The sequence below is a fragment of the Streptomyces sp. NPDC000594 genome, assembly GCF_040299965.1.
Lineage (GTDB): Bacteria > Actinomycetota > Actinomycetes > Streptomycetales > Streptomycetaceae > Streptomyces.
This window is the reverse complement of record NZ_JBEPCY010000016.1, coordinates 89,942-147,612: the sequence shown is the minus strand read 5'-3', so window position 1 is coordinate 147,612 and position 57,671 is coordinate 89,942. Positions and strand designations below refer to the sequence as shown.

The 57,671-nt window shown below is 73.8% G+C and carries 43 protein-coding genes (1 of these 43 cut by a window edge); 17 read left to right on the top strand and 26 right to left on the bottom strand.

Annotation, left to right across the window (positions count from 1 at the left end; all coding sequences use genetic code 11):
- On the top strand, positions 1–404 hold the end of the coding sequence (locus ABT354_RS22540) for a hypothetical protein (protein ID WP_502983474.1). The gene continues 2,332 nt to the left of window position 1, outside the view; the window shows 404 of its 2,736 coding nt (coding positions 2,333–2,736); its start codon lies off the left edge, out of view; it ends in the stop codon at positions 402–404.
- On the opposite strand, the gene ABT354_RS22535 is transcribed toward ABT354_RS22540, so the two are convergent.
- From ABT354_RS22535 to ABT354_RS22525, 3 genes are all read right to left on the bottom strand, one after another.
- Positions 356–2,863, bottom strand: a complete 2,508-nt coding sequence (locus ABT354_RS22535; RefSeq protein ID WP_351496548.1) for a right-handed parallel beta-helix repeat-containing protein — start codon at positions 2,861–2,863, stop codon at positions 356–358. The genes ABT354_RS22540 and ABT354_RS22535 overlap by 49 nt on opposite strands.
- A gap of 431 nt (positions 2,864–3,294) precedes the next feature.
- A complete protein-coding gene (locus tag ABT354_RS22530) occupies positions 3,295–3,756 on the bottom strand; it encodes a DUF6643 family protein (RefSeq protein WP_351496546.1) in 462 nt (153 codons plus the stop codon).
- Between the two features lie 293 nt (positions 3,757–4,049).
- A complete protein-coding gene (locus tag ABT354_RS22525; RefSeq protein ID WP_351496544.1) occupies positions 4,050–5,270 on the bottom strand; it encodes a glycosyltransferase in 1,221 nt (406 codons plus the stop codon).
- Between ABT354_RS22525 and ABT354_RS22520 the strand changes: the two genes are divergently transcribed.
- The 4 genes from ABT354_RS22520 (at position 5,269) to ABT354_RS22505 (ending at position 9,274) form a co-directional block, all read left to right on the top strand.
- Positions 5,269–6,102, top strand: coding sequence for a glutamate racemase (locus tag ABT354_RS22520; RefSeq protein WP_351496542.1), 834 nt, complete (start codon positions 5,269–5,271; stop codon positions 6,100–6,102). The genes ABT354_RS22525 and ABT354_RS22520 overlap by 2 nt on opposite strands.
- A 186-nt stretch (positions 6,103–6,288) precedes the next feature.
- A complete protein-coding gene (locus ABT354_RS22515; protein ID WP_351496540.1) occupies positions 6,289–6,849 on the top strand; it encodes a hypothetical protein in 561 nt (186 codons plus the stop codon).
- A gap of 255 nt (positions 6,850–7,104) precedes the next feature.
- Positions 7,105–8,718, top strand: a complete 1,614-nt coding sequence (gene lnt, locus ABT354_RS22510; RefSeq protein WP_351496538.1) for an apolipoprotein N-acyltransferase — start codon at positions 7,105–7,107, stop codon at positions 8,716–8,718.
- 61 nt (positions 8,719–8,779) lie between these two features.
- Positions 8,780–9,274, top strand: coding sequence for an NUDIX hydrolase (locus tag ABT354_RS22505; RefSeq protein WP_351496536.1), 495 nt, complete (start codon positions 8,780–8,782; stop codon positions 9,272–9,274).
- A gap of 356 nt (positions 9,275–9,630) precedes the next feature.
- Here ABT354_RS22505 and ABT354_RS22500 read toward each other — a convergent pair whose 3' ends face one another.
- Positions 9,631–12,783, bottom strand: coding sequence for an AfsR/SARP family transcriptional regulator (locus tag ABT354_RS22500; protein WP_351496534.1), 3,153 nt, complete (start codon positions 12,781–12,783; stop codon positions 9,631–9,633).
- Between the two features lie 206 nt (positions 12,784–12,989).
- Here ABT354_RS22500 and ABT354_RS22495 point away from each other — a divergent pair, with 206 nt between their 5' ends.
- Positions 12,990–15,248, top strand: coding sequence for an ATP-binding protein (locus ABT354_RS22495; protein ID WP_351496532.1), 2,259 nt, complete (start codon positions 12,990–12,992; stop codon positions 15,246–15,248).
- 45 nt (positions 15,249–15,293) lie between these two features.
- Here the strand turns inward: ABT354_RS22495 and ABT354_RS22490 are convergent, their stop codons facing one another.
- On the bottom strand, positions 15,294–16,025 hold the full coding sequence (locus ABT354_RS22490; protein WP_351496530.1) for a hypothetical protein: 732 nt from the start codon (positions 16,023–16,025) through the stop codon (positions 15,294–15,296).
- Positions 16,022–17,416, bottom strand: coding sequence for a hypothetical protein (locus tag ABT354_RS22485; RefSeq protein ID WP_351496528.1), 1,395 nt, complete (start codon positions 17,414–17,416; stop codon positions 16,022–16,024). The genes ABT354_RS22490 and ABT354_RS22485 overlap by 4 nt, the downstream gene beginning before the upstream one ends.
- Positions 17,417–17,641: 225 nt before the next feature.
- On the opposite strand from ABT354_RS22485, the gene ABT354_RS22480 reads away from it, so the two are divergent.
- On the top strand, positions 17,642–18,418 hold the full coding sequence (locus tag ABT354_RS22480) for a Clp protease N-terminal domain-containing protein (protein WP_351496526.1): 777 nt from the start codon (positions 17,642–17,644) through the stop codon (positions 18,416–18,418).
- A gap of 473 nt (positions 18,419–18,891) precedes the next feature.
- Here ABT354_RS22480 and ABT354_RS22475 read toward each other — a convergent pair whose 3' ends face one another.
- Positions 18,892–19,815 carry a MurR/RpiR family transcriptional regulator gene (locus ABT354_RS22475; RefSeq protein WP_351496523.1) on the bottom strand — a complete coding sequence of 308 codons (924 nt, stop codon included), beginning with the start codon at positions 19,813–19,815 and terminating at the stop codon, positions 18,892–18,894.
- A 325-nt stretch (positions 19,816–20,140) separates the two neighbouring features.
- Between ABT354_RS22475 and ABT354_RS22470 the strand changes: the two genes are divergently transcribed.
- Positions 20,141–20,608, top strand: coding sequence for a nuclear transport factor 2 family protein (locus ABT354_RS22470; protein ID WP_351496601.1), 468 nt, complete (start codon positions 20,141–20,143; stop codon positions 20,606–20,608).
- A 48-nt stretch (positions 20,609–20,656) separates the two neighbouring features.
- On the top strand, positions 20,657–23,263 hold the full coding sequence (locus tag ABT354_RS22465; protein WP_351496521.1) for a SpoIIE family protein phosphatase: 2,607 nt from the start codon (positions 20,657–20,659) through the stop codon (positions 23,261–23,263).
- A 64-nt stretch (positions 23,264–23,327) separates the two neighbouring features.
- On the opposite strand, the gene ABT354_RS22460 is transcribed toward ABT354_RS22465, so the two are convergent.
- The gene (locus tag ABT354_RS22460) at positions 23,328–23,765 is read right to left on the bottom strand and encodes a DUF6299 family protein (RefSeq protein ID WP_351496519.1); all 438 of its coding nucleotides are present in this window, start codon (positions 23,763–23,765) and stop codon (positions 23,328–23,330) included.
- A gap of 306 nt (positions 23,766–24,071) precedes the next feature.
- Between ABT354_RS22460 and ABT354_RS22455 the strand changes: the two genes are divergently transcribed.
- The 3 genes from ABT354_RS22455 to ABT354_RS22445 all read left to right on the top strand — a co-directional run bounded on the left by ABT354_RS22455 (position 24,072) and on the right by ABT354_RS22445 (position 27,563).
- Positions 24,072–25,028, top strand: a complete 957-nt coding sequence (locus tag ABT354_RS22455; RefSeq protein WP_351496517.1) for a hypothetical protein — start codon at positions 24,072–24,074, stop codon at positions 25,026–25,028.
- A gap of 132 nt (positions 25,029–25,160) precedes the next feature.
- A complete protein-coding gene (locus tag ABT354_RS22450) occupies positions 25,161–26,615 on the top strand; it encodes an amino acid permease (protein ID WP_502983477.1) in 1,455 nt (484 codons plus the stop codon).
- Between the two features lie 78 nt (positions 26,616–26,693).
- The gene (locus tag ABT354_RS22445) at positions 26,694–27,563 is read left to right on the top strand and encodes a GNAT family N-acetyltransferase (RefSeq protein ID WP_351496513.1); all 870 of its coding nucleotides are present in this window, start codon (positions 26,694–26,696) and stop codon (positions 27,561–27,563) included.
- Between the two features lie 59 nt (positions 27,564–27,622).
- Here the strand turns inward: ABT354_RS22445 and ABT354_RS22440 are convergent, their stop codons facing one another.
- A complete protein-coding gene (locus ABT354_RS22440) occupies positions 27,623–28,936 on the bottom strand; it encodes a DUF6777 domain-containing protein (protein WP_351496511.1) in 1,314 nt (437 codons plus the stop codon).
- 287 nt (positions 28,937–29,223) lie between these two features.
- Between ABT354_RS22440 and ABT354_RS22435 the strand changes: the two genes are divergently transcribed.
- On the top strand, positions 29,224–30,534 hold the full coding sequence (locus ABT354_RS22435) for a streptophobe family protein (protein WP_351496509.1): 1,311 nt from the start codon (positions 29,224–29,226) through the stop codon (positions 30,532–30,534).
- Between the two features lie 24 nt (positions 30,535–30,558).
- Here the strand turns inward: ABT354_RS22435 and ABT354_RS22430 are convergent, their stop codons facing one another.
- From ABT354_RS22430 to ABT354_RS22395, 8 genes are all read right to left on the bottom strand, one after another.
- Positions 30,559–31,593: a serine/threonine-protein kinase gene (locus tag ABT354_RS22430; protein ID WP_351496507.1), complete on the bottom strand. Its 1,035-nt coding sequence runs from the start codon at positions 31,591–31,593 to the stop codon at positions 30,559–30,561.
- Positions 31,590–32,654 (bottom strand): hypothetical protein, encoded by a 1,065-nt coding sequence (locus ABT354_RS22425; protein ID WP_351496505.1) that lies wholly within the window; start codon positions 32,652–32,654, stop codon positions 31,590–31,592. The genes ABT354_RS22430 and ABT354_RS22425 overlap by 4 nt, the downstream gene beginning before the upstream one ends.
- A gap of 12 nt (positions 32,655–32,666) precedes the next feature.
- A complete protein-coding gene (locus ABT354_RS22420; RefSeq protein WP_351496503.1) occupies positions 32,667–35,042 on the bottom strand; it encodes an FHA domain-containing protein in 2,376 nt (791 codons plus the stop codon).
- Positions 35,043–35,178: 136 nt separating this feature from the next.
- Positions 35,179–38,283, bottom strand: a complete 3,105-nt coding sequence (locus ABT354_RS22415; RefSeq protein WP_351496501.1) for an alpha-mannosidase — start codon at positions 38,281–38,283, stop codon at positions 35,179–35,181.
- 49 nt (positions 38,284–38,332) lie between these two features.
- Positions 38,333–39,673, bottom strand: a complete 1,341-nt coding sequence (locus ABT354_RS22410; RefSeq protein ID WP_351496499.1) for a 6-phospho-beta-glucosidase — start codon at positions 39,671–39,673, stop codon at positions 38,333–38,335.
- 167 nt (positions 39,674–39,840) lie between these two features.
- Positions 39,841–40,851 carry a methylmalonyl Co-A mutase-associated GTPase MeaB gene (gene meaB, locus ABT354_RS22405; protein WP_351496497.1) on the bottom strand — a complete coding sequence of 337 codons (1,011 nt, stop codon included), beginning with the start codon at positions 40,849–40,851 and terminating at the stop codon, positions 39,841–39,843.
- 3 nt (positions 40,852–40,854) lie between these two features.
- Positions 40,855–43,134: a methylmalonyl-CoA mutase gene (gene scpA, locus ABT354_RS22400; RefSeq protein WP_351496495.1), complete on the bottom strand. Its 2,280-nt coding sequence runs from the start codon at positions 43,132–43,134 to the stop codon at positions 40,855–40,857.
- Entirely contained in the window at positions 43,134–45,044 is a 1,911-nt protein-coding gene (locus tag ABT354_RS22395) for a methylmalonyl-CoA mutase family protein (protein ID WP_351496493.1), read from the bottom strand. The genes scpA and ABT354_RS22395 overlap by 1 nt, the downstream gene beginning before the upstream one ends.
- A 257-nt stretch (positions 45,045–45,301) precedes the next feature.
- Between ABT354_RS22395 and ABT354_RS22390 the strand changes: the two genes are divergently transcribed.
- The gene (locus ABT354_RS22390; RefSeq protein WP_351496491.1) at positions 45,302–46,093 is read left to right on the top strand and encodes a carbon-nitrogen hydrolase family protein; all 792 of its coding nucleotides are present in this window, start codon (positions 45,302–45,304) and stop codon (positions 46,091–46,093) included.
- Positions 46,094–46,200: 107 nt separating this feature from the next.
- On the opposite strand, the gene ABT354_RS22385 is transcribed toward ABT354_RS22390, so the two are convergent.
- A complete protein-coding gene (locus ABT354_RS22385; RefSeq protein WP_351496489.1) occupies positions 46,201–47,715 on the bottom strand; it encodes an MFS transporter in 1,515 nt (504 codons plus the stop codon).
- Between the two features lie 265 nt (positions 47,716–47,980).
- On the opposite strand from ABT354_RS22385, the gene ABT354_RS22380 reads away from it, so the two are divergent.
- From ABT354_RS22380 to ABT354_RS22370, 3 genes are all read left to right on the top strand, one after another.
- On the top strand, positions 47,981–48,232 hold the full coding sequence (locus ABT354_RS22380) for a WhiB family transcriptional regulator (RefSeq protein WP_351496487.1): 252 nt from the start codon (positions 47,981–47,983) through the stop codon (positions 48,230–48,232).
- 145 nt (positions 48,233–48,377) lie between these two features.
- Complete coding sequence (locus ABT354_RS22375) at positions 48,378–48,773, top strand: hypothetical protein (RefSeq protein WP_351496485.1); 396 nt, start codon at positions 48,378–48,380, stop codon at positions 48,771–48,773.
- Positions 48,774–48,991: 218 nt separating this feature from the next.
- Entirely contained in the window at positions 48,992–50,386 is a 1,395-nt protein-coding gene (locus tag ABT354_RS22370; RefSeq protein ID WP_351496483.1) for an NADP-dependent succinic semialdehyde dehydrogenase, read from the top strand.
- A gap of 40 nt (positions 50,387–50,426) precedes the next feature.
- Here ABT354_RS22370 and ABT354_RS22365 read toward each other — a convergent pair whose 3' ends face one another.
- From ABT354_RS22365 to dhaK, 8 genes are all read right to left on the bottom strand, one after another.
- Positions 50,427–51,704 (bottom strand): globin domain-containing protein, encoded by a 1,278-nt coding sequence (locus tag ABT354_RS22365; RefSeq protein WP_351496481.1) that lies wholly within the window; start codon positions 51,702–51,704, stop codon positions 50,427–50,429.
- Between the two features lie 252 nt (positions 51,705–51,956).
- Positions 51,957–52,739: a glucosamine-6-phosphate deaminase gene (gene nagB / locus ABT354_RS22360; protein ID WP_351496479.1), complete on the bottom strand. Its 783-nt coding sequence runs from the start codon at positions 52,737–52,739 to the stop codon at positions 51,957–51,959.
- A 125-nt stretch (positions 52,740–52,864) separates the two neighbouring features.
- Positions 52,865–53,080, bottom strand: coding sequence for a hypothetical protein (locus ABT354_RS22355; RefSeq protein ID WP_351496477.1), 216 nt, complete (start codon positions 53,078–53,080; stop codon positions 52,865–52,867).
- Between the two features lie 166 nt (positions 53,081–53,246).
- Positions 53,247–53,894 (bottom strand): class F sortase, encoded by a 648-nt coding sequence (locus ABT354_RS22350; RefSeq protein ID WP_351496475.1) that lies wholly within the window; start codon positions 53,892–53,894, stop codon positions 53,247–53,249.
- A 142-nt stretch (positions 53,895–54,036) separates the two neighbouring features.
- Positions 54,037–54,945 (bottom strand): hypothetical protein, encoded by a 909-nt coding sequence (locus ABT354_RS22345; protein WP_351496473.1) that lies wholly within the window; start codon positions 54,943–54,945, stop codon positions 54,037–54,039.
- 228 nt (positions 54,946–55,173) lie between these two features.
- A complete protein-coding gene (locus ABT354_RS22340; protein ID WP_351496599.1) occupies positions 55,174–55,584 on the bottom strand; it encodes a PTS-dependent dihydroxyacetone kinase phosphotransferase subunit DhaM in 411 nt (136 codons plus the stop codon).
- A gap of 2 nt (positions 55,585–55,586) precedes the next feature.
- The gene (dhaL, locus tag ABT354_RS22335) at positions 55,587–56,225 is read right to left on the bottom strand and encodes a dihydroxyacetone kinase subunit DhaL (protein WP_351496471.1); all 639 of its coding nucleotides are present in this window, start codon (positions 56,223–56,225) and stop codon (positions 55,587–55,589) included.
- Between the two features lie 29 nt (positions 56,226–56,254).
- Positions 56,255–57,241: a dihydroxyacetone kinase subunit DhaK gene (gene dhaK / locus ABT354_RS22330; RefSeq protein ID WP_351496597.1), complete on the bottom strand. Its 987-nt coding sequence runs from the start codon at positions 57,239–57,241 to the stop codon at positions 56,255–56,257.
- Between the last annotated feature and the right edge of the window lie 430 nt (positions 57,242–57,671).

The following is a 57,671-nucleotide window of genomic DNA, read 5'->3' as shown; positions in this document are numbered from 1 at the left end:
ACTGCTGGCGCAACCTCTGGCGGCGCACCGACCCCATCGGCGGCCCGGTCCTCGTCGCCGCCCGGCGGGGCGGACCCCCCGTCGACCGGGACGCCCTCAAGGACCCGGTGGTGTACGGGCGCTCCCGCAGCCATCCGCTGCCCGAACCGCTCCTGGGCCACGGCGACTACCAGGCCGATCCCGCCTTCGCCCGGGAACGCCGGGCCCTCCTCGACCGGCTGCGCCCGGCCGCCGTGCCCCGGCAGTGCCCGCCACCGGACGGCCCGGAGGAGCACGCGGTGGACGGCCCGGGGGAACGCGCGGCGCACGGCCCCGGGGAGCGGATCCCGGACGGCCCGGGGAAACGCGCGGCGGGTCAGCGCAGCCCGGGACCCTCGGGCAGCTCGGGCAGATCCTCCGGGTAGAGCAGCGACAGATCGTCGGTGTCCGCGTCGGTCAGCTCGGAGACCCGGCCCGCGTGCCGCTCCACCATCGACTCGAAGGTCTGGCGCGCCGTGCGGCCGTTGCCGAAGGCGGCACCCTTGGGCAGCGCGGTGAAGTACTTCAGCAGCGCCTCACCGGTGCCGTCCGCCAGCCGGTACTCATGCTCCTGGGCCTGCTGCTCCACGATCCTCAGCAGCTCACCGGCCTGATAGTCCTGGAAGGTGATGGTCCGGGAGAACCGCGACGCGACTCCCGGGTTCACCGAGAGGAAGCGCTCCATCTCCGCCGTGTACCCCGCCACGATCACCACCACGGCGTCCCGGTGGTCCTCCATCAGCTTCACCAGGGTGTCGATGGCCTCCTTGCCGAAGTCCCGGCCCGAGTCCTCGGGGGAGAGGGCGTACGCCTCGTCGATGAAGAGCACCCCGCCGCGCGCCCGGTCGAACGACTCCTGGGTGCGGATCGCGGTCGAGCCGATGTGCTCACCCACCAGATCCACCCGGGAGACCTCGACCAGATGGCCCCGCTCCAGCACCCCGAGCGCGGCCAGGATCTCCCCGTACAGCCGGGCCACGGTCGTCTTGCCGGTGCCGGGGGAGCCGGTGAAGACGAGATGGCGGCGGACCGACGCGGCCTTCAGCCCCGCCTCCTGGCGCCGCCGTCCCACCTCGATCATGTTGATCAGGGAGCGCACCTCGCGCTTGACGCTCTCCAGCCCCACCAGTGCGTCCAGTTCACCCAGGACCGCGTCCGAGCCGCGCGGGGGCACGGCGGCGGGCTGCGGCCGCGCCGGGGACCCCGGGAGCGCGGGTGCCGGCGCCGGAAGCACGGCGGGTGCCGTGACCGGGGGCGGTACGGTGCCCAGCGCGCCGAGCCGGGTCAGGGAGGCGAACGAGTCCAGGGAGGCGAGGGAGTCGAGCACATCGGCCGTGGACCGCTCCACCGCCGTGCGCTCGGCGGGGGCGGTCACCGGGCTCTCGTCGCTGGTCGAGTTCTCCACCACGACCAGCGCGGGCTCCGCGAACTCGTATCCGCCCCGGGCACAGCGCTCGGCACGGCAGCGGGTCAGGGTCGTCCGGCAGCCGTCCATGACATGGAATCCGTAGCCCTCGCTGTCCAGGACCCGGCAGCCCCGGAAGGTGCCCCGGCCGTCCGCCGACACATAGAACCCGGCCTCGGCGGGGGCGGTGACGGTGCACCGCTCGATCACCGGGTCGGCGCCCTTGGTGACGATGACACCGGTCTGCGCGCCGTCGATGGAACAGCCGCCGAGGGTGCCGCCGCTGCCGTGGTCGCGGAACCACGCACCCGTGGCGGCCTCCTTGATCCGGCAGTCGTCCAGCTGGGCGGTGGCGCCGTCGCTCACCGAGACGGCGGTGTTCCGGATACGGAAGAGGTCGCTGTCGACCACATCTACCCGGGAGCCCCGGTCCAGGACGAAGAGCGCGTCGGGCACATCGCGGACCCGGCAGCCCTCCAGGACGGCGGTGGCCCCGTCGCTGATCCATACGGCCGGATAGTCGCCGGTGCTCTCCTGGATGCCGCACTGATGGGCGTCCACCCGGGTGCCCGGGTCCCATACCGACAGGCCGTTGCGCCCGAAGCGGCTGACCGTGCAGCGGGTGAGGGTCAGCACCGAACGGGACCGCAGATCGATCGCGTTCTCCGGGACGTCGTGGATGTCGCAGTCGGAGAGGGTGAGGACGGCGTCGGTGTCCAGGGTGACCCCGTCGGAGGAGGTGCGGTGCACCACCGAGTCGGTCAGATGGGCGGTGGCGCGCGCTGCTATCTGCACACCCGCCCCCCTGACCTCGTACACCTCACAGCCGACGGCCTCCAGGGTGCTCCCCTCGCCGGTGACCGCGAGACCCGCGCCCGAGGCGTGGTGGATACGGCAGCGGTCGAGCCGGGGGTGCCCGCCGTCCCGCACGGAGACGCCCGCCTGCCCCGCCGCGACCACCTCGCACTCCTCGAACACCCCGCCCGCGCCGTCCACCACGGCGATCCCGGCACCGGCGGGATTGTCGACCACACAGCGGCGCACGGTCGGCCGCGCCGACCCCCGCACCTCCACACCGGAGGCGGAACGGGTGGCGATCCGCAGATCCGTCAGCTCGGGGGTGCCGTCCTCGATCAGCACCGCGGGCGCCGTGGTGTCCTGCCCCTCGACCTGGAGCCCCTGGACGGTCGCGGAGGCGCGCACGGTCAGCGGCACTCCGTCGGCGGGCGCGATCCGCACCGATCCGAGCGAGGGGTCGGGGCCGCGCAGCACCACCGCACGCTCGATCACCAGATTCTCGCGGTACGTCCCCGGCGCCACGGTGAGCACATCGCCGTCGCCCGCCGCCTCCAGCGCGGCGGTGAGCGAGGTGTACTCGTCCGTGCGCCGCCGCCACCGCGAGGTGCCGGTGTGGGTCACCTGGACCGTGCCCTGTGCCATCGTGCTGCTCTGCCCCCACCTCGGGTCCGTTGCCGCGCGCCTCGGGGAAAGGGGGACGCCCCCTGGGGACCGGCCGCCGTGCCGGTGGCCGCTCCCACCGGGCCCGACCGGCGGACGCCATGCCTGCCCGCGCGCCCGACCCCGACCCCGTGAAAGGGGTCGCCCCCACGGTAGCGCGCATGGGGAGGGGTGGTTGACGGGTCGGGCAGGGGGCACCGCCGCCGCCGTCCGGTGTGTCCGGTCACCGAACGACGGCACGGCCCCGGCGGACGGGTCCGGACCGGGGTCCGGGCACCCGCGCGGGGCCGTGCCGTGTCAACGCTCCGGGGGCGGTGCGGAGTTCCCGCAGACCTCGTCGGGAGGGAAAACCACCACCCCGGCCGGGCCCCGCGGGGGCAGCGGGAGAGCCCGGGGAAGGAGAGGGGGCGCCGTCAGTAACCCTGGCCCTGATAGGGGCGGTTGTACGGGTCCTGGTACGGGGCCGGGGCCGGGGCGGGCCGTGCGGCGGCCGGGCGCATCGCCTCGTACCCCGTGGGCACCGGGCGCTGCTGCATGGGCACGGGCTGCGCCTGCTGACCCGGGTAGGCACGCTGGGCGGGCGGCTGGGGCTGCGGAATGTACGGCGCCACCGCCTGCTGGAGGGGCATCGGCTGGGGAGCCTGCTGCGGATGGCCGTACATCGGTGCCTGGTGGTGCGCGGGGGCCGGGAGGGCCGGAAGAGCCGAGGGGAGCGCCGGCAGATAACTGCTGCCGGTGTCGTACGCGGCGGGCACTCGGATCGGGGCGATCTGAGGCGTGCCCCGCTCTGCGACCAGTGAGTCGTAGATGGGGGTGTCGGCGAAGGACGGTGCGGAGTAGTAACCGCCGCCGTAGGTGGAGCGGGGGGAGGTCATGGGACCTAAGGTAAGGCCACGAGTGCCGGTTGGGGAGGCCGGTATGTGGGTTGTTTCTGCGGATCCTTGGTCACATGGACCACCAATGGGAGCGAATCCGGGAAAATCGGTCGCGGGGATGGGCAAGGATCCCGTAAAGACCAGGTTGACGGCGGGTTACTCGCGGGTCGCGCGGGGCGGAAAGTCATTTCCGCAAGACCTTTGTGGATTGCTCCAGGTGCCGGGTGCCGGCTCACTGGTTGCCGGGTGGCAGGCAGCAGGTGCCAGGTGCCGGATGCCGGGGCTTCGTCCGGTCAGCCGTCCGCGCCGCGCTCCGCCGCCGGTGCCCCGGCTCCCCGGTAGGTCCGCCCCTTCCAGGCGGCCCCCCGCCCCCGGTGGTGCCGGAGCGCGGACTCCACCGTCATCAGCAGATAGAGCAGAGCGATGAACGGCAGGGCGGGCGCGAACACGGCGGGCTGTCCGTAGTAACGGAGCATCGGCAGGAACGTCGCCGTCATCACCGCCCAGGCCGCGCCCCCCGCCAGCAGGGCGACCCGGTCCCCTGTCAGCGCCCCCGCGACCACCGCCCCCGGCGGTACCAGATAGACGAGGACCAGTCCGGCGACCGCGCCCAGCAGGATCAGCGGATCGCGGCGGAGCTGGGCGTACGCGCTGCGGGACACCATCCGCCACAGCTCCGGCAGCCCCGGACAGGGCCGTACGCTCATCACCCGGTCGGCGAGCCCCAGCCAGATCCGCCCGCCGGACCGCCGTACCGCGCCCGCCAGCGCCACATCGTCGATCAACGCCCCGCGGATCGCCTCCGGGACGCCCGCCCGGTCGGCGGCCGAGCTCCGCAGCAGGACGCAGCCGCCCGCCGCCGCGGCGGTCCGCCCCCGGGCCCGGTTGACCCGGCGGAACGGATAGAGCTGACAGAAGAAGTAGACGAACGCCGGGACGATCAGCCGCTCCCAGCCGGTCACCACCCGCAGCCGGGCCATCTGGGACACCAGGTCGTACCCGCCGGTCCGGGCGGCGGCCACCAGGGTGCGCAGACTGTCCGGGGCGTGCGCGATATCGGCGTCGGTCAGCAGCAGGAACTCCGGCCCGTCGCCGGACGCCGGGGCGCGGACCTGCTCGATGCCGTGCCGCAGCGCCCAGAGCTTGCCGGTCCAGCCGGGCGGCGGCTCGCCGGGGGTGACCACCCGCAGCGGCAGCCCCCCGTACCGCTCGGCCAGGGCGCGCGCCAGATCGCCCGTACCGTCGGTGCTGTTGTCGTCCACGAAGGTGATGCCGGCGCGTCCCGGGTACTCCTGGGCCAGCAGGGAGGGGAGGGAGTCCGGCAGGATGCCCGCTTCGTCCCGGGCCGGGACGACAACGGCGACATCGGGCCAGTCGCCGGGAGCTGCCGGAGGCGCGGCGCCGGGCGGCAGCCGTTGATCGGTACGCCAGAAGAGGCCCCGGAAGAGCAGCAGCCAGACCCAGACGGCCAGCGCTGCCAGGGCGGTCGGGGCGATCCAGGCGGGGGCGCTCATGCGCCGCAGTCTGCCCCACCGCACCGGCTCCCGGGGCGCCGTCGACTATGGTGACCGGGTGAAGATCGCGCTTATGGACTCCGGAATCGGCCTGCTGGCGGCGGCTGCCGCGGTACGCGGACTGCGGCCCGACGCGGATCTTGTCCTCTCCTCGGACCCCGACGGCATGCCCTGGGGTCCGCGTACCCCTCAGGGGGTCACCGAGCGCGCGCTCGCGGTGGCCCGTGCCGCCGCCGCGCACGGCCCCGATGTGCTGGTCGTCGCCTGCAACACCGCCACCGTGCACGCGCTGCCCGCGCTCCGGGCCGAGCTGGAGCCCGGGATCCCGGTCATCGGGACGGTCCCCGCGGTCAAGCCCGCGGCCCGGGGCGGCGGGCCCGTCGCCATCTGGGCGACCCCGGCCACCACGGGCAGCCCCTACCAGCGGGATCTGATCGACCGGTTCGCCGGGGGAGTCACGGTCACCGAGGTGCCCTGCCCGGGACTCGCGGACGCGGTGGACCACGCGGACGACGAGGCGATCGACCGGGCGGTGACCGCCGCAGCGGCCCTCACTCCCCGGGAGACCCGGGCCGTGGTCCTCGGCTGCACCCACTACGAGCTGGTCGCCGAGCGGATCCGGGCCGCGATCGGGACACCGGTCGTCCTCCATGGCTCGGCGGGCGCGGTCGCCGCGCAGGCGCTGCGCCGGGCCGGGATCGCGCCCGCGCCGGACGCCCCCGCCACCGGGACCCTGACCGTGCTGCACAGTGGCCGTACGGCGGCCCTCCCGGGCAGCGCGCTCGGCTATGCCGAAGGCCGTCTCCTCCAGCCGGTGACCGCCGGCGGCTGACCCGCCCGCCGGTCCCGCCCGCATCTCCGCTTGCCCTGCCCTGCTCTGGCCACCCGTCCGCCTCTCCGCCTGTGATGTCCGTCGTCGGCGGGCCCGGGCGGGCAGGGATGCCATGTGACATGTCCGATATGTGATGCAAACCATGGGTTTGCTGCCAGAGGTCCCGCCCGTGGGTACGCTTCGAGCATGAGGGACCATCCCCACGATGTCCCGCACCCGGCGGCGGACCCCGTGCCCGCCGTATGGACCGGGCGCGCGACCAATCGCATGCAGTGGCTGCTCGCACTCGCGGGCGCCGCCTTCGTCGCCCTCGGCGTCGAGCTGGCCGTCCAGTCCTCCTGGACCTCCGGTGTCGCCGCGCTGCTGATGTCCGTGATCGGCTGTGTGGCCGTGGGCCTGCTGATGCTCTACGGCACGCTCGCCTTCGTCCATGTGGCGGTACGGGTCGACAGCGACGCGGTCGAGGTGCGCTGCGGCCATCTGGGGCTGCCCCGCCGCAGGATTCCGCTCTCCCAGGTGGTGAGCGCGGAGTTCGATCCCCGTGTCACCCCGCGCCAGTGGGGCGGATGGGGCTACCGCTGGCGGCCCGAGAAGGGCACGGCCGTGGTCGTGCGCCGGGGCGAGGGCGTGATCGTCACCCTGGGCGACGGCCGGACCTTCACGGTGACCGTGGACGACGCGGAGGCGGCGGTACGGGCCATCCGCGACCGGCTGCGCCCGCCGACGGTCGCACCCGCAGAGATCTGAGCCCGGGGTGGGGCCGGTGAGCCTGGTGCACTCGGTCCTCCGTGCTCCGGTGCCGCGTGCCCCCGGTGTCCCGCGCTCGGTGCGCGGCGCGGGGAGCGGTGCCGGAGGTGTGAGGAGCAGCGGTGCCGGGGTGGGCTCACCGTCCTTTCCCCTTTTCACCCGTTCCGGTGTGCGGGTTGTCCACAGGCGCCCGCCTGTCCACAGCTTCCCGCCCGGACCGACGGCCGCATACCCCCTCACCGTAGACTCCGGCCCGTGAGCACCACCATCGCCACCGTCGACATCCCCGAGCCCGCAGCCGCCGAGCGCGTTCCGCCGCTGCGGCGGCTGGTCCGGCCCGGGGCCGCCCTGCTCTCGGGAGTCCTGCTCTTCCTGAGCTTCCCGCCCCGGCCGCTGTGGTGGCTGGCGGTGCCCGCCTTCGCCCTGCTCGCCTGGACCCTGCGCGGCAGACGCCTGCGGCCCGCCTTCGGCCTCGGCTACCTCGCCGGGCTCGGCTTTCTGCTGCCGCTGCTGATCTGGACCGGCGAAGAGGTCGGCCCGGTGCCGTGGATAGCGCTCGCCGCCGTCTCGGCGCTCTTCGTCGCCGGCACCGCGGTCGGTATCGCCGCCGTCTCCCGGCTGCCGGTATGGCCCCTGTGGGCCGCCGCCGTCTGGATCCTCGGCGAGGCGGCCCGCGCCCGGTTCCCCTTCGGCGGCTTCCCCTGGGGCAAGATCGCCTTCGGCCAGGCCGACGGGATGTTCCTGCCGCTCGCCGCCGTCGGCGGCACCCCCGTGCTCGGCTTCGCGGTGGTCCTCTGCGGCTTCGGGCTGTACGGGGCGGTGGAGGCGGCCCTCGCGCTGCGCCGCACCGGGCGGCTGCCCCGGGGCCCGCTCGCCGCCGGGCTGCTCAGCTTCTTCCTCCCGGTCACCGCCGCGCTCGCCGCGCTGCCCCTGGTGGACGACTCCGCCGAGGACGGCACCGCCACCGTCGCCGCCGTCCAGGGCAATGTGCCCCGTCTGGGGCTGGACTTCAACGCCCAGCGCCGGGCCGTCCTCGACAACCACGCCCGCCGCACCCATGAGCTGGCGGCGGAGGTGAAGGAGGGTCGGACCCCCAAGCCCGATTTCGTTCTCTGGCCGGAGAACTCCTCCGATCTCGACCCCTATCGGAACCCCGACGCCCGTGAGGTGATCGATGAGGCGGTGGCGGCGATCGGCGTGCCGACCGTGGTCGGCGCGGTGCTCAGCCCCGACACGGGCAAGCTCCGCAACACCCTGATCGAGTGGGACCCCGAGCGCGGTCCGGTCAACACCTATGACAAGCGGCATGTGCAGCCCTTCGGCGAGTACATCCCGATGCGGTCCGTCGTCCGGCTCTTCAGCTCCGATGTGGACCGGGTCCGCCGGGACTTCGGCCCCGGTGACAAGGTCGGTGTCTTCGATCTGGCGGGCACCAAGGTCGGACTGGTCACCTGCTACGAGGCGGCCTTCGACGACATGGCCCGGGACACGGTCACCGAGGGCGCCCAGCTGATCTCCGTGCCCAGCAACAACGCCACCTTCGGGCGGAGCGAGATGACCTATCAGCAGCTGGCCATGTCCCGGGTCCGGGCCGTCGAGCACAGCCGCAGTGTGGTCGTCCCGGTCACCAGCGGCGTCAGCGCGGTGATCATGCCGGATGGGAAGGTCGTCCAGAAGACGGAGATGTTCACCCCGGACGTCCTGGTCGCGGAGGTGCCGCTGCGCTCCTCGCTGACCCCGGCCACCCGGTTCGGCGTGGTGCCGGAGATCGTGCTGCTGCTGATCGCCGCCGGGGGTCTGGGCACGGTGGCCGCAGGCGCGATACGGTCCCGCCGCTCCCGCCCCGCCGCTCCGCAGGCGGATGCCTGACGGATGCCCGACGGATGCCCGCGGAGCCGGGTGCCCCGGGGGACGATCTACGCTGGGGCCCATGGCGACTCCTGAGTTCATCCGCGACATCCGGGCCACGGCGGGCCATCAGCTGCTTCTGCTGCCCGGGGTGAGCGCCGTCGTCTTCGACGAGGAGGGCCGGGTCCTCCTCGTCCGGCGGGCCGACAGCGGGGACTGGTCGATCATCGGCGGGATCGCCGAGCCGGGTGAGGAGCCCGCGCTGACCGCTGTGCGCGAGGTGTACGAGGAGACGGCCGTGCGGTGTACCGCCGAGCGGGTGGTGCTGGTGCAGGGGATGCCGAAGCCGGTCACCTACCCCAATGGCGACGTCTGTCAGTACATGGACATCTGCTTCCGCTGTCATGCCACCGGGGGAGAGGCGCGGGTCAACGACGACGAGTCGGTGGAGGTGGGCTGGTTCGCGCTGGACGCCCTGCCCGAGCTGAAGGAATTCTCCCGCTTCCGGATCCAGCAGGCACTCACCGAGGGCCCGGCGTGGTTCCGCCCCGCCGCGACCCCGGAACCGGCCGGCTGACCGGCTCCGGGGTGTCGGCCGTCGGCCGACCGGTATTCCGTGCGGGAAAGGCTCACATGAAAATGCAGCGATGCGTCTCCACGCGGACGATGGAGGCCGGTTCTGCCGCTGCGGCCATGGGTGCAGATACCACGGCCAGACCTATGACGGCGAACGGAATCGTCATCGCCGCCAAAAACTTTCGGGTCACAGGTGTGCTGTCCTCTCGCGCTGGTTTTACGCTGTGTTCAGCGGTTAGGCGAGGACGCTACACCACTCGAAAGAGTGGCGGTTAATCGAGGGTGCTGACGGGTATATTGACCCATTCGTCACAGGGAAATGTATAGACCAATGCGGAGCCCTGGGAGGGCGAGAATTCAACCGTCGTCCGCTGTGCGGCTCCGCAGCCCGTCCGGGCCTTCCGTCGGCCGCGCCGCGCGGCGGGGCGCGACCGCCGAGAGTGCCTCCCGTACCCGGGTCTCCGCGTCGGTGAGACCCGCCCGGAGCGCCGAGGCGAGTGCCGTCTCCAGGGTCCGGACCGCCGCCCCGGCCTGCCCCAGGGCCTGTTCCGCCCCGGCCAGCCCGAGCAGGGCCCCGATCTCCTCCGGGGTGTCTCCGATCTCGGCGGCGATCTCGGCGGCCTCCCGCAGCAGGGGGACGGCCCGGTGGCTCTCCCCCAGGGCGTGATGGGCCCGGCCCGTCAGGGAACAGGTCTCCATGACCCCGACCCGGTCACCCAGTGACCGGAATTCCGGAAGGGCCGTTCCGCAGAAAGAGAGCGCGGCTCCCGGGTCATTGGATTCCACGAGCAGGGCGGCCAGATTACTCTGGGAGATGGCCAGTCCCCAGCGGTACCCAATCGCCTCGAAAATATCGGCGGCCGCCCGATAGGAGTCGTAGGCAGCGTCGATTTCCCTGGATTGCAGTCGGGCGTCCCCGATGTTGTTGAGGGCCTTTCCCACGAATACTCGGTCACCGGATTCATGGGACTTGGAGAGAGCCTTCTGGAAATGTTCCAGAGCGCGTTCCACCTCGCCCAGCTTGAGCAGGGCGATGGCGAGGTTGTTGTGGGCCCTCGCGCGATGCCACACACTTCCGCGTACCGCCGTGATCGCGAAATTCTTCTGGAGCAGTACCACCGCGGTGCGGTAATCACCCGTGGCGCAGTGCAGCTCCCCCAGGGTCCGCAGCGCCTCCCCCTCCGCCTCGTCGTCACCCGTCGCACGGGCGACATCCAGGGCGCGCTCACCGTGAGCGGCTGCCTCCGCATACCGGCTGACGTGCAACTGGGCGGTGCTCAGTGTGAACAGCGCCCGGCAGAGGGCCGGCTGGTCCCCCGTCCCGGTCCAGTGGTCCACGGCCTGCTCCAGCAGACTCTCCAGATCCAGCCAGTGGTTCTGGGCCTCCAGGAATCCGGCGACGACAAAGGCCAGCCGGGCCGCGCTCTCCCGTTCACCGCTGTTCCAGGCGTGGTGGATGATCGCCAGCAGATTGCCGCGCTCCGCCATGAACCATGATTGCGCCGCCTCGGGGCCGCTCCATCCGATGGACGGCGGGGAGAGATCGTCCGGCAGGGTGATACGTGTCCGGTGCGGATACGCGAGACGGTCCGCCCGGGCGGCCGTGTGCAGCCAGAAATCGATCAACCGCCGCAGCGCCCGCGCCCGTAGCTCCGGTGGATCCTCCGACTCCCCCAGCGCGCGGGCGTATTCGGCGACAAGATCGTGCGCCCGGTATCGCTCCGGCTCGGGTTCCTGGAGTAAATGGCAGACACACAGTTCTTCCAGCAGATATTCCGTATCCGCCCGGGGGAGACCCAGCAGAGCCGCCGCCGCCTCCACGGTCAGATCGGCGCCCGGATGCAGGGCCAGCCTCCGGAACGCCATCCGCTGGGGTCCGGTGAGGGTGCGGTACGAGAGATCGAACGCCCGGCTGAGGCTCCCGTCGGCGTCCCGGATCTCCGCCAGCCGCCCGGGGGACCGGGTCAGCCGCGCGCCCAGCGTCTCCAGGGTCCAGGAGGTGCGCGCCCGGAAGCGGTTGGCCACCAGTTCGATGGCGAGCGGAAGATAGCCGCAGAGCCCGACGATCCAGGCGGTCCGGGCGATGTCCTCGGTGCGCTCCGTCCCCGCGAAGCTCCGGAACAGCGCCACCGCGTCATCCGCCGGAAGGGTGTCCAGCGGGATCGAGAGCGCGTGCGGCAGCCCGCTGAGATGCCGTCTGCTGGTGATCACCATCAGCGCCGACGACCCCCCGGCCAGCAGCGGCCGTACCTGATCGGCACCGGCCGCGTCATCGAGCACCACGACCGCCCGGCGCTCGGCGAGGATCGTCCGCCACAGCGCGCTGCGCTCCTCCAGCCCCACCGGGATCAGCTCGGTGGCCACTCCGATCAGCCGGAGCAGGGTCGCCAGCGCCGCCCCCGGGGTCAGCGGCTCCTGGGTGGGGGAGTGGGCCCGCAGATCGAGATAGAGCTGACCGTCCGGATACTCCTCGGCGAGCCGGCCGGCGATATGCACGGCGAGATTGGTCTTGCCCACCCCCGGCATCCCCGTCACGGTCTCCAGGGTGATCACGGTCCCCGCGCCCGCGCCGCCGCCCGGCTGTTCCAGGGCGACCCCGAGCAGCCGCCGGACCTCGGTCCGGCGCCCGACGAGCCGGGGCTGATGGGGCAGATTCATCGGGGGCCGCCGGGCCGGGGAGCGGCCCGGCGCCGAGGGCGTCGCACCCGGCGCGCGGTCGCCGCCCCGGGCGAGCACCTGGGGCGGGATCCGGTCGAGAATCCCCCGGTGGAGACGGTTCAGCTCGGGCCCCGGCACCGCGCCGAACTCGCTCCGCAGCCACTGCCGGGCGCGCTGATGGACCAGCAGCGCCTCCGTGTACCGCCCGCAGCCGTAGTACGCCAGCATCAGCTGTCCCAGCAGCGCCTCGTCCTCGGGCCGCCGGCCGGCCAGCGCCGACAACTCGCCCACCGCGTCGGCGAAGTGGCCGAGCCGCAGCCGGGCGGCGAGCCGGGCCGTCGTCGCCGTGATCCGCCGTTCCGAGAGCGTTCTGCGCTCGGTCTCCGCCCAGACGCCCGGCAGCCCCGCCAGCGCCTCGCCGCGCCAGAGCAGTTCGGCGTCGGTGAGCAGCTCGACCGTCCGGGCGTCGTCGCCCTGCGCCTCGGAGGTCTCCACCAGCCGCCGGAACCGGTGCCAGTCCACCCGGGCCGGGTCGATCTCCAGCCGATAGGTGCCCGCCCGGTGGACGATCGCCGGTGCCGCGCCGGAGGCGCCCGCCGCCAGTGTCAGATCGCCGCGCAGCCGGGACACATAGGAGTGCAGACTCCCCCGGGCGCTGCGCGGCGGATCGTCGTCCCACACCCGGGCGATGAGCGTGTCGAGGGAGACCGGTCGCCCGCTCTCCAGTGCGAGCGCCGCCAGCACGGCGCGCTCCTTGCCGGACCCCAGTTCGAGCCGTCCACCGGCGCTCCCGGAGCCTTCCCCGCCCCCGTCGCACACCAGTCCGACGGGTCCCAGTAAGAGGATTTCCACCACACCAGCGCCCTCCGCTGGTCCGCCCGGACCCCCGCTCCCCTTCGCTGCCCGGCGAGCATGGCACGGGGTGATGGACGTCACCAGACAACGGACCGTACTGGCTTGAATCCGTTCAGTTTGCGAGCGGCGTTATGGACGTCTTGATCAGCTCCGATCAGGGTAGGGAAGAAAGCAACCCGTAGGGGGACTGAGGGGGTTCATGGATGGTGGCCAGGGATGCCCGCGCCGAGGGACCGGACGACCCCGCCGCCGGCGGGACCACCCCGGGAGGTGACCCAGTGGACGGCGTCCCGGCGGAGCGCGCGGCGCTCCCGGCCCCCGGGGCCGCCAACACCATCGGCGGCGCGGCCCAGTTGCACGGACCCACCGTCCAGGCGGGCTCGGTGCACGGCGGGATCCATCTGCACACGCCCGCCCCGGCGGCTCCACGGCCGGTGCCGCGCCAACTGCCCCCCGTACCAGCGCACTTCGTGGACCGCCGTCCCGACATCGAGAAATTGACCTCGCTGCGGGCCGGGGCCCGGCCACTGATCGTGGTCAGCGGTCCGGCCGGCATCGGCAAGACCACCCTGGTCTCCCGATGGCTGCGCGGCCTCGCCGGGGACTTCCCCGACGGACAGCTCTACGCCGACCTCCGGGGCCATGTGCCCGCCGACGACACCGAACCCGAGCACCCCGGCACCCCCGCCACCCGGGAGGAGGTGCTGAGCCGCTTTCTGCGCGCCCTCGGCACCTCCGCCGTCCCCACCGACATCACCGAGCTGACCGCCCTGTGGCGGTCCAGCACCGCCGACCGCCGGATCGTGGTCATGCTGGACAACGCCTTCACGGCGGCGCAGATCCGGCCACTGCTCCCCGGCGGCCCCGGCTGTCTGGTCGCCGTCACCAGCCGCCGGATGCTCTCCGGACTCCGGCTGGAGGGAGCCGAGTTCCACCGGCTCGACGCCCTCGGCACCGACGACGGCATAGAGCTGCTGCGACGGGCCATCGGCAGCGAACGGGTGGACAGCGAACTCCCCGCCGTCCAGCGGGTGGTCACCCTCTGCGCCGGACTCCCGCTGGCGGTCTGCCTCGCCTCCGCCCGGCTCGCCTCCCGGCCCCGCCAGCCGGTCCGGGCCCTCGCCGACGCCCTCACCCCCGACTCGGAACGGCTGACCGCACTGGAAGTGGAAGGGGAGGACACCGTGCGCAAGGCCCTCGACGCCTCGTACGACGTACTGAGCCCGCCCGCCGCCCTGCTCTACCGGGTGCTCGGCGCGCTGCCCCTGAGAGCCTTCGACACCCGGATCGCCGCCGTCGCCTGCGGCGAGAGCCCGGCCTGGGCCGAACGCCGCCTCGGCGAACTGGTCGAGGCCCATCTCGTGGAGGACACCGGCCCGGACAGCTGCCGCTTCCATGACCTCGTCCGGGTGCACGCCCAGGACCTGGCCCGCGCCGAGGACGACGACACCACCCGGGAGCTGTGGCTGCGCCGGGTCTGCGAGTGGTACCTGGAGACGGCGACGGCGGCCCAGCGGCTGCTCACCCCCGCCCAGTACGGCCTGGAACGGACTCCGTCGCTGCCCCCGTCGGGGCTCGCCGTGCCCTTCACCGACGACACCGGGGCACTCGACTGGCTCGACTCCCAGCGGGACGGGCTGATGGCCGCCGTGCGCGCCGCCGAGGAGCACGGCTGGCACGCCACCGCCTGGCAGCTGGTCGACGCCTGCTGGCCGCTTTTCCTGCGGCTGCGTTACTACGATCTGTGGCTCGCCGCCCATGAGATCGGTCGCCGGGCCGCCCGCCGGGACGGGCATGGCGCCGCCGAGCGGCAGATGCTCAACTCCGGCGCCATCGGCCTCAGCGCCGCCGGGCACGGCGACACGGCCGTGCGCTGGTACGAGGACTCCCTGCGCGCGGCCCGCGCCGCGGGTGACGACCGGGACGCCGGACAGGCGCTGCTGGGCCTGGGCGCCTGCCATCGCGAGGCCGGGCGCACCGGTCCCGCCGTGGAGCGGCTGACGGAGGCCATCGACGTATGGGACCGCTGCGGCTACCCCCGGGGTACCGCGCTCGCCCGGGTGGTCCTCGGCGAGCTGGCCCTCGCCGATGGTGACCCGGCCCGGGCGGCCGGGTACTTCCTGCGGGCCCACGCCACCATGGTGGCGGTGGACGACCCGCACGACGCGGCGCGCGCCCTCGCCTTCCTGGGGCGGGCCCGGGTCCTGACCGGACAGCGGGAGCGGGGCGCCGCCGATCTGCGTGAGGCGCTGGCGGTCTTCACCGCCTCCGGGGCCCGGCACTGGCGGGCCCGTACCCTCGAAATGCTCGGCGACAGCGCCCGGGACGACGGCGACCTCTCCGCCGCCCGGGACCATCACACCGAGGCGGTCGCGCTCTACCGGGAGACCAGCCCCGACGACGCCCGGCGGCTGCTCACCGCCGGGGGCCTCGCGGACGCACCGGCCCAGGAGCATCCCTGAGCCGCCCGCCCCGGCCCCGTTGGCGGTGCCGGGGCGGGAAGGCCGTCAGGGGTACGGGGAACGCGCGGCTCCCCGATGGCCCCGGCCGGTCCCGGACCCCGGCCCTGCCTCCGACCCGTACCCGTACCCCGGCCCGTGCCCTGGCGCGGCCTCGTACCCCGGCCCCTGTCCGGACCGCGCGGGGGCTGCCGGGCGCGGTGCGGGTGGCGCTCCGCCCGCGACCAGCCACCCGTACAGACAGGACGGGAGCAGGGACCGCACCGGGTCCTCCCGCAGCCCCCGGCCCACCGTGAACCGCCCCGTGCCGGTGGCCAGGACCGCCCAGCCGCCGCCCAGGAGCGGTACCGCGGCCAGTCCGCGGCCGGGGTGCCCGGCCCACAGGGCGGTCAGTACGCCGAATGCCTCCCCGGGTGGCCGGGGCCGTACCGTGCGCACCACATCGGCGCACTGCCGGGCCCAGCCGTCCGGGCAGCGGTCCGCGTCCACGGCGAGATGCTCGTCCAGCAGAGCAGCCACCGGAGGAGCCACCAGCGGAACCCCCGGCCGAACCGGAACCGGAACCGGATTCGGGACCGGAAGCGGAAGCGGTGGATGCGGTCCGGAGCCGGACCGGATCCGCAGCACATACGAGCCGGGCACACCCCGGGCCCGCGCCCGCAGCAGATACCGCTCCCCGTCCGGGGGCGGGCAGGCCCTCCGCCCCGGGGCGGTCCGCCGTCCGGCCGCCGCCGTCATGGCGAACAGTTCCACCGTGATCAGCGCCCTCGCGCCGGTCATGCCGGGACCTCCCACCCCTGCGCCGCCCAGGAGTCCAGGGGCGGCGGAGGCGGCAGCGGGGGCAGGAGGGGTGCGTGGGCCGGCTGGCCCAGCTCCAGCAGCCGGTACATCAGCCGCCGCATATTGCGGTGGAACCGCCCCGGCTCCGAGGTGATGCGGGAGCTGATCGCCGCGTACTCCTCGGCCCGGTACTCGGCCGCCGCGTACTCCAGCTGGGCGGCGAGCGGTTCCACCGGGGAGAGCGCCGGGGCGGTCAGGGCGAGCGCGGCGGCGGGGGACGCCGGGTTGATCTCCTGCGCGGGCGAGGCGGCGAGCAGCATCGGGGCGCCGGTGAGCGTCCCGTAGAGGGTGACCGAGCCGTGGTCGCCGATGAGACGGTCGGCGGCGATGAGGACCGCGCGCCAGTCCGCGGCGGGTGGCAGCAGCGCCACCCCGCCCTCGGTCCACCGGCCCAGCCAGGCCCGTATCTGCCAGGGGCCGTGCCCGGACCACACATTGGGGTGGACCAGGACCGCCGTCCGGTACTCGTCCCGGGGCAACTCCCCGATCAGCCGGGGCAGCAGGGTTTCGAAGCGCCCGAAGGAGGAGGCCGGTCCCCAGGTGGAGACCGCCACCACCAGCTTCTGTCCCTCCTCGACGCCGAGGGCCGCACGGTAGGCGGAACGCAGCGGCAGACTGGCCGTGATCCGGTCGTGCACCGGGTCGCCGACGACATGGGTCAGCGGCAGCGCCTCGGGGCAGCTGCGGCCCAGTTCGGCCAGTTCGGCGTGGTGCGGGACGACCACCGCGGCGGGCAACCGGCCGCCCGGCGCGAGGTCCTCGGGGCGCAGCCCCGCCACCCCGGCCCCGGCGGTGCCGGTGATGCGCTTCAGGTAGTTCGCCCCGTGCGGCAGGGTGATCAGGGGTGCGCGCAGCTGCTCGACTCCCCTCGGCCCGGCGGCCAGGGCCAGGTCGAAGGGGGTGCGTACCGCCTCGTCCCAGGGGAGTACGGGGCTGCCCAGCCGGGCGAGGAAGCGCGGTACGCCGTCGCCGAAGGCATGCGGAGGGGCGGTGAAGACCACCTGGACCCGGAAGTCGGCCGTCAGCAGGGAGAGGACCTCCAGCAGCCGCTTCGCGTAGGGAACGGTGTGGACGACGGCCAGGACGCGTTTGCCCCCGGCGAGGGTGAGCCACTGCCGTCCCTCGCTCTGGAGCTGCGGGTGCAGGGCGTGTGTGGGCTGTGCGGAAGGTGCCGCCGGGTACGGGGACGGGACGGGCTGTGAGGGCTGGACGGGATTCAGGGACGGGACGGGCTGCGGGGACGGGATGGGGTTCAGGGGCAGGGCGGGATGCGGGGACGGGACGGGTAAGGGATCCGGTACGTGTGGTCCATAGCTGCTCAACGCCGACATGGCGCCCCCCGGTTGGTCTGTTCTCTGGATGGCCGAACGGCCCGACAACCGCTTTCTCACCCCCACCGCTGGCAGGAACGCTTGCCGCTCCCTTGCGGAAACCTTGCAGCCCTCCAGGGGTGGTGTGTTCGCCCGCCGTGGGCCCCGCCGGGCCGGTACGGACGGACGGCCGAAAAGTGTCAACTCGCGGTTGACACCCCTGGGTTGTCAACTTACGGTTGACGCATGGAGAATCCCGTACAGGTAACCGCGACGGTCCGCCTCGACGATCTGATCGAGGTCATCAAGAAGGTTCACGACAACGCTCTCGACCAGCTCTCCGGCGCCGTGGTCGCCGCCGATCACCTCGGTGATCTGTCCGACCATCTGATCGGTCACTTCGTGGACCAGGCGCGCCGCTCCGGGGCGTCCTGGTCGGAGATCGGGCGCAGTATGGGTGTCACCCGGCAGGCGGCGCAGAAGCGCTTCGTCCCCAAGGGCGGGGGTCAGGACCTCGACCCGTCCCAGGGGTTCAGCCGTTTCACCGAGCGCGCCAAGAACGCCGTCGCCACCGCGCAGAACGAGGCCCGGGCGGCGGGCAACGCGATCGTGGCCCCGGTCCATCTCGTCCTCGGGCTGCTCGGGGAGCGCGAGTCCCTGGGGGCCTGGGCGATCCTCGCCCAGGATGTGCCGCTGGACACCGTCCGGCAGGAGGCCGTGGCCGCGCTGCCCCCCGCCGGGGAGGAGGTGCCCGATCTGATCCCCTATGACGCGGAGGCCCGCAAGGCGCTGGAGCTGACCTACCGTCAGGCGCTCCGGCTCGGCCACAACTACATCGGCACCGAGCATCTGCTGCTCGCCCTGCTGGAGCACGAGGCCGGTACGGGGGTGCTGACGCGGGCCGGGGTGGACCGGGCGGCTGTGGAGTCCTTTGTCGTCGAGACCGTCGACCGGCTGTCGGGCCAGGCGGCCCGTGAGGTCGATGGGGCCGGCGGGACGGGCGGGGACCCGGGCGGCGTCTGAGCGGTCGTCTTCGGCGGCCCCGGCCCAGGGGTAGGCCGGGGCCGCCGTGGTGAGCGGTTCGCAGGGGCTCGAACCGCTCGGGCGGAGCGCCGTGGTGGGGACGCGATGAGGAGAGGCGTCCTTCCCCGGACTCCGGTCCCATGGGCCGCCGCCGTCAGGGCGTCGGCCGGGCCGCGGTGCCGCCGCCGCGGGGGCGGTGCGGCAGGGGTGCGGCGGGCAGGGTCGGGGTGTGTGCTGAGTGGCGAAGGGGGCGGAAGGGGCGGCCGGGGTGACGCCTCCCCGGATGCCGGGTGATACGGAGCAGTAAACATATATACCGTCGAGTAAGCAAGGGTATGAAAAATTTCATACGTCGCGGGTGAACCCGATGCGGACGGTGCGACGGTGAAGATGTGTCAATCCGGGTGCCCCGGGGGATCCCGGGCAGGTGGCCCTCCCGCCGGTCCGGCTCACTCGGCGGCTCGCTTCGCGGCTCACTCCGCCAGGAAGAAGTCGTGCTCCTCGGCCGCGTGCTCGTAGTCCTCGAGGCGGGCCTGGGTGCGCTGGGGATCGGCGTCGGCCATCGCCTGGAGCAGGGCCGCCGACAGCACCCCGGGAGCGGCGTACGAGTCGAAGACCAGCCGTGACCCGGTCGCCGCGGTCAGGGTCGCGTCCGCCTCGTCCGCCAGCGGGCCGAGCGCCATATCGGTGAGCAGGGCCACCTTCAGTCCGGCCGACCGGGCCGCGCGGATCGCGCCCAGGGTCTCCCGGGCGTGCCGGGGCATCGCGAAGGTCAGCACCCAGCTCCCGCCCGCCTCCCGTGACTGGAGCAGGGCGTCATAGGCCACGCTGCCGCCCCGGGTGACCGTGCGGACATCGGGGTGGATGCGGCGGGCCGCGTAGGCGAAGTACTCGGCGAGCGCCGCGGATATTCGCAGGCCCAGCACGGTCAGCGGGGTCGAGCGGGCGAGTTCCCGCCCGATGTCGAGCACCTGGTCGGTGTCGGCGAAGGTCCGCCGCAGCGCCTCCAGATTCTCGATCTCCGCGTCGACGGCCGACTGGAGTTCATTGCGGTGTGCCGAGCCCGCCGTCTCCGGCGCGGGTGCCGCCGCCGAGAGCGCGATCGGCTGGAGCGCCTCCCGCAGTGCGGGGTAGCCGCTGAAGCCCACGGAGGCGGCGAAGCGGGTCACCGACGGCTGGCTGACCCCGACCCGTTCGGCGAGATCGGTGATGGAGAGAAAGGCCGCCTCGGTGAGGTGGTCGGTGATGTACCGCGCGATACGGCGCTGTCCCGGGGAGAGCCGGCGGTCGCCGAAGAGGGCGAACAGCCGGTCGGCGGGGGCGGGTTCGGCTCCGGGGGACGGCCGCCCCGGTGTGATCGCGGACGCCTGGGCCCGTGCCCGCTGGTCGGATGGCACCGGTGTCACTCCTTCTCCTGCCGCGGGCGGGGCCTGCCGCCGCGGTCGCCAACATAGCCCAGGAGCACGGGGGAGTACGGGTGTGCCGGGGTGACTGTGCCCCGTTGTCTCGGATGCCGGACGGTCGCGGTGTCCGCGCACCGCCGTGCCGCTGTCGTGCCGCTGTCGGCGGATGCGGGGCGGTCCCCGGCGGCGATGGCCCCGGGCGGCGGCGACTTGCATGAGAACCATCGTTCTCTCTATGCTGGCACCCCCGCTGGAGAACGACCGTTCTCGCCCGGTGGGCCGTCCGCCCGCCCCCGGGTCCGCTGTTGTGGAGAAGCACATGCACCTCAAGCCCCCTGTCCCTCCCTTCACCCGGGAGACGGCGGCCGAGAAGGCCCGGCTCGCCGAGGACGCCTGGAACACCCGTACCCCCGGCACGGTCGCCCTCGCGTACTCCGAGGACTCCCGCTGGCGCAATCGTGCCGAATGGATCACCGGCCGGGAGGAGATCACCGCCTTTCTCACCCGCAAGTGGGCCCGCGAGCTGGAGTACCGCCTGATCAAGGAGGTGTGGGCGTACGAGGAGCGCCGTATCGCGGTCCGTTTCGCCTATGAGTGGCACGACGACTCGGGCACCTGGTTCCGGTCCTACGGCAACGAGAACTGGGAGTTCGACGACTCCGGTCTGATGCGGACCCGCTTCGCCTCCATCAACGACACCCCCATCGCGGAGTCGGAGCGCCGCTACCACTGGCCGCTCGGCCGCCGCCCCGACGACCACCCGGGGCTGAGCGCGCTCGGCCTCTGACCGCCCCGCCCCGGGGGCCTGTCCCGGTGCCTCCCGGAGCCGGAGGAGATGCGCGGTACGGGGCGGCTGGAGCATGCTGACTGTGTGACCTGGTACGGCGTGACCGGGCGCACCCCACGGGGGCGGCAGGACCCCGGGGCGGCGCCCTGGGCAGCGGAGAGCGGCGGACGCGCGCCCCACGAGCTGGACCTGGTGATCTCGCAGGCGTCCGTGAGCGCGATCGAGGCCGTCGGCGGATACGCGGGCGGGGTGTACCTCCGTACCTCCACCGAGGGACTGCTGCGCCTCGCCGTCCTCGCCGGACTCCCCGGGCGGCTGTTCCGCCCCTGGTGGCGCATGCATGTGAACCGCCCCTTCCCGGTGGCCGAGGCCTACCGCCTGGGCCGCGCCGTCCATCTGGCCGACGCCGAGGACGCCATCCGCCGCTTCCCCCAGCTGATGGCCGGGCTGCCGTTCCCCTTCGGCTCCCTGTATGTGCCCGTGGTCAGCGGCGGGGAGCGGTTCGGCGTGCTCGCGGTGCTGCGCAGGGCCACCCCGGGGCGGCAGGTGGAGGACGGGGACCGGCACCGCATCAACTCCGTGGCCCGCCGGCTCGGCGCCGCCCTGTCCGGCCTCGACCGGCGCGGCATCCCGGTGGAGTGGGAGGGCGAGCCCCTGGCGGTGCAGCTGCCCGCGGCGATGACGCCCCCGGTGCGCACCGGCTGCTTCACCTGGGACCTCACCCGGGACACCGTCACCGTCGACACCGGCATGCGGGCGATCCTCGGGCTGGCGCCCGGGGAGGAGTTCGGAGGGACCATCACGGCCCTGACGGAGGGGCTGGCCGGGGAGGATGTGCTCGGCCTGTGGGCGCTCGCCCGGCAGACCGCCGACTCGGGGCGCCCGGCCTCCCGCCGGATCCGGCTGCCCGGCCCCGACGGCCGGCCCTATCTGGTGGAACTCTCCGGCGGCGGCCCTCCCACCGGCCGGCCCGAGACCCCGCTCGACGGCTTCGTCCTCGACCTCGGGGTCGCCCCGATCATCGCGGAACTGACCGACCGGGTGCCGCGCGGGGTGCTCTCCCTGGATCGGCTCGGCCGGATCGTCCACCTCAACAGCAGCGCCGAGACCCTGCTCGGCCGGGGCCGCCCGGAGCTGGCCGGCCGGGTGCTCTGGGACGCCTTCCCCTGGCTCGGCCGGCCCCTGTACGAGGACCACTTCCGGGCCGCCCTGATCTCGCACTCCCCGGTCACCTTCATCGCCCGCCAGAGCGACGGGGAATGGCTCTCGCTCACCCTCTACCCCGGCCACGACGGAGTGACGGTCAGCCTGCTGCGCGCGGCGGAGCCGGCCGACGAGCCGCCACCGGGGCTGCCCGGGGAGCTGTCCGCGACGACGACGGCGACGGCCGCCGCCGGGTCCTTCCCCGCCCTCCTCGGGGACCCCCTGGAGCGGAGCGGAGGAGCCGAGGGACAGGCGTCCGCCTTCTACCGCCCGGTCGCCCTCGCCATCGCGCTCACCGAGGCGGTGACCGCCCGCCAGGTCTCCCGGGTGGTCACCGAGGAGCTGCTGCCCGCCTTCGGCGGCGGCGCGCTCGCCATCTATCTGCTGCACGAGCGGCATCTCTTCCTCGCCTGGGAGACCGGCTTCCCGCAGGGCTTCCTGGACCGGTTCGACGGGGTCGCCCTCGACGCCCGGCTGCCCGGCGTCGAGACCCTCACCCTCGGCCGCCCGCTCTTCTTCGAGTCGATGCAGCAGCTGGCCGCCGCCTACCCCGGCATCCCGCTCGACGCCCATGTCGGCGCACGGGCCTTTCTGCCGCTGATCGCCTCCGGCCGCCCGGTGGGCTCCTGCATCATCGGCTTCGACCGGGCCCGCGCCTTCACCGCCGAGGAACGGACCGTGCTCACCGCCCTCGCCGGACTGATCGCCCAGGCGCTGCAGCGGGCCCAGCGGTACGACAGCGAGGCCGCCCTCGCCCGGGGTCTCCAGGACGCGCTGCTGCCCCACCGCCTCCCCGAGCTGCGCAACGCCGAGACGGTCGGCCGCTATCTGCCCGGCACCCAGGGCATGGAGGTCGGCGGGGACTGGTACGACGTGGTGGAGACCGGTGACAGCGTCGCCCTGGTCATCGGCGACGTCCAGGGCCACGGGGTCTCCGCCGCCGCCACCATGGGACAGCTCCGCAGCGCGGTACGGGCCTTCGCGCTCAGCGGACACGCCCCCGAGGAGGTGATGAGCGGCACCAACCGGCTGCTGATCGACCTCGATCCCGGCCAGTTCGCGAGCTGCTGCTACATCCTCGTCGACCCGGCGACCGGGATCACCCGGGCGGTACGGGCCGGGCATCCGCAGCCGCTGCTGCGCCACCCGGACGGCGGGGCCGAGGTGCTGGAGCTGGAGGGCGGGATCGTCCTCGGCGTCGACGCGGGCGCGGACTACCCCGTCACCGAGTTCCGGCTGGAGTCCGGGGCGGTGCTCGCCCTCTACACCGACGGACTGGTGGAGCGGCCCGGGATCGATATCGACATCGGGGTGGAGCGGCTGCGCGCCGCCTTCGCCGCGGGCGGGATGTTCTCGCTGGCCCAGGTCGCCGACCGGCTGATCCATGAGGCGCGCGCGGCGGCCGACCGGGCCGACGACATCGCGCTGCTGCTCGCCTCCCGCTGGGACTGAGCCCGTTCCGGCGTACCCCCGGCCCTCCCTCGGCGGAGCGGGGGCACGGCCGGAACGGGGGGTGTCAGCCCTGGCGTACGGTCAGATTCCGGTCGTCGGCGTTGAGGATCACCGGGAGCGGGACAAAGCTCTGCGAGGAGTCCAGATGGATCAGTACGGCCTCGCCGTGGGCGGCCCCGGCGCGGAAGGTCCCCTCGCCCTCCGCCCGCTCCCGCCAGGTGTGCACCCGGTCGTCGCAGATGGCGCGGGCGCCGTCGATCGTGGCCCGGGTGTCGTGCTGGACCGCCTTGGCGCCGATGAGGACCGGCCCCGAGCGCAGGGACGAACAGCGGTAGGTGCCGCTGAGGGTGAGGGTGCCGTCCGGGGAGAGCTGGGCCGCCGGGGCGATGGTGATCGTGTCAGGGGCGAATTGCGCGCTGGCCGAGCCCGGGACCAGACAGGCCGCGACAGCGGCGGTGAGGCACACCGAGGAGATGAGCGTTGCGCGTCGTGCGTTGGTCATGCCCGCCCAACGAGTCTCCGGGCCCAGGGTTTCGTATGTCCATGCGAACGGGTGACGCGGGTCCCATTCCGCCTGGGGAATCCCCGGAGCGAGGGTGATATTGGCATATGCCAGACCCTGACGCCTCTTCCCCGGCCGGCGGCCAATTAAGCGTTCAACAGTTACTCGGACGAGTGTTTTCTCTCTCACTTGATCGTGAGTAGGGTGTGATCCCGCTGCCGGTGATCCACGAGGATCCGGCCTGATGCGGTCTGGCGTCAAAGCCCCGGAGGGTGTCGTGTCGTCCGGGGAACGGGGGAGGGGATCGTGCCTGCTGGTTCGTTCGACGGACAGTACGTCTGGCACCCGGCGGCCGACGACCACCGGCTCGCCCGTGCGTGCATCGATGTCCGGGCGGGCCGCTACCGCAGCGCCGGGGATGTGCTCCGGGAGGCCCGCGGCGACTACGATCTGCGCGCCCACCGCTCGCTGGTGCTCGCCTCCGAGGCCGCCGACTCCGATCTCGCCGAACGGTGGGTGGGCGAGGAACCCGGCCCCGAGTCGGCGCTCTTATGGGCCCGCGTGGCCATGGTCCGCGCCCTCCGCTCCGCCGACGCCGACGACCCCCGGACGGGGGCGCTCGCCGATATCGCCGAGGCCGCCTGCGAACGCGCCTCCCGCTATCTCCCCGAAGACCCCACCCCCTGGGTCGCCCGGCTCGCCCTCGCCCCGATCAGCCGGCCCCTGGACGCGGCCCCCCGTGGCCTGCTCACGGCGCCCCCCGGGCCCTGGCGGCTGCTCACCCGGGCCCTCGGCCTCGACCCCTGGAACCGCGAGGCCCACCACCGCTTCGTCGCCTGCTTCTTCACCCGGCACGGCGGCACCGCCAGCGCCCGCTGGGACGTCGTCACCTTTCTCGCCCACCGCGCCCCGGTCACCTCGGCCCTGCGGCTGCTGCCCTTCGTCGTCCTCGCCGAGGAGTACGACCCCGGCTCGCTCCTCGCCTACCGCGCCTGGCACCGACCCCAGTGGGTCTCGGCGGCGACCGGGAGCTACCTCCACTGGTTCCCCTCCGTCGCGGACTACCGCTTCACCCCGGTCCTCGACCTCTCCTATCTCGCCCACGCCCTCCATCTGGGCGGGCAGCCGCGCCGGGCCCGTGAGGTGCTGACCGCGATGGGCCCCTACGCCGCCCGGATGCCCTGGAGCGTCTTCGGCGCCCCCGACGAACAGTTGACCAAGGCCAGACGCTCCTGCGGACTGCCCGTACCCGCCACCCGCTGAATCCGCCGCCCCCCGCAGGCCAGAAATGGAAAGGAGACGGTTGTGTCCGAGCGCACAACTGTCCAGCGGCCGAGAAAACGTCATCGAGCCGGTGCCGAGGCAACCATCGACGACGACGCCACGCTGCACGCGATGGGATATCCCAGGAAACTCACCCGGAGATTCCGGGGATTCGACAACTTCGCCATCTCCTTCACCATCATCAACATCATCTCCGGAATCTTCTCCGCCTTCGGATTCGGCATGGGAGCGGGCGGACCCCCGATTCTGGTGTTCGGCTGGATCGGGGTCTCCCTCATGGTCCTCTTCGTCGGCGCGGCGATGGGGGAGATCGCCTCCGCCTATCCCACCAGCGGAGCCCTCTACTTCTCCGCCGGGAAACTCGCCCGCCGCCACCGGGGCGCCTGGTCCTGGTACACCGGCTGGCTCAACTTCGTCGGCCAGATCGGCGGCACCGCCGCCACCGGATACGCCGCCGCCACCTTCATCCAGGCGTTCATCGTCATGCAGTGGCCCGGCTACACCGTCACCGGCCAGCGCACCGTCCTCATCACCACGGCCATCCTGCTGCTCCAGGCGCTCGCCAACACCTACACCGTGCAGCTCGTCGCCACCCTCAACCGGATCTCCGTCTGGTGGCTGCTCATCGGCATGACCGTCATCGTCCTCAGCCTGGCCCTGGTCCCGTCCCACCACCAACCCCCGTCGTTCGCCTTCCATTTCGTCAATGACACCGGCTTCGACGAAGCGCTCTACGCCGCGATGCTGGGGCTCCTGGTGACCAGCTGGACCTTCACCGGCTTCGACGGCAGCTTCCACATGTCGGAGGAGACGGTACGGGCCACGGTCAACACCCCCAAAGGCATCATGCGGGCCATCGCCTGGTCCGCCGTCACCGGACTCGTCCTGATGCTCGCCCTGGTCTACGCGATACGCGATTACCCGGCCACCGCCCAGTCCTCCGCGCCCCCGGTACGGATTCTGATCGACGCCCTGGGAACCGGGGCCGCGAAGCTGCTGCTCCTCATCGTGATCGGCGCCATGCTCTTCTGCGGACTGGCCAACATGACCAGCAATACCCGGCAGATCTTCGCCTTCGCACGGGACGGCGCCATGCCCGGATCAAGGCTCTGGCATTCGGTCTCCCCCCGAACCCGCACCCCCGTCAAAGCCGTCTGGCTGGCGGCCGGCTGCTCCCTGGTGCTGATCACTCCCGCCTGGTGGTCGCACACGGCGTTCACGGCGATCGTCAGCGTCAATGTCGTGGGCCTCTATCTCGCCTACGGCGCCCCGATCCTGCTCCGGCTGCGCCTCGGCGACGACTTCCGGCCGGGCCCCTGGCACCTGGGGCGCTGGGGCGTCCCCGTCGCCCTGACCGCCGTCGTCTGGATCGCGGTCAGCAGTGTGCTCTTCATGCTGCCGCACGCCTCCCCCATCACCCCCACCACCTTCAACTACGCGCCCATAGCGCTGGGCGCGGTGCTCGCCATCGCCACCGCCTGGTGGTTCGCCACCGCGCGCCGCCGCTTCCAGGGCCCGGTCAGCTACGGCAGCCCCGACGAGGTGGCCGCCATGGACCTGGTCTGACCCCGTCCGTCCGCCCGCCCTACCCACCCGCTGTCCGTCCCACCCGATATCCGCAGAGCTGAGAGGACACCCCTACCGATGAACAACCCCCTCACGCAGCAGGCGACCGGACTCACCGTCGCCCCCGCCTCCCTGGAGGAATGGAACCTGGTGGCCGAGTGGTGCGTCGGGGAGGGCTGGAACCCGGGCACCGGGGATGTTGCCGCCTTCCACCCCACCGACCCCGGCGGCTTCTTCCTGGGCCGGATCGACGGCCGCCCGGTCTCCGCCGTCTCCGTCGTCAACTACGGCGACCGGTACGCCTTCCTCGGCTTCTATCTGGTCGTCCCCGAGGAGCGCGGCCGGGGCCTGGGCCTCGCCACCTGGCGGGCCGCCTTCCCGCACGCCGGTGACCGGCTGGTCGGCCTGGACGCCGTCCCCGCCCAGGAGGCCACCTACCGGCGGTCGGGCTTTGTCTCCGTCCATGGCACGGTCCGCTGGGCGGGCCGCCCCCGCCGCACCGGGCGGCCCGGCCCGGGCACCGTCCCCGTGACCGGGGAGCAGCTGGCCGCCATCGCCGCCTATGACCGCCACTGCTTCCCCGCCGACCGCCCGGCCTTCCTCGGCCGCTGGCTGACCGCCCCGGGCCACCGGGCGTTTGTCCGGCTGGACGAGGGCCGGATCACCGGGTACGGGGCGATCCGCCCCAGCCAGGACGGCCACCGGATCGGCCCGCTCTTCGCCGACACCCGTGCCGACGCCGAGGCCCTCTTCGACAGCCTCACCGCGCACCTCGGCGACGAGGAGGAGGTCGCCGTCGACATGCCCGAACCCCAGACGGCCGCCGCCGCGCTCGCCGAGGAGCGGGGCCTGGTGGCCCAGTTCCCGACCACCCGGATGTACACCGGGCCCGCCCCCGAGGTACGGGCCGAGCGCGTCTTCGGCGTCACCTCGCTCGAACTGGGCTGACCGTACGGGCCATCACCGGATCAGGGAGCGGCCGGCAGACGGGACTTTGAAGACACGACCTAGGGGACAGGAGCGCTCGCGGGCCCGCTCTGCGGGGCGGGTCCGGCGGTGGTGTCGCCCCCCGGTGACCCCTGCGGCTGCTCGGTCGCCGGGGGGTACCCCGGCTGCTCGGGCGTCTGCGGGGCGGCGGGCGACTCCGGTGACGGCGGCTGCTCGGGCGTCCGGGGCGACTCGGGTGCGGGGGTGGTCCCCCCGGGGTTCTCGGGTGTCGCCGGCGTTTCGGGGGTCCTGGGCGTCTCGGGAGGCGCGGTCGTCCCCGGTTCCGTGGTCCCCGGTTCCGTCGTCCCGGGCGCCGTCGTCTCCGGCGGCTTCGCGGGGGTGGGCGTGGGTACCGTGTCCAGACAGGTGCTGCCCGCCGGATAGGGCGAGGGACAGGCCACCACGGCCTTCTCCTTCGGGGCGGGCGCGGGGCGGTCGGTCTCACCGGTGTGGCCCACGGGCCGCGCGAACCAGCCCTTGTCGCTCTGGTCGAAGAGGACGAACTCCTTCACCGGCGCCGGGGCGGGCTCCACGAAGACCACCCGCGCCGGGTTGTACGCCGGCCAGCTGTCACCGGTGGTCCGGGTTTCGCCCTTCTGCACCTCGGGGTCGGTGAGCGGATTGCCGCAGGCGCAGCGGACCCGGGGCACCCCCAGGTCGTTGATCAGCACCGCCGTGCCGGCCTGGAGCACCGCCTGATAGGTCGTCGCCGACCCGTTCTCGTACCCGTGGTTGGTGACCCGGGTGTCCAGTCGCAGCAGTACGGGGGTGAGCGCCCGCAGATAGTCCGGCACCGCGCCGGGCTGCACCCCCACCACCGAGGCGAACGCCCGGTTCTTCGCCGGGTTCTCGGCCAGATAGCTGATCTGGCGCTCCACATCGCACCCGGCGACGTTCATCGTCCCCCCGTAGAGACCCGCCGTCGACCCGGATATGCCCTGGGTGCGGTCGCTGTTCTGGGGTTCGGTGCGCGGCGCGCCGGTGGCGGTCCCGGCCCCCTCCTCCCGCGCGGTCGACGGGGTGAACGGATGGGGGCCCTCGGAGGAGGCGGCCTGGAGGAACAGCTCCGGTCGGGCGCTGCCGCCGCCGGGCCGGGTCAGGACCACGATCAGCACCACGGCCACCACCACGGCGGCGGCCAGCGCCGCGACCTTGGGGACCGAGCGCCACCAGGGGCCGCCACCGCCCCGCTCGGGTCCTGGGGCGGCGGCCCCGGAGCCGTCCTGCGGCGGGGGTGGCGGCGGGGGCGGTATGGACCCGTCCTGGGTGCCACCGGCGAGGGGCCCGGACGGGGGGCCGGTGGGGCGCTCGGACGACGGAGGCTCGGCGGGCATGGGCTCTTCCTCCCACGGGACGACGAGAGCGGCACAGCTCTCTCCACGCGTATTCCGGAAATGTCAGTGCATGGCCGGGCGTGTCTGTGGTCATTGTCTGCCCCGCGCGGCCCGGGGACGCAAGTGGATACACCCATTCCGGAGCCCTGCCGGAGCCTTGCCGGAACTCCTGCCGGAACTTCTGACCCATCCCCGGGAGCCTCGGCGGGAGCCTCTGCCGGACGTCCTCCCGCGCGGACGGCCCCGCCCGGCGGGCGCCCCGGCCCACCTCTGTCTAGCGTGACAGCGTGAGCCAGCAGCCCGCCCCCGGCCGTGATCACAGCCATGGATACGGCCACGACCCCACCGCACGGGCCCCGCACGGCTGGCCCCAGGCGCTGGTGGCCGTCGCCGCCGGAGCGGCGGCCCTGATCGTCACCGCCGCCCTCGGCACCTGGGCGGCGGGCGCCGGCGACCTCCCCGGCGGCGCCTACCCCCGGGTGGTCGCCGCCACCGTCGTCCTCGCCGTCGGCGGCCCCCTCACCGTCTCCGGGGACGCCGGACCGCTCGCCGACACCCAGGGCGAACTCTCCTTCCTGCCGCTCTCCGTCACCCTCGCCGGGGCCCTCGCCGTCGCCTGGGGCTTTCTGCGCCCCCTGCGCCACCGTGCCGTCGCCGAACCCCGGGAACTCGCCGGCTGGGCCGCCCGGATCGCCCTGCTCTGGGCCGTCCTCCTGGTCCTGGTCGCCGCCTTCGCCCGCCGCACCTTCACCGTCACCCCCGGCGGCACCGTGGGCGACATCAGTGAACTCCTCGGCGCCACCCCGACCGCCGCCTTCCGCGCCGATGTCCCCCTGACCGTCCTCATCGGACTGGTCTGGCTGGCGGGCGTCCTGCTGCTGGCCCTCGCCGTCGACCGGGGAGCCCCGCTCCCCGCCCGGCTGCTGCGGCTGCGCGACCCCGTACGCCCGGCCGCCTCCACGATGCTGCTGCTCCTGCTGGGCTGTGTGGCGGCCGGACTGGTCGCCGGGATCGTCGTCGCGGCCACCCGGGGCCGCCCCGCCGAGACCTTCGCCGTCCTGCTGCTCGGCCTGCCCAACCTCGTCTGGCTCGCCCTCACCCTCGGCATGGGCGCCACCTGGGACGGCCGGGCCGACGGCCCGTTCGGACTGCCGATGCCCCGGGTGCTCGACTCCGCCGTCCGTGCCCCCGGCGGCGGTACGGTCAATCTCTCCACCCTCTCCGAGTACGACGGCCGGGTCTGGTGGCTGCTGGTCGCGGCGGCCGTACTGCTGCTCGGCGCCGCCGTCGTCATGGCGGTCCGCTCGGATCCCGGTCTCCCCCTGTGGCACCACCCCTTGCGGATGGCGGTGGCCCTGGTCCTCACCGTGCTGGCGATCTGTCTGACCGGGCGGGTGGACGCCCGGTTCGCCCTCTCCCTGTTCGGGCTCGGCGACCTCGGCGGCGGGCTCTCCGGCGAGGTGTCGCTGCGGCCCAGGATCTGGTCCGCGCTGGGGCTCGCCGCGCTCTGGGGCCTGGCCACCGGTCTGCTGGGCGGCGCGCTGGCCGGCCCCCTGCGACGACGGCGCCACGGGCGACGCCATGGCCCGCCCCTGTGACATCACGGCCCGGCGGACGAGGGCTCAGGGCCCGATGACCACCGGCCGCGCCCAGTCGGGCACCTCGGGCGGCGGACCCGTCGTCCCCACGCCCGTACCGCCCGGGACCATACCGCCGCCCGGAACCGTACCGCCGGCCGGCACGGGCACCGGCACCGGGGCGGGCGCCGGGCCCCCGTCCGCCGCCTCCCGCAGCGCCGTGACGAAGTGCCCGCAGGTGTCGTACCGGTCCTCCGGCGCCTTGGCGAGCGCCTTCGCCAGCACCGCGTCCACCGCCGTGGGCAGATCGGGCCGTACGGTGCTCAGCGCGGGCGGCGCGTCGAACTGGTGGGCCCAGAGCAGGGCCATGTCGTCGTCCCGCTCGAACGGCGGCGCCCCCGTCAGGGTCTCGTAGACGACACAGGCGAAGCCGTAGACATCGCACCGGCCGTCCACCGGCTGCCCCGAGATCTGCTCCGGCGCCACATAGTCGAGGGTGCCCACGAACTGTCCGACGGTGGTGAACCCCGTCAGCGACAGCGACTTCTTCGTCAGCCCGAAGTCGGTGAGATACACATGCTCGGGATGGTCGCTGTCGGTGCCCTCCGCCACCAGGATGTTGCCCGGCTTCACATCCCGGTGGACCAGATCGTGGGCATGGGCGGCGTCCAGCGCGGAGGCGACCTGGGCGGCGATCCGGCCCGCCTGCGCCATGGGCAGCGGACCCCGGCGGTTGAGCAGCGCCCGCAGATCCTGACCCGGTACGTAGCGCATGGCGATATAGAGCAGCCCCTCGGTCTCGCCCGCCTCGAAGACCGGCACGATATGCGGATGGTCGATGGCGGCGGCGACCCGGGACTCATGGGTGAAACGCTTGCGGAAGGTGTCGTTGCGGGCGAGTTCGGGGGCGAGCAGCTTGAGCGCGACGGTCCGGTCCAGCCGCAGATCGAGGGCGCGGTAGACCACGGCCATACCGCCGCGCCCGATCTCGGCCTCGACGCGGTATCCGGCGATCCGCCGTCCGATGAGGTCGGCGGGCCGCCCGCCCGGGAGCCCCTCGTCATGGGCGGCGGTCGTCATCGGGTCCCCCGCTCCCGCCGCTGCTCCCCGTCCTCGACGTCCGCCCGCCGCCGTTCCCCGGTGTCGTCGGGGAGTTCACGCGGGGGTACGGGACGCGGGGGTACGAGAAGGGTGGCATCCGGCCCCACGGTCGGCGCCGCCGTCGGCCCCGGGGGTGGGGCCGGGGGGCCGCCGTCGGCCGGGAGGGTGAGATCCCCGCCGTGCCCGCCCTGCGCGCCCTGCCCATAGGGAGCGGAAGCGCCGCCGCCGGGGTCGCCCGAGGGCGGCCGGGGGGTGTCGGCGGGCGGGGGCACGGCCACGGCGGTCGGGGGCGGCGCGGGTACGGGGGCCGGGGCGGCGGGTGCCGGTGCGGGTGCCGGTGCGGTGGGGACGGCCGGGGGTACGGAGGCGGCCGTGGGCGGTGCGCCGGAGGGGGCACCCACGCCCGCACTCACCCCCGTACCAGCACCCGTGCCCGCACCCGCACCGGCACTCGCCCCCGTACCCGTATCCGCGCCTGTTCCCGCCCCCGTCGCCGGAACCGTCCCGGGGGCCGCGACCGGCATCGGGGGAGTCCCGGGAGTCCCGTCCCCGGCGGCCGGCGGGTCCACCACCGCGAAGGTGCTCATCCCTGCCCCGTCCGCGTGCACCCAGCGCTCGTGCTCCGCCTCGTACAGCCACATCGCCCCGCCGTCCACCACCGCCCCCACCCGTACCCCCCGCATCCGCTGCCCGAAGCTCTCCCCGTCGATGCGGCCCTCCATCAGATCGTCCACCGCCTCCCGGTACCGCTCCAGCGCCCCGGCGGCGCGGGCGAGCAGCGGGCGGGGGTCGGCGGTCCGGGCGGCGGGTTGACCGGCGGCCGGGGGCGGCACGGCCACCGCGACCAGGAGACGGGCGTCCACCCAGGCCGACCAGCCGTTGGCGCAGAGGATCCGGCCCCAGTCGCCGCGCCGTTCGATCAGCCGTACCGGCAGCAGGGCGTCCAGCGGGGCGGTCGGCCGGGAGGTGTCGGGCGCCTCCCAGGCCGACGCCCCGCCGTGCGGGACGACGTGGGTGGGGCGGAACTCCTCGGAATCCATGGTGGCGGGTCGTCACTTCCGCATCACGGCGGGCTCACGCCGCCGCAGCAGCCAGGTGACGAGCACACCGAAGAGCACCGACAGCGCCACCAGCATGCCCATATTGGTCAGCCACACCCCGACGGAGTGGCGGAAGAGGGGATCGGCGGCGACCGCCTCCGGCACGATCCTGGCGAGTCCGACGGTGCCCGCCATCGCCCCCAGCGCCCAGCGGGAGGGGACCAGCCAGGCCAGCTGTTCGACCACCGGCATGCCGCCCACCTTGAGCAGGGCTCCGCAGAAGACCACCTGCACGATGGCGAGCAGCACCAGCAGCGGCATGGTGACCTCCTCCTTGCGCACCAGCGCGGAGACCAGCAGCCCGAGCATCATCGCGGTGAACGACAGCAGCGCCACCGCCAGGGTGATCTCCAGGAGCGGTGGCATCAGCACGCCCCGGCCGCCGGGTGCGTTGAGGTCGACCCCCGCGAGCGCGACCAGGGTCAGCACGATCGCCTGGACGACGGTGATCGTCCCCAGCACGACCACCTTGGACATCAGATAGGCGGAACGGGAGAGTCCCACGGCCCGTTCCCGCTGGTAGATGACGCGTTCCTTGACGAGTTCGCGGACCGCGTTGGCCGCGCCGGTCAGGACCCCGCCGATACAGAGGATCAGCAGCGCGTTGACGGCGGTCGTCCGGGTCAGGGCGCTGCCCGCCAGTGCGCGGGCCATCGCGCCCATGACGAACGGCAGGGCGATCATGATGGCGATGAAGGTACGGTCCGCCGAGAGCGCGGCGGCATAGCGCCGGACCAGGGTCCACAGCTGGGTGCCCCAGCTCTGGGGCTTGGGCGGCGGTGCGGGGGGTGTGCCCGCCTCCTGGCCGGGGCGCGGCGCGGAGGGGGCGGGGCGGGACCCGGCCCCGTACCGCTCATGGAAGCGGGAGGCCGCGTACTCCCCGGCCCAGTCCCGGTCCCGGTCCCGCTCGAACGCCTCGAAGGCGGCGGGCCACTGGGCGAAGCCGAAGAAGGGCAGTGCGTCCTCGGGCGGCCCGTAGTAGGCGATCCGGCCGCCGGGGGCCAGCACCAGCAGCCGGTCGCAGAGGTCGAGGCTCAGCACACTGTGGGTGACCACGATGACGGTCCGTCCGTCGTCGGCGAGCCCGCGCAGCATCTGCATCACCGAGCGGTCCATCCCGGGGTCGAGGCCCGAGGTGGGCTCGTCCAGGAAGAGCAGGGACGGCTTGGTCAGCAGCTCCAGCGCGACACTGACCCGTTTGCGCTGACCGCCGGAGAGGCTGTGGATGTGCTGATCGGCCCGCTCCTCCAGGCCCAGCTCGCGGATGACCTGGGTGACTCGCTCGGTCCGTTCGGACCGCTCGGTGTCCTGGGGGAAGCGCAGCTCGGCGGCGTAGCCGAGGGCGGCCCGCACGGTGAGCTGGGTGTGCAGGATGTCGTCCTGCGGGACCAGGCCGATGCGCCGCCGCAGCTCGGCGTAGTCGCGGTAGAGGTCGCGCCCGTCGTAGAGCACGGCGCCGTGGTCGGCGGGGCGCAGCCCGGTGAGCGCGCCCAGCAGGGTCGACTTGCCCGCGCCGCTGGGGCCGACGACGGCGAGCAGGCACTTCTCGCCGACGGGGAAGGAGACATGGTCGAGCAGGGTCTTGCGGCCCTGGTCAACGGTGACGGTCAGCTCCGTCACATCGAGCGAGACCTCGCCGGTGTCCAGATACTCCTGGAGTTCGTCGCCGACCAGCCGGAACATCGAGTGGCCGATGCCGATGGCGTCGTCGCCGCCGATCGGGGCGGTGGTGACGGGGGAGCCGTTGACGAAGGTGCCGTTGTGGGAGCCGACGTCGGCGATCTCGAAGCCGCCGCCGGGCCGGGCGCGCAGTTCGGCGTGGTGGCGCGAGACGGTCAGATCGTCCAGGACGAGATCGTTGTCGGGGGAGCGGCCGATGCGCACGGTCCGTACCGGCAGGGGGTGCACGGCGGTCGGCGGGCGCAGGACGGCGGTGCCGGAGGGATGCGGCGGGGCGCCGGAGGGGGGTGGCGGGGTGTCCGCGACGGCGGTCGGTGCGCGGACGGTGAGCACCGCGCGGGGGCCGTCGGCGGGGCTGCCGAAACGGATCTCGCTGCCCGGGCCGATGTCCCAGGCGTGCACCCGGCGGCCGTCGGCGAAGGTGCCGTTGGTGCTGTTCTCGTCCTCCAGCGTCCAGTGGCCGTCCTCGGGGTGCAGTACCGCGTGGTGCCAGGAGACCCGGGCGTCCTGGAACACGATGTCGCTGGTGGGGTCGCGCCCGACGAGGTAGTCCCGGCTCGGCGTCATCACCGTGGTGCCGCTGTCGGTGGTGAGCACGAGTTCCGGCGGGACCGAAGGGATCGGAGCGGCGACGGACCGCGCTGCCATGGTCGAATTCTATCGAGTCGTCCCCTTTGCTGCCCGATCGGGCCCCGCTGTCGCTCGATCGGGCCCGTTCGATCGGGTCCCCCCGCCCGATCGGGCGGCGCATCCGCCGACCGGACGGGGGGACGGCCCGCTCCGGCTACCCGGGGACGGGGGTCCGGGAGATCCGCAGGGTGAGGATCTGGAACGGCCGGAGCGCGAGGGGGAGGCCACCGTCCGTCACCGGCAGCGCCCCGCCGCCCTCCTCCGGCGGCAGCGGTCGCTCCAGCAGATCCGTGACGACCGCCCCGGCGGCCGGGAAGCCGGTCCTCAGCACCCCCTCGGCCCGTCCGCCGAGGCTCTCGTAGAGCCGGACCACCACATCGCCGGAGCCGTCGTCGGCGAGCTTCACCGCCTCCACGGTCACCCCGGGGTGGTCGGTGCTCACCACCGGTTCCCGCCCGGCCCCGGCGGCGGCCACCCGCAGCGGCAGATTGAGCGCGTACCCCTCCCGGACCGCGTCCTCGACCCGGGCCCCCGGCAGCAGGGAGTAGACCAGCCGGTGACGGCCCTGGTCGGCCTCCGGGTCGGGCACCCGGGGCGCGCGCACCAGACTCAGCCGGACCGTGGTCGTCGTCCCGCCGTCGTCCCGGGTGGTCCGGGTGACATCGTGGCCGTAGGTCGAGTCATTGATCACCGCGACGCCGTACCCCGCCTCGCCGATATGGACCCAGCGGTGCTGGAAGAGTTCGAAACGGGCCGCGTCCCAGCTGGTGTTGGTGTGGGTGGGCCGGTGCACATGGCCGAACTGGATCTCGGCGGTGGAGCGGTCCGCCCGCAGATCGACGGGGAAGGCCACCTTGAGGATCTTCTCCGACTCGTGCCAGTCGATGTCGGTCTCCACATCGATCCGCCGGCTGCCCGCCCGGACGGTCACCGTCTGGGTGATCCGCGAGCCCCGGCCGAAGGCGCGCTCCACCCGGACCGCGCCCACCAGCGGCCCTTCGGCCACCACGGTCACACTCTCCGCCGCCCGCAGATCCGTGCCCCCGTGCCGGTAGTGGCTGTCGAGGTCCCAGGCGTCCCACCGGTTGGGGAGATCGCCATGGAGCCGCAGCGCGTTCCCCGGCCCGGCCAGCACTTCCCGCCCGGTGGTCACCTCGTGCCCGGTGGTCACCTCGTGCCCGGCGGTCAGATCCCGTACCGACACGAGGGTGCCGTCCTCGGCGAACTCGACCCGCACCAGGCCGTTCTCCAGCACCCGGCCCACCGCCGTCACCGGGTGCGGCGGCCCGGCCGCCGCACCCAGCGGGGCGTCGCCGCCGGCCGGGACCTCCGTCCAGCGCGGGCCGTCCGCCGTCGCCACCACCTCCGCCCGGTCGTACGGCGAGGTGTTGAAGACCCGGGGACCACCCGGCCCCAGCGCCGCCAGAGCCCCGGCGATCAGCTCCTCCAGCTCCCCGGCGACCCGCGCGTACTCCGCCTCCGCCTCCCGGTGCACCCAGGCGATCGAGGACCCCGGCAGGATGTCGTGGAACTGATGCAGCAGCACCGTCTTCCAGAGCCGGTCCAGCTCCTCGTACGGATAGCGGTACTCCGCCGAGTGCAGGGCGGCGGCGGTCGCCCACTGCTCCGCCTCCCGCAGCAGATGCTCGCTGCGGCGGTTGCCCCGCTTGGTCCTCGCCTGGGTGGTGTACGTGGCCCGGTGCAGCTCCAGATACAGCTCGCCCGACCAGACCGGCGCGTCCGGGTACTCCGCCCGCGCGGCGGCGAAGAAGGCGTCCGGGTGCTCGATACGGACCCGCGCCGAGCCGTCGAGATCGGCCAGCCGCCGCGCCCGCTCCACCATCTCCCGGGTCGGACCGCCCCCGCCGTCACCATGGCCGAACGGCACCAGCGACCGATTGCTGCCGCCCTTGTCCCGGTGGTTCCGTACGGCGTGCGCCACCTCACGGCCGGTGAACTCGGCGTTGTACGTGTCCACCGGCGGGAAGTGGGTGAAGATCCGGGTGCCGTCGATCCCCTCCCACCAGAAGGTGTGGTGCGGCAGCCGGTTGGTCTGGTTCCACGACATCTTCTGCGTCAGGAACCAGTCGTTCCCCGCCAGCTTCGCCAACTGCGGATAGGCCGCCGTGTAGCCGAAGGAGTCCGGCAGCCACACCCCCCGGGTCTCCACCCCGAAGTGCTCCAGGAAGAAACGCTTGCCATGGACGAACTGCCGGGCCATCGCCTCGCCGCCGGGCAGATTGCCGTCCGACTCCACCCACATCCCGCCGACCGGGGCGAAGTGCCCCCGCGCCACCGCCTCGGTGATCCTCTCCCACACCCCCGGGTAGTCGTCCCGGACCCACGCGTACTGCTGCGCCTGGGAGCAGGCGAAGACGAACTCCCCGTACTCCTCGCCCAGCGCGGTGGCGTTGGCGAAGGTCCGCGCCGCCTTCCGCTTGGTCTCCCGGACCGGCCACAGCCAGGCACTGTCGATATGCGCGTGCCCCACCCCGGAGAGGGTGTGGGCGCTGGCGTGCGCGGGCCGGGCGAGGGCCGGGGCCAGCACCCGCCGCGCCCGCGCCGCAGAGCCGGAGACATCGTCCAGGTCCAGGGCGTCCATCGCCCCGTCGAGCGCCCGCAGCAGCTCATGGCGGCGCGGCTCGTGGTCGCCCAGCTCCAGCGCCAGCTCCCGCAGCACCGCCACATCCAGGGCCAGCCGCCACACCTCCTCGTCCAGGACGGCGAGATCGGCCCGGGTGAGGACATGGAGCGGAGCACGGCCCGCCGTCGCCGGATCGCCCAGCGGGGTCGGTACGAAGCCCTGCCCCAGGATGTCCGGGTTGGAGGCGGCCTCCAGGAACAGCTCGACCCGCTCGCCCCCGGCCGCCGGGCGGGCCACCGGCACCTGGCGGTTCTGCGGATTGACCGCCTTCAGCGGGACGCCCTCGGGGGTGAGGACCAGGGCCTCCGCCTGGAAACCGGGGCCCGCCCCGGTGAAGCCGAGATCGAAGACGGCCTCCACCCGGCTCCCCGCCCACTCCTCGGGCACGGTGCCCCGGGCCCGGAACCAGGTGGTGCCCCAGGGCGGACCCCAGGGCGTCCCGGTCGTGATCGGCTCGAACGGCTCGGCCAGGGCCTCCGCGAAGGGCACCGGCTCCCCCGGCGCCTCCCAGAAGGACAGCTCCAGGGGGACGGAATCGGCGTACACGGCCGGCTGGATGCGCTGGAGGAGGACCCTCTCGACCCGGTCCTCGATCCTGCGGCGTTCATCGTGCATCGACACCTCCATGTGTCGTCCGCGGTCCTGCTCAGAGCCCTGCGGGGGTTCAGCGGAGATACGCCAGGGTGGGATGGGCGGCGGTGTACGCGTCGACCAGCCGGCGGGCCACCGCCACCGAGTCCACCAGCGGATGGAGGGCGAAGGCCCGTACCGCCCGGTCCCGGGAGCCGCTCTCCGCCGCCGCGAGGATCTCCCGCTCCACCGCCTTCACCGCGCCCACCAGGGCCGCGGCGGGGGCGGGCAGCGGCTCCACCGCCACCGGGTGGGCGCCGTTCGCGTCCACCAGACAGGGCACCTCGACCACCGCGTCCGCGTCGAGCGGGGCGAGCACGCCCCGGCCCCGGACATTGAGGATCAGGGTGGCCCGCCGGTCCTGGGCGATGGCCCGCATCAGGGCGAGGGCGACCTGCTCGTAGCCGCCCGACTCCAGGTCCGCCGCCTCCCGCTCACCCGCCCCGGCCGCCTGCCGGCTGTGCGCCATATAGGTGGCCTCCCGCTCGGCCCGGGTCCGCTCCCAGGTCGCGAGCGCGGGGGCACCGGGCCGCTCCAGCGTCCGGTAGAAGGCGTCCTGCTGCCGCTGGAGAAAGGCGCCCCGGGTCAGCTCCGCCTCCCGGTAGGCGCGGACCGCCTCCCGGTTGAAGTAGTAGTAGTGCAGATACTCATTGGGGATCGCGCCCAGCGACCGCAGCCACTCGGCGCCGAAGAGCCGCCCCTCCTCGAACGAGCCCAGCAGCACGGGGTCGGCCAGCAGCTCCGGGAGCCGGTCACGGCCCGCCACCCGCACCCCGCGCAGCCAGCCCAGATGGTTGAGGCCCGCATAGTCGAACCACGCCGTCCCCGGGTCCACCCCGAGGACCCGGGCCACCCGCTTGCCGAGCCCCACCGGGGAGTCACAGATCCCGATCACCCGGTCGCCCAGGTGACGGGCCATCGCCTCGGTGACCAGACCCGCCGGATTGGTGAAGTTGATGACCCAGGCGTCCGGCGCGATCCGGGCCACCCGGCGGGCGATCTCCTCGGCGACCGGGACCGTCCGCAGCCCGAAGGCGATCCCGCCCGCGCCGACCGTCTCCTGCCCCAGCACCCCCTCCGCCAGCGCGATCCGCTCATCGGCGGCGCGGCCCGCGAGACCGCCCACCCGGATCGCGGAGAAGACGAAGTCCGCACCGCGCAGCGCCTCGTCCAGGTCGTGGACCACCTCCACCACGGGCGCGTCGGGCACCCCGGCGGCCTGGTCGGCGAGGACCCGCGCGACGGCGGAGAGCCGGCCCGCGTCCACATCGTGGAGCACCACCCGGTCGACCCGGCCCTCGCCCCGGTCGGCGAGCAGCGCCCCGTACACCAGGGGCAGCCGGAAACCGCCGCCGCCCAGGATGGTGAGCCTCATCGGTGCCTCATCCGTTCTCCCGACCTCTCGCCGGCCCCGGCCCGGCCCGGCTCGGTCCCGGGCGCGGGGGCCGTGCCCGCCGTCCTCCCCAGCAGTACCCGGACGGCCCGGGCGCTATCCGGACGGCACGCCGCGAAGCGCCCCGCACAGATCTCCGGAACCCGTCGTCACCCGGGCGGGTCGGCCCCCGGCCCCGTACCGCCGAAGGCCGCCAGGATGTGCTCCGCCGCCAGGGTCGCCGTCAGCTCCCCCTCCCGTACCCGCCGCTCCAGACCGGGGGCCAGCGCCCGTACCCCCGGATGGGCGCGCAGCCGGTCCCGCAGCTCATCCTGGACCATCGACCAGACCCAGTCGATCTGCTGCTCCCGCCGCTTGGCCGCGAGCCGCCCGGTCGCGTCCAGCAGCGCCCGATGGGCCTCCACCCGCTCCCAGACCTCCGTCAGCCCGCCGCCCTCGCGCGCGCTGCACGACAGCACCGGCGGATTCCAGGCGGCGTCCACGGGATGCATCAGCCGCAGCGCGCCCGCCAGCTCCCGGGCCGCCGCCCGCGCGTCCCGCTCATGCGGACCGTCCGCCTTGTTCACCGCGATCACATCGGCCAGCTCCAGCACACCCTTCTTGATCCCCTGGAGCTGGTCCCCGGTCCGCGCCAGCGTCAGCAGCAGAAAGGTGTCGACCATATTGGCGACGGCGGTCTCCGACTGGCCGACGCCGACCGTCTCCACCAGCACCACGTCGTACCCCGCGGCCTCCATCACCACCATGGTCTCCCGCGTCGCACGGGCCACCCCGCCCAGCGTCCCCGAGGTGGGGGAGGGGCGGACAAAGGCCGCCGGGTCGGTCGCCAGCCGCTCCATCCGGGTCTTGTCCCCGAGGATCGAACCCCCCGTACGGCTCGACGAGGGATCCACCGCCAGCACCGCCACCCGCAGCCCCCGGGAGGTCAGCAGGGTGCCCAGGGCGTCGATGAAGGTGGACTTGCCCACCCCCGGCACCCCGCTGACACCCACCCGCACCGCCCGCCCCGACGCGGGCAGCAGCCGGGTCAGCAACTGCTGGGCCAGCGCCCGGTGGTCCGGCCGGGTGGACTCCACCAGAGTGATGGCGCGGGCGATCCGGGCCCGTGAGCCCTCCCGCACCCCCTCGGCGTAATCGTCGACATCGATCGTCCGCGCCATCGGCTACAGCTCGTGGCCGAGAGCGGCGGAGACCTTGCGCACCAGGTCGTACGCGGCGTCCGGGATCACCGTGCCCGGCGGGAAGACCGCCGCCGCGCCCGCCTCCAGCAGCGTCGGCACATCCTGCGGCGGGATCACCCCGCCCACCACGATCATGATGTCCTCGCGTCCCTCCGCGGCCAGCTCCTCCCGCAGCGCGGGCACCAGCGTCAGATGCCCCGCCGCCAGCGAGGAGACCCCCACCACATGGACATCGGCCTCCACCGCCTGCCGGGCCACCTCGCCCGGGGTCTGGAAGAGCGGGCCGACATCGACATCGAACCCCAGATCGGCGAAGGCCGTGGCGATCACCTTCTGACCCCGGTCATGCCCGTCCTGCCCCATCTTGGCGACCAGGATCCTCGGACGGCGGCCCTCCGCCTCCTCGAACCCCGCCACCAGCAGACGGGTCCGCTCCACCGCGGGGGACGACCCCGCCTCGTTCCGGTACACACCGGAGATGGTACGGATCTGGCCCGAGTGCCGTCCGTACACCCGCTCCAGGGCGTCCGAGATCTCCCCGACCGTCGCCATCGCCCGTGCCGCCTCCACCGCCAGCGCCAGCAGATTGCCCTCCAGCTCCGGACCCGGCTCCCGCCCGGCCGCCTCCGTCAGCGCCCGCAGCGCCTCCTGACAGGCGCTCTCGTCCCGCTCGGCGCGCAGCCGCCGCAGCTTCTCGATCTGCTGGGCGCGCACCGACGAGTTGTCGACCTTGAGCACCTCGATCTGCTCATCGGAGTCCACCCGGTACTTGTTCACCCCGATCACCGGCTGCCGCCCGGAGTCGATCCGCGCCTGGGTACGCGCCGCCGCCTCCTCCACCCGCAGCTTGGGGATGCCCGCGTCGATCGCCCGGGCCATCCCGCCGGCCGCCTCGACCTCCGCGATATGGCTCCACGCCCGGCGCGCCAGATCGTGCGTCAGCCGCTCCACATAGGCGCTGCCGCCCCACGGGTCGATCACCCGGCAGGTCCCCGACTCCTGCTGGAGCAGCAGCTGGGTGTTGCGGGCGATCCGCGCCGAGAAGTCCGTCGGCAGGGCCAGCGCCTCGTCCAGCGCGTTGGTGTGCAGCGACTGGGTGTGCCCCTGGGTCGCGGCCATCGCCTCCACACAGGTACGGGTCACATTGTTGAACACGTCCTGCGCCGTCAGCGACCAGCCCGAGGTCTGGGAGTGCGTCCGCAGCGACAGCGACTTGGGGTTCCGCGGCCCGAACTCCTTCACCAGCTTCGCCCAGAGCAGCCGGGCCGCCCGCAACTTGGCGACCTCCATGAAGAAGTTCATCCCGATCGCCCAGAAGAACGACAGCCGGGGCGCGAAGGCGTCCACATCGAGACCGGCGCCGATCCCCGCCCGCAGATACTCCAGACCGTCGGCGAGGGTGTACGCCAGCTCCAGATCGGCCGTCGCCCCGGCCTCCTGGATGTGGTAGCCCGAGATCGAGATGGAGTTGTAGCGGGGCATCCGCCGCGAGGTGTAGGCGAAGATGTCCGAGATGATCCGCATCGAGGGGCCGGGCGGATAGATATAGGTGTTGCGGACCATGAACTCCTTGAGGATGTCGTTCTGGATGGTCCCCGCCAGCTTCTCCGGCGGCACCCCCTGCTCCTCGGCGGCCACGATGTACAGCGCCAGGACGGGCAGGACCGCGCCGTTCATCGTCATCGACACCGTCATCCGGTCCAGCGGGATCCCGTCGAACAGCTGACGCATGTCGTAGATCGAGTCGATCGCCACCCCGGCCATGCCGACATCGCCCGTCACCCGGGGGTGGTCACTGTCGTACCCCCGGTGGGTCGGCAGGTCGAAGGCGACGGAGAGCCCCTTCTGACCGGCGGCCAGATTCCGCCGGTAGAAGGCGTTCGACTCCTGGGCGGTGGAGAAACCGGCGTACTGCCGCACGGTCCAGGGCTGGTTGACATACATCGTCGGGTACGGGCCGCGCAGATACGGCGCGGTGCCCGGGAAGGTGTGCAGGAAGTCCAGGCCGACCAGATCCCGGCCGGTGTACAGCGGCTTCACCCCGATGCCCTCGGGGGTCTCCCACACCAGGGCGTCCGGGTCCTGACCGGTGGCCTCCTTCACGGCCGTACGCCAGCGCTCCTCGGGGACCGCGCCGCCGGGTGCGCCGCCGGAGTCCAGCGGGACGCCGGTGAAGTCGGGGATGCCGCCGGGAACGCCCCCCGACGGGCCCTCGGGCACGGTGTCCGTAACACCCTCGGGATTGCCCTGGGGGATGCTCATCACGCCACTCCGATCAGATCCAGCGCGGCGGTGAGGACACCCACGGCGTCCCCGCCCGCGTACACAAAGGCGTCCACCGCCGCGGGCGGCTCCGCCGGGGGCCGTCCCGCCAGATACACCCGCCGGGCGCCCGCCCCCCGCAGCGCCCCGGCCACCGGGGCGGCCTCCTCCGCGTAGCGCGCGTCGCTGGAGCACAGACACGCCAGCTCCGCCCCGCTCGCCGCGAACGCGCCCGCCACCGTCGCCGCGTCCACCGACACCGGGTCGTGGACCGGCTCGATCCCGCCCGCCCGGAAGAGGTTGGCGGCGAAGGACGCCCGCGCGGTGTGCGCCGACGCCGGGCCGAGCGCGGCCAGGAAGACCCGGGGACGGGCGCCGGTCGCCGCCAGATGCGCGTCGGAACGGGCCCGCAGCGCCTCGAACGCCTCGTCGCGGCGGACCCTCGGCAGCCCGCCCGAGGGCGGCGCGGGCGCCGGATCGCGCTCCAGCGGCGCCTCGTCGAGCAGCGGGAACTCGCTCACCCCGGTCACCGGCTCGGCCCGCCGGGCCAGCCGCCGCGACCGCTGCTCCCAGGCCGCGCCGATCCGCTCGGCCACCAGACCCGAACGGGCCGCCGCGAGCTGGCCGCCCGCCCCCTCGATCTCCTGGAACCACGCCCAGGCGGCCCGCGCCAGATCGTCGGTGAGCCGCTCCACGTACCAGGAGCCGCCCGCCGGGTCGATCACCCGGCCGATGTGCGCCTCATCGATCAGCACCGAGGAGGTGTTCCGGGCGATCCGCCGGGCGAAGTCGTCCGGCAGCCCGGCCGCGTGGTCGAAGGGGAGGACGGTGACCGCGTCCGCGCCACCGACCCCGGCGGCCAGCGAGGCCACCGTCGTGCGCAGCATGTTCACCCAGGGGTCGCGCCGGGACATCATCACCGGTGAGGTCACCGCGTGCTGGAGCTGCGCCCCGGCGGCGGGCGCGCCGCAGGCCTCCGCGACCCGGGCCCAGATCCGGCGCGCGGCGCGCAGCTTGGCGATGGTCAGGAACTGGTCGGCGGTGGCCGCGTAGCGGAACTCCAGCTGGCGCAGGGCGGCCGGGACATCGAGCCCGGCGCCGGTCAGCGAGCGCAGCAGGGCGACCCCGGTCGCCAGGGAGCAGCCCAGCTCCTGGGCGGGGGTGGCGCCCGCCTCGTGGTACGGCAGGGCGTCGACCACCAGCGCCCGCAGCCCGGGGCGGGTGGCGGCGCAGCGGCGGGCCAGTTCGACGGCGGCGGCGGTCCGCTCGGGCACGGTGTCGTACGCGCCGGTCCGTGCGGCGTGGCCGAGCGGGTCGGCGCCCAGATTGCCGCGCGCGTCGGTCGTGCCCCGCTCGTCGAGGATCCGCAGCCACTCCCGGCCCGCCCGCTCGAACTCCGCCCCGGCGTCGAGCACCACGGGCGCGAGGTCGAGCAGTACGCCCTCCACGGCGGTGCCGAGCGAGCCGGTCGGCACACCGGAGGCCCCGGCCGTGAGCCAGAGCGAGGTGACGCCGTTCTCCAGGTCGGCGAGGATCGCGTCCCGGGTACGGACGGGGTCGGGCCGGTCGTGGCGCTGGCGGATGTCCCAGCCCCCGGCGGCGCCGCCGTCGGGCCTGGCGCCCCGGGTGAAGGGGGCGAAGCCGGGGAAGCCGTCCGCGTCGCCGCCGGCCGGCGCGGGGGAGTCCGCCGTGCCCGCTGTGTCTGCCGTGCCCGCTGTTTCCGCCGTGTAGAGGGGCCGGGTGGTGATCCCGTCCTCCAGCGCCGTGGCGAGGGCATCCTCGGCCTCGGCGCCGGTCACCTCCCGGCCCGCCTTGCGCAGCACACCGGCGACCAGATTCCGCCAGGAGTCGTGCGAGGTGTCGGGGAAGTCGGCGGCCAGTGTGAACCCGTCGTCGGGGAGGACCGTCATGCCCCGGATGCTAGGACATGCGCACAAAGCGCCGGGAGGGGCCCCGGCTGTGAGCTAGGTGACCCATGGCGGTACTTGATCGACAATCAGTGATGGACTAGCCGGTACGGGGCCGGTGCGGAAGCACTTGTACGGGTCGGTGTACGGGTCCGGTGTACGGGACGGTGTACGGGTCCGGGGTACGGGGCACGTGTCCGCTCGGGCACGGGTGCGCGACCATGGAGGCGGTACGCCGTTCCCCCACCCCGAGGACGCCCATGCGCATCGCCCTGAGCCAGCTCACCACCGGCCCCGACCCCGAGGCGAATCTCGCCGCCGTACGGGAGGGCGCCGGGCGCGCCGCCGAGGCGGGTGCGCGTCTGGTCGCCTTCCCGGAGGCCACCATGGCCTGTTTCGGCACCCCGCTGGCCCCGCTGGCCCAGCCGCTGGACGGCCCCTGGGCGACGGAGGTGCGCCGGATCGCCGCCGACGCGGGGGTGGTCGTCGTCGCCGGGATGTTCACCCCGGCCTCCGGGGGCCGGGTCACCAACACCCTGCTGGCCACCGGGCCCGGGGTCGAGGCGGCCTATGACAAGATCCATCTGTACGACGCCTTCGGCTTCACCGAGTCCCGGACCGTGGCGGCCGGCTCCGAGGTGGTCACCATCGAGGTGGACGGTGTCCGGGTCGGCCTCGCCACCTGCTACGACATCCGGTTCCCCGAGCTGTTCCGGGCCCATGCGGACGCGGGGGCCCGGCTCACCGTGGTGCCCGCCTCCTGGGGCGCGGGGCCGGGCAAGCGGGAGCAGTGGGAGCTGCTGGTCCGGGCCCGCGCGCTGGACGCCACGCTCTGGGTCGCGGCGGTCGGCCAGGCGGACCCGGCGGCGTCCGGTCTGCCGGTGCCGGAGCGGACTCCGGTGGGCATCGGCCACAGTACGGTCGCGGGGCCCGACGGCACGGTCCGGGCGCGGCTGGACGAGGCGCCGGGGCTGCTGATCGCGGAGGTGGATCCGGCGGAGGCGGATGCGGTGCGCAGGCAGATTCCGGTGCTGGCGAACCGTCGGCTCTGAGGCCGGGGGCCTCGGGGTGCGGGGGTCGGTGCGGTGGCCTTGCGGGGGCCTGGGGTCGTGGGTCGGTGCGGCTCCGTCGTGGTCGGGCGCGCAGTTCCCCGCGCCCCTCAGGGGCGTTCCGGCCGGGATAGGTGGGTCGGTGCGGCGGCGTTGTGGCTGGTCGCGCGGTTCCTCGCGCCCCTGGCGGTGCGTTCCGGCTCGCGTGCCCGCGCGGCTGAGGGCGACGGGAGGAAGAGGGCCAGGATCATGCCCGCCGTGACCGCCGCCGCGGCCAGGGCGAAGGAGATGCGGAAGCCCTCGGGGCCCGGCACCGGGACGCCGTCGAGGGGGATCGCGGTCCGGGCCAGCACCATGCCCACGACCGCGCTCGACACCGCCGTCCCGACCGATCGCATCAGCGCGTTCAGCCCGTTGGCCGCGCCGGTCTGCGAGGGATCCACCGCCGCCGTGATCAGCGCGGGCAGTGCCGCGTACGCCAGCCCGATGCCCGCGCCGAGCACCACCGCGACCAGCACCGTGTGCCAGACGGCGCTCATCAGCACGATGCCCGCGCCGTACCCGACCGTCATCACCGCCATCCCGGCGAGCAGCGCGGCCCGCGCCCCGTACCGCCGGGAGAGCCGTGCGTACACCGGGGACACCAGCATCATCGTCACCCCCAGCGGGGCGAGACAGAGCCCCGCCGTCACCATCGGCTGCCCCAGCCCGTACCCGGTCGAGGTGGGCAGTTGCAGCAGGGGCGGCAGGACCAGCGATATCGCGTAGAACGCCACCCCGAGCATCAGCGAGGCCAGATGGGTCAGCAGCACCTCGCGGCGGGCGCTGGTCCGCAGATCGACCAGGGGGGCCGGGCAGCGCAGCTCCCAGATCCCCCACACCGTCAGGACCAGCGCCGCGACCGCGAACAGGGACAGGACCCGCGGGGAGGTCCAGCCCCACTCGTCGCCCTTGGTGACCGGCAGCAGCAGGGCGACCATGCCCGCGGTGAGCCCGAACGCCCCCGGGAGGTCGAAGCCGCCGCGCGCCCGTCCCGGTCCCCCCGGCACCAGTGCCAGGGTGGCCGTGATCGCGAGCACTCCCGTCCCGGCCGACCCGTAGAACAGCATGTGCCAGTCGGTGTGCTGGGCCACCAGCGCCGCCAGCGGCAGCGCCAGCCCGCCGCCCACGCCGATGGAGGAACTCATCACCGCCATGCCCGAGGCCAGCCGCTCCCCGGGCAGGACATCGCGCATGATGCCTATGCCGAGGGGTATCACGCCCATCCCGAACCCCTGGAGCACCCGGCCGATCAGCATCGGCACCAACTGGTCGGTGACCGCGCAGACCAGCGAGCCGAGCACCATGACGCCCAGGCTGACCACGAGCATGCGGCGCTTTCCGTGGAGGTCGCCGAGCCGGCCCATCACCGGGGTGGCCACCGCCCCCGCGAGAAGGGTGCCGGTCAGTACCCAGGTGGCGTTGGCGGGAGTGGTGTCCAGCAGGACCGGTAGATCGGTGATGACCGGCACCAGCAGGGTCTGCATCACGGCGACCGTGATCCCCGCGAACGCGAGGACCGGCACCACCCCGCCGGTTCCCCGGGCGACCTCCCGTAGGACCGGCTCCGCTGACCTCTGCGGCATGCGTACGCCCTCTCGTGGCGGGTGCGGTGCGGTGCGGTGTGTGCGGTGTGTGCGGTGCGGATCGTGCGCGGTGTGTGCGGTGTGGATCGTGCGCGGCGGGGCCGCGATCGATGGCCAGAACGATAAACGGGTGAGCCGTTCTCCGGCTTGAGTCGTTGTTCCACGGGACGGGGGTACCCGACGGCACACAGGACACCGAAGGTGAGGACGTGTGATGCACCGGCTTCCGGAACGGATTGCTCCAGGCCCCATGGGCCGGGACACGATGACCTGGCAGACCGCCGCCGCCTGCACGGACGAGGATCCGGAACTGTTCTTCCCGGTCAGCGGCACCGGCCCCGGGGCCGATCAGGTGGCCCGCGCGCGACAGGTGTGCGAGCGCTGTCCGGTGGTACAGGACTGCTTCGACTGGGCGGAACGCACCGGACAGCGCACCGGGGTGTGGGGCGGTGTCCTCGCCACCCAGCGGCGCTCCGTCCGCCGCCCGGCCGGGTACCGGCCCGCGCGCCCCTGCTGACCCGCGCCGAGGTCCCGGAGCGCGCCGGGTGGGCCGGATGGCCCGCCGAGGTGCACCCCGCCCGCCCCCGGGTGAGCCTGGAGGCACGGCGGGCGACGCCCCGGTCCCGCCGTACCCCGCCGCGTACGGAGAGCGAGGACCCAGGGTGAACAGCAGTGAGCGGCATCCCTCGCCGGTCGTGGTGACCATCGCGGGCTGCGCCAGGGAGGACGCGGACACCGTCTTCCACGCCCTGGGCCGGGCGTACCGGTCCGACCGCGCCCATGACGACACACCGGACTATGTGACCGAGGGCCACACCACGGTCTGGACCGCGACCTTCGAGGTCACCGGGGAGTCCCCGGTGAAGGCCCCGGTACGGCTCACCGCGCCCGTCGAGGCCGAGCTCCAGGGCGGGTACTGGGCGGTCGACCGGCTGCGCGAGGCGCTGGCGGCGTCGTTCGTCGTCCAGGACCAGGGGATGGCGGCGGGTGACCAGGAGAAGGATGTACAACTGCGGCTGGAGAGCGGCCGAGGCGCCCCTGCCCCTGACATGACATGACATGACCTGACCTGACCTGACCTGACCTGACCTGACCTGACCTGACCTGGCTTGGCCTGGCCTGATGTGACGACCTGCTGTCATCCGTACGGCCGAATCCGCCCGATCCGCCCGAGCTGCCCGATCCGCCCGAGCTGCCTGATCCATCTGATCCGCCTGATCCGCCTGATCCGCCCGGCCGGGACGCCGCCCGGCCGACCGTGAGACAAGGACCCCTGATGCCCATCGCCACGGTGAACCCGGCCACCGGGGAGACCCTGCGGAGCTTCGAGCCGCTGGACCCCGAGGGCATCGAGGAGTCACTCACCCGTGCCCGGGACGCCTTCGAGGAGAACCGCACCACCGACCTCGCCACCCGTGCCCGCCTCCTGGAGCGGACCGCCGAACTCCTCGACCACGACCGCGCGGCCATCGCCCGCACCATGACCCTGGAGATGGGCAAGCCCATCGCCGCCGCCCGTGCCGAGGCCGCCAAGTGCGCCAGGGCGATGCGCTGGTACGCGGCCCACGCCGCCGGACTCCTCGCCGACGAGCACCCCTCGGAGGCCGACGCCGGGGAGTCGGGCGCCACCCGGGTGGTGGTGCGCCACCGGCCGCTCGGGGTGGTCCTCGCCGTCATGCCCTGGAACTTCCCCCTCTGGCAGGTGATCCGCTTCGCCGCCCCCGCCCTCATGGCGGGCAACACCGGTCTGCTCAAGCACGCCTCCAATGTGCCGCAGACCGCGCTCTACCTGGAGGAGCTGTTCCGGCGGGCGGGCTGGCCCGAGGGCTCCTTCCAGACCCTGCTGATCGGCTCCGGCGCCGTCGAGGCCGTGCTGCGCGACCCCCGGGTGGCCGCCGCGACCCTCACCGGGAGCGAACCCGCCGGGCGCGCGGTCGCCGCCGTCGCGGGTGACGAGATCAAGAAGACCGTGCTGGAACTCGGCGGCAGCGACCCGTACATCGTGATGCCCTCCGCCGATGTGGCGCGGGCCGCCGACACCGCCGTCGTCGCCCGGACACAGAACAACGGCCAGTCCTGTATCGCCGCCAAACGGTTCCTGGTCCATACCGATGTCCACGACGCCTTTGTCGAACGCTTCACGGAGGGGATGCGCGTTCTGACCGTGGGGGACCCGCTGGAGGAGTCCACGCAGGTCGGACCGCTCGCGCTGGAGCAGGGCCGGGCGGATCTCGCCGCCCTGGTCGACGACGCCGCCGAGCGTGGCGCCCGGGTCCTCACCGGCGGACGGCGCCCCCCGGCGCTGGACCGGGGCTGGTTCTACGAGCCCACCGTCATCACCGGTGTCGACCCCGGGATGCGGGTCCACCGCGAGGAGACCTTCGGCCCCGTGGCCACCGTCTACCGGGTGCACGGGGTGACCGAGGCGGTCGCCCTCGCCAATGACACCCCGTTCGGGCTCAGCTCCACCGTCTGGACCCGGGAGCCCGGGGAGATGGAACGGTTCGCCCGGGACATCGAGGCCGGCGGTGTCTACTTCAACGGGATGACCGCCTCCCATCCCGCCTTCCCCTTCGGCGGGATCAAGCGCTCCGGCTACGGCCGGGAGCTGGCGGGCCAGGGCATCCGTGAGTTCTGCAATGTCACCACCCTCTGGTACGGGGCGGAGTGACCCCGGCGTCCCCCTCGTCGGCTGCCGCTCCCGGCCCTGCTCAGCCGCCGGTGCGGTCCACCGCCAGGGGCAGATCCAGCGGGCGGGTACGTGCCGCCGGGTCGATCCAGGCCACCGGCACCGGGTCGAGGAAGGCCTCGGCGTGGGAGACATGCCCCCGGCGCCGGGCCGGACCCGGCTGGGGGTCCAGGACCAGCGCACCCGGCGGAAGACCGCACTCCGCCAGCAGCTCCACCGTCCCCCGGACGAACCCCGCCGGGCCGCAGAGGTAGACGGCCTCCCCGGCCCAGTCCCGCCGGGCCCGCAGATGGTCGTGGAGCCGCTCGGTGGCCCGCGCCCGGCCCTCGCCGCGCTCCTCGTACCAGCCGTGGACGGTGAGGTCCGGATGGTGCCGCAGCAGCCCGTCCAGGACGGCGCCGTCGTAGAAGTGCTCCTCGCCCCGGGCCACGGCCTCGACCCGGATCCGGGGGACGGGCCGGCGGGCGAGCAGTTCCGCCAGGACCGGCTTGACCGGGGCCCAGCCGGTGCCCGCCGCGATCAGGGTGACCGAGGCCGTGCCCGGCGGCGGGGCGAGCGCGGTGCCCGACGCGGCACCGATCCGCAGCACGGTCCCCGGCTCCGTACGGTCGCGGAGCGCGGTGCTGAGCGCCCCGCCGGGGACATGGGCGACATGGAACTCCAGGACCCGCTCCCGGTCCTCCGGGCCCGCGTCGCCCGCCAGCGAGTACGGGCGCCACACCCCCGGCAGCCCCGGGTGCTCGACGGTGGCGTACTGGCCGGGCAGCCAGGGGTACGGGGCATGGACGGCGGCACGGACGACCGAGGTGTGCCCGGCGTGCGTCCGGTGGGTGACGACGGTGGCCCGCCAGTGGGGCGGCTCCCCCTCGGCCACCGAGCGCGCGGCCCCCTCACGCATCGCCGCGACCATCACCCCGTACACCCGTACCCAGGCGGCCTGGGTGGGATCGTCCCAGGTGAGCGGGGAGTGCCGGGCGAGCGCGGCGACCAGGCTCCCGCCGACGGCCGTGTAGTCCGCGTCGACAATGCCGAACTTGCGGTGGTCCCGGCCGAGTTGTTCGAGATACGCCGGGAGCCCGGGATGGTCGAGCTGCTCCACGGCATGGACCAGCGCGCCGAACAGCCGGTCGTACTGCTCCTCCATGACCTCGGGGAAGAGCCCGCGCAGATGCGGATGGCGCTGGAACAGATGGGCGTAGAAGTACCGCACCACATGACCGGCCCGGCGTCGGACGCGCTCCAGGCTCTCCCGGACGAGTAAGCCGTCCTGCGCGGTGCCGTCGTCCCTGTCGTCGTCCATCACGTCCCCTGGGCTGCTCGAAGGCGCGTCCCCGGGACGCGCGACCGATGGGATGGAACCTGGTGCGGGGTGCTGTGGGTGCTACGGGTGCCGCACGGGCCGTACGGGCTGTGCGTGTCCTGCATGTCCTACGTGCTCTGTGTGCTCTGTGCGCTCCGCGTGCTCTCTGTGCCGGGGTGCGGACCCGGCCGATGGCGCGCCGGCGCACCACCCCTCGGCGGGACGGTACACCGGAGCGCCCCGGCTACGGTCTCAGATGCCCTGCCAGTCCGGCTTGGCGGCGAAGGTCGCCCGGAAGTAGTCGGCGAGCTTCAGCCGGGAGGCGGCGGCCTCGTCCACGACGACGGTGGCGTGCGGGTGGAGCTGGAGCGCGGAGGCGGGCACCAGGGCCGAGAGCGGGCCCTCGACGGAGAGCGCCACGGCGTCGGCCTTGGCCTCACCGGTGGCCAGCAGCACCAGGTGGCGGGCCTCCAGGATGGTGCCGATCCCCTGCGTGATCACATGGTGCGGGACCTCGTCCAGGCTGTCGAAGAACCGGGCGTTGTCCTTGCGGGTCTGCTCGGTGAGGGTCTTGATCCGGGTGCGCGAGGCGAGCGAGGAGCACGGCTCGTTGAAGCCGATGTGCCCGTCGGTGCCGATACCGAGCAGCTGGAGGTCGACCCCGCCCGCGTCGGCGAGCGCGCTGTCGTACGCGACACAGGCGGCGGCCACATCGTCGGTGGAGCCGTCCGGGCCCATGAACGAGTCCTCGGTCAGCCCCAGCGGCTCGACCACCTCGCGCAGCACCACCGAGCGGTACGACTCGGGGTGCCCGGCGGGCAGGCCCACGTACTCGTCGAGCTGGCATATCCGGGCCCGGCCCGCGTCGACCTCGGCGGCGCGCACCTTGGCGGCGAGCGCCTCGTAGATCGGCAGCGGGGTGGAGCCGGTGGCCACACCCAGCAGCGCATCGGGCTTGCGGCGCAGCAGGTCGGCCATGGCCTCGGCGATCAGCTCGCCGCCGGCGGCGGCATCCGGAACGATGACAACTTCCACGAGGATCCCTGTCTCTGTGTGCGTCTCGGTCTGCGCAATGGTGTAGACCAATCTACCGGGTGAGCAGGTGATCTGTCGCGTACCCGACCAGTTGATGGACAGCGGGACCGAGCCGGGGACGGACGTCAGAAGAGCGGGAGCTGCCCCGGGAAGCCGGGCGGTGCGAAACCGTCCAGAGCGGGCCGGAGCGCGGGGTCGTACGGTGCCTGGCGGCGCGACCCGGGGCAGGAGACCAGCTCGGCCGCTGTGCGGCGGCCCGCCGGGTCGTGCCGGGCGTACCGCCCCCCGACCAGGGCGATCTCTCGGCGGCAGACCGGGCACAGACGGCGGGGCGAGGACATGGGGAACAGTCTGCCAGCCGCCTCGGACAGTCACCCGGTGTTCCGTCGCTTGGCTGCGCTTACCTGCGTGTGCCCGGCTTTCCGCCGTGCCCGGCCGGACCGGGGTCTGCGGACCGGCGCGGACCGGCGCGGATGGACTGTGGAGGGAGGGAGGGCCCGGGTCCGCTCAGGCGGAGCCGATCAGATGGGCCGAGACGACCACATTGCTGTCGTACCCCGTGCCCCGGGTGAACCGGCCGGCGCAGGTGATCAGCCGCAGCTCGGGCCGGGGACCGTCCCGGTAGACCTCCCGCGCGGGAAAGTCCCGCCGGGGGTGCACGGCGACCCGGTCCACCGCGAAGACCGCCGTGGTGCCGTCGGCGCGGGTGATCTCGATCCGGCTGCCCGGCTCCAGCGAGCCGAGCGGATAGAAGACGGCGGGGCCGTCGGGGCCGTCGACATGGCCCACCACCACGGAGGTGCCCCGCTCACCGGGGGCGGCCGCCCCGGCGTACCAGCCCGCGGGCCCGCCCCCGGCGGCGCGCGGCGGATCGATCAGCCCGTCCGTGCCGAGCCCCACCGGGACCAGCGGGGCGTCCAGCCGGAGCGCGTCGATCACCAGCCGCTTCGGCACCGAGCGGGCGAGCGGTGCCACGGGCGCCCGTACCGCCGTCGCGGTCCCCCCGCCGGGCCCGGCGGCCCGGTCGCGGACCCCGAGCGCGCCGGTGCGCGGCGCCGGGGGAGCGGTGTCGGCAGGCCACAGCAGGAACACCCCGAACAGCAGCGCGCAGAGCAGGGCGAAACCCGTACCGCGCCGGGCGAGCGGGTGGTCCATGGCGGGAGACCTTCCGATGGGAGAGACCCCCGGTGGGGGAGCGGGCACGGCGGTGGCCCCGGGCGTCCAGAAGGCCGGGGGAGGACGGGATCCCGGGGATCATGCGCGCGGGCCCGGCTCACCGGCCACCCGGCTCACCGGCTCATCGGCCGCCCGCCGCCCGGCGCCGGTGGAGAAGGAGGGCACCACCGCAGGCCACCCCCGCGAGCAGCGCGGCGCCGACGGCGGTGCGGGCCGGGCCGGGACCGTTCAGACTGCCGCCGTCGCCCGCGTGGACCCCGCCGCCCGGCTTCTGCGGCACGGCGGGCTCCCGCTGCCCCGCACCGCCGGGCTCCGTACCGTGCTCGTCCCCGCCCTGCTGCTCGCTGTGCCCCGCGTCGCCCGATCCGGCCTCGTCACCGGAGCCGGTGGCCTCGTCCAGCCCATCGAGCCCCTCCAGTCCCTCCAGCCCCTCCAGGCCTTCGAGTCCGCCGGTCTCCTCCAGACCGTCCAGCCCGCCCTGACTGTCCAGACCCTCCAAACCACCCGGAGGTGTCACCGGGACCACCGGCTCTTCGAGACCGCCGAGTCCACCCGCTCCGTCCGAGGTCCCGCCCGAGGTTCCGTCCGACGCCCCGGGTGTCTCCGCAGCCGGTTCCTCGGCCGGTGTCCGGGTGCGGGACGCGCTCCCGTTCACGGCCAGCGTGGCGGTGCCCTTCTCCCCGGCGCAGTCGAAGACGACCTCGTACGCCCTTCCGGGCCGCGCGTTCTGGAAGACGGTGGCGGTCGCGGGCAGCCCCAGATCCAGGGTGACCGTCTCGAAGGCGGCCGACGACGCGGTCACGGAGGGTGCCGAGCACTCGGCCGCCGTCAGGGTCACCGCGTCCCCCGGGGCGACGGAGCGCGGGGACACCGTGAACCCGAAGGAGGTGACGGCACCGACCTCCTGACGGGGCGGCGGCTGCACCCCCGGGACCCGGTCGTCCCCGGCGGCGAACGCGGGCGGCGCGCCCAGCGAGAGGGCGGCGGCTCCGGCGAGGGAGAGGGACGCGGCACATATGGCGACACGCATGGTCGAAGGCTCCCCTGTGTAGGAAAGGCACAGTGGCTTCGACGCTAGGAGGGGGCGGGGACCGCCGCCACCGTACGGGGTCCGAACGGTGGTACGCCGCCCCGCGCGCCTGGGGCGCGTCCTCGCTGTCCCCTCCGGAGGCGCATCCCCCGGGTCACAGGGGCCGGCGCGGGGACCCGCACGGGCCCGGCGCCCCTGGCCCCTGCCCTACGGGCTCCGCCGGCGCGGTCACCCCTTGCGGTACTCGTACGCCTCCTCCGCCGCGCCCGCGACCGCGTCCAGATCGGCCCCCGCCGACGCCGCGACCAGCGCCGCCACCGCGCCCTCCACCAGGGGGGCGTCCACCAGACGGGTGTCCCGGGGCAGCCCGTCACCCTCCGCGAGCAGCGCCTTCACCGTGAGCACCGCGCTGCCGAGGTCCACCAGGACGGCGACCCCCGCCCCCCGGTCGACCTCGGCGGCGGCCCGCAGCACCAGCTCCGCACTGGTCCCGAGACCACCGTCCTCCGTACCACCGGCGGCGGCCACGGGCGCGAGCGCGCCCCCGCCCGCCAGCCCCTTCGCCATCTCCACGACCGAGCGCGCCACCGCACCGCTGTGCGAGACCAGCACGATGCCCACCGGCGCCGGTGTCCTCACCGTCACCGGCCGGCCCCCGTACCCGTCCCCCGGAGCTCGCGCGCCGCCTCCGCGAGCGCGTCGAGCAGCAGCGCGGACGAGGTCGCCCCCGGGTCCTGGTGCCCCATGCTGCGCTCACCCAGATAGCTGGCCCTGCCCTTGCGGGCCCGCATCGGCACCGTCGCCACCGCGCCCCGCCCGGCGGCGTCGGCCGCCTCCGCGAACCCCTCCGGGGACTCCTCCAGCGCCGTGACCGAGGGTTCCAGCGCGTCCAGCATCGTCTTGTCACCCGGCCGCGCCCCGCCGAGCCGGGCCACCGCGTCGACACCCGCCCGCAACGCCCCGGCCAGCTGCTCCGGGGTCACCTCGGGGGCGTCCCCCAGCTCCTTGCCCGCGCTGCGCAGGAGGGTCCCGTAGAGAGGCCCCGAGGCGCCGCCCACGGAGGAGATCAGCTGCCGTCCGGCGAGGATCAGCACCGCCCCCGGGGTGCCCGGGGTGTCCCGGTCCAGCGCCGCGACGACCGCCGCGAACCCCCGGCGGAGATTGCTGCCGTGGTCGGCGTCGCCGATCGCCGAGTCCAGCTCGGTCAGCCGCGCCTCCTCGCGTTCGACCGAACCGGCGCTGACGGCCAGCCAGCGGCGGAAGAAGTCGGTGTCGAGCACATCTGCTCCCTGAGGTCGATGCATCCGGTTCAACGGCCCCAGCGGAGCGCGGCGGTCTGCACCGGCGCGTCCCACAGCCGCAGCGTCTCCTCGTCGGCCTGGCAGAGCGTCACCGAGCAGCCGGCCATGTCGAGGGAGGTCACATAATTGCCGACGAGGTTACGTGCGACGGCCACCCCGCGTTCGGAGAGCCGCCGCCGCACCTCGGCGTTGAAGCCGTACAGCTCCAGCAGGGGGGTGCCGCCCATGCCATTGACGAGGACGAGCACCGGGCCGGTCGGCCGGCGGTCCTCCAGCAGGGTGTCGACGGTGAAGTCGGCGATCTCCCGCGAGGTCATCATGGCCCGCCGCTCCCGGCCCGGCTCCCCATGGATCCCGATGCCCAGCTCCAGCTCCCCGGGGGGAAGGTCGAACGTGGGCGACCCCTTCGCCGGGGTCGTCACCGCGCTCAGTGCCACCCCGAAGCTCCGCGAGGACTCGTTGACCCGCCGGGCGATGGCCTCCACCCGCTCCAGCGGGGCGCCCTCCTCGGCGGCGGCTCCGGCGATCTTCTCCACGAAGAGGGTCGCCCCGGTGCCCCGCCGGCCCGCCGTGAACGTACTGTCGGTGACGGCGACATCGTCGTCCACGACGACCTTCGCCAGCCGTACGCCCTCGTCCTCCGCCAGCTCGGTGGCCATCTCGAAGTTGAGGATGTCGCCCGTGTAGTTCTTGACGACGAAGAGCACCCCCTGACCGCTGTCCACGGCCGCCGCCGCCCGCACCATCTGGTCCGGAACGGGGCTGGTGAACACCTCCCCGGGACACGCGGCCGAGAGCATCCCCGGCCCCACGAACCCCCCGTGCAGCGGCTCGTGCCCGGACCCGCCCCCGGAGACCAGCCCCACCTTCCCCGCGACCGGCGCGTCCCGCCGGACGATGACCCGGTTCTCCACATCCACGGTCAGCTCGGGGTGGGCCGCCGCGATTCCCCGCAGCGCGTCGGCGACCACGGTCTCCGGGACGTTGATGAGCATCTTCAACTGTCTCTCCTCGGCAGGCTGGCGGACGGGCCCTGAGCTGTGCTTTCGCAGATCAGGATGGATACGGTCGGTTGGTGACCCTGGCGTTCCCTGGCGTTTCCGGCTTCCCGGCGCGAACACTCGGACCAGTATCAGGTGGGAGTGTCCCTCTACGGGATGGCGACGCGATCCGCGTCCGCACCTCGGCCCTGCTGTGCCCCGACGGTCCGCCGCCCGTGTGCCGGGGCGGCCGGGCAGGGGTGCGGGCCGTTGGCCTTCCCCTGGATGGCGGAGCGGATGAGGTCGCCCGGACGGGTGATGCCCTCACCCGCCGGTGATCATGTGACTGTGCTGTTCGTGTGACGAGTCCGAGCGCGCGGCCGCCGTCCCGCTCGGGCCGGGACGGCGGCCGCGCGGGGGGGCGGGTACCGTGGTGCCCCGGGGT

What these genes read in the sequence shown, in the direction of transcription:
- ABT354_RS22465 (WP_351496521.1), top strand. Translation starts at nt 20,657, where the DNA reads ATGCGCGGTACGGGGCGGCTGGAGCATGCTGACTGTGTGACCTGGTAC.
- ABT354_RS22535 (WP_351496548.1), bottom strand. Translation starts at nt 2,863, where the DNA reads ATGGCACAGGGCACGGTCCAGGTGACCCACACCGGCACCTCGCGGTGG.
- ABT354_RS22440 (WP_351496511.1), bottom strand. Translation starts at nt 28,936, where the DNA reads ATGCCCGCCGAGCCTCCGTCGTCCGAGCGCCCCACCGGCCCCCCGTCC.
- ABT354_RS22430 (WP_351496507.1), bottom strand. Translation starts at nt 31,593, where the DNA reads ATGACGACCGCCGCCCATGACGAGGGGCTCCCGGGCGGGCGGCCCGCC.
- ABT354_RS22485 (WP_351496528.1), bottom strand. Translation starts at nt 17,416, where the DNA reads ATGTCGGCGTTGAGCAGCTATGGACCACACGTACCGGATCCCTTACCC.
- ABT354_RS22410 (WP_351496499.1), bottom strand. Translation starts at nt 39,673, where the DNA reads ATGAGGCTCACCATCCTGGGCGGCGGCGGTTTCCGGCTGCCCCTGGTG.
- ABT354_RS22385 (WP_351496489.1), bottom strand. Translation starts at nt 47,715, where the DNA reads ATGCCGCAGAGGTCAGCGGAGCCGGTCCTACGGGAGGTCGCCCGGGGA.
- ABT354_RS22480 (WP_351496526.1), top strand. Translation starts at nt 17,642, where the DNA reads ATGGAGAATCCCGTACAGGTAACCGCGACGGTCCGCCTCGACGATCTG.
- ABT354_RS22380 (WP_351496487.1), top strand. Translation starts at nt 47,981, where the DNA reads ATGACCTGGCAGACCGCCGCCGCCTGCACGGACGAGGATCCGGAACTG.
- ABT354_RS22515 (WP_351496540.1), top strand. Translation starts at nt 6,289, where the DNA reads ATGAGGGACCATCCCCACGATGTCCCGCACCCGGCGGCGGACCCCGTG.
- ABT354_RS22350 (WP_351496475.1), bottom strand. Translation starts at nt 53,894, where the DNA reads ATGGACCACCCGCTCGCCCGGCGCGGTACGGGTTTCGCCCTGCTCTGC.
- dhaK (WP_351496597.1), bottom strand. Translation starts at nt 57,241, where the DNA reads ATGCTCATCAACGTCCCGGAGACCGTGGTCGCCGACGCGCTGCGGGGA.
- ABT354_RS22370 (WP_351496483.1), top strand. Translation starts at nt 48,992, where the DNA reads ATGCCCATCGCCACGGTGAACCCGGCCACCGGGGAGACCCTGCGGAGC.
- ABT354_RS22390 (WP_351496491.1), top strand. Translation starts at nt 45,302, where the DNA reads ATGCGCATCGCCCTGAGCCAGCTCACCACCGGCCCCGACCCCGAGGCG.
- ABT354_RS22525 (WP_351496544.1), bottom strand. Translation starts at nt 5,270, where the DNA reads ATGAGCGCCCCCGCCTGGATCGCCCCGACCGCCCTGGCAGCGCTGGCC.
- scpA (WP_351496495.1), bottom strand. Translation starts at nt 43,134, where the DNA reads ATGAGCATCCCCCAGGGCAATCCCGAGGGTGTTACGGACACCGTGCCC.
- ABT354_RS22365 (WP_351496481.1), bottom strand. Translation starts at nt 51,704, where the DNA reads ATGGACGACGACAGGGACGACGGCACCGCGCAGGACGGCTTACTCGTC.
- ABT354_RS22460 (WP_351496519.1), bottom strand. Translation starts at nt 23,765, where the DNA reads ATGACCAACGCACGACGCGCAACGCTCATCTCCTCGGTGTGCCTCACC.
- ABT354_RS22345 (WP_351496473.1), bottom strand. Translation starts at nt 54,945, where the DNA reads ATGCGTGTCGCCATATGTGCCGCGTCCCTCTCCCTCGCCGGAGCCGCC.
- ABT354_RS22450 (WP_502983477.1), top strand. Translation starts at nt 25,161, where the DNA reads ATGGGATATCCCAGGAAACTCACCCGGAGATTCCGGGGATTCGACAAC.
- ABT354_RS22490 (WP_351496530.1), bottom strand. Translation starts at nt 16,025, where the DNA reads ATGACCGGCGCGAGGGCGCTGATCACGGTGGAACTGTTCGCCATGACG.
- ABT354_RS22395 (WP_351496493.1), bottom strand. Translation starts at nt 45,044, where the DNA reads ATGACGGTCCTCCCCGACGACGGGTTCACACTGGCCGCCGACTTCCCC.
- ABT354_RS22420 (WP_351496503.1), bottom strand. Translation starts at nt 35,042, where the DNA reads ATGGCAGCGCGGTCCGTCGCCGCTCCGATCCCTTCGGTCCCGCCGGAA.
- ABT354_RS22495 (WP_351496532.1), top strand. Translation starts at nt 12,990, where the DNA reads ATGGTGGCCAGGGATGCCCGCGCCGAGGGACCGGACGACCCCGCCGCC.
- ABT354_RS22425 (WP_351496505.1), bottom strand. Translation starts at nt 32,654, where the DNA reads ATGGATTCCGAGGAGTTCCGCCCCACCCACGTCGTCCCGCACGGCGGG.
- ABT354_RS22415 (WP_351496501.1), bottom strand. Translation starts at nt 38,283, where the DNA reads ATGCACGATGAACGCCGCAGGATCGAGGACCGGGTCGAGAGGGTCCTC.
- ABT354_RS22355 (WP_351496477.1), bottom strand. Translation starts at nt 53,080, where the DNA reads ATGTCCTCGCCCCGCCGTCTGTGCCCGGTCTGCCGCCGAGAGATCGCC.
- ABT354_RS22530 (WP_351496546.1), bottom strand. Translation starts at nt 3,756, where the DNA reads ATGACCTCCCCCCGCTCCACCTACGGCGGCGGTTACTACTCCGCACCG.
- ABT354_RS22520 (WP_351496542.1), top strand. Translation starts at nt 5,269, where the DNA reads ATGCGCCGCAGTCTGCCCCACCGCACCGGCTCCCGGGGCGCCGTCGAC.
- ABT354_RS22505 (WP_351496536.1), top strand. Translation starts at nt 8,780, where the DNA reads ATGGCGACTCCTGAGTTCATCCGCGACATCCGGGCCACGGCGGGCCAT.
- meaB (WP_351496497.1), bottom strand. Translation starts at nt 40,851, where the DNA reads ATGGCGCGGACGATCGATGTCGACGATTACGCCGAGGGGGTGCGGGAG.
- ABT354_RS22445 (WP_351496513.1), top strand. Translation starts at nt 26,694, where the DNA reads ATGAACAACCCCCTCACGCAGCAGGCGACCGGACTCACCGTCGCCCCC.
- ABT354_RS22470 (WP_351496601.1), top strand. Translation starts at nt 20,141, where the DNA reads ATGCACCTCAAGCCCCCTGTCCCTCCCTTCACCCGGGAGACGGCGGCC.